Origin of the sequence: Pseudomonas sp. MYb541, from assembly GCF_037479595.1 — a bacterium.
Classification (GTDB): domain Bacteria; phylum Pseudomonadota; class Gammaproteobacteria; order Pseudomonadales; family Pseudomonadaceae; genus Aquipseudomonas; species Aquipseudomonas canadensis.
The window spans coordinates 1-56878 of sequence record NZ_JBBGYS010000042.1; the positions used below are offsets into that span (position 1 = coordinate 1).

The 56878-nt window shown below is 60.4% G+C and carries 55 protein-coding genes, 1 tRNA gene and 2 pseudogenes (1 of these 58 cut by a window edge); 15 read left to right on the forward strand and 43 right to left on the reverse strand.

Annotated elements, in window-relative coordinates; all coding sequences use genetic code 11:
* Positions 1 to 124: 124 nt before the first annotated feature.
* The 12 genes from gspD to WH299_RS23035 all read right to left on the reverse strand — a co-directional run bounded on the left by gspD (position 125) and on the right by WH299_RS23035 (position 10898).
* Entirely contained in the window at positions 125 to 2236 is a 2112-nt protein-coding gene (gene gspD / locus WH299_RS22980) for a type II secretion system secretin GspD (protein ID WP_323624274.1), read from the reverse strand.
* Positions 2237 to 2241: 5 nt separating this feature from the next.
* Positions 2242 to 2760, reverse strand: coding sequence for a general secretion pathway protein GspN (locus WH299_RS22985; protein WP_123474299.1), 519 nt, complete (start codon positions 2758 to 2760; stop codon positions 2242 to 2244).
* Positions 2757 to 3359, reverse strand: a complete 603-nt coding sequence (gene gspM / locus WH299_RS22990; RefSeq protein ID WP_122726077.1) for a type II secretion system protein GspM — start codon at positions 3357 to 3359, stop codon at positions 2757 to 2759. Before gspM ends, WH299_RS22985 begins: the two co-directional genes overlap by 4 nt.
* Positions 3334 to 4326, reverse strand: a complete 993-nt coding sequence (locus tag WH299_RS22995) for a PilN domain-containing protein (protein ID WP_126571683.1) — start codon at positions 4324 to 4326, stop codon at positions 3334 to 3336. Before WH299_RS22995 ends, gspM begins: the two co-directional genes overlap by 26 nt.
* Positions 4323 to 5024, reverse strand: a complete 702-nt coding sequence (locus WH299_RS23000) for a type II secretion system minor pseudopilin GspK (RefSeq protein ID WP_339551382.1) — start codon at positions 5022 to 5024, stop codon at positions 4323 to 4325. The genes WH299_RS22995 and WH299_RS23000 overlap by 4 nt, the downstream gene beginning before the upstream one ends.
* Positions 5021 to 5590 carry a prepilin-type N-terminal cleavage/methylation domain-containing protein gene (locus WH299_RS23005; RefSeq protein WP_339551384.1) on the reverse strand — a complete coding sequence of 190 codons (570 nt, stop codon included), beginning with the start codon at positions 5588 to 5590 and terminating at the stop codon, positions 5021 to 5023. The genes WH299_RS23000 and WH299_RS23005 overlap by 4 nt, the downstream gene beginning before the upstream one ends.
* Positions 5587 to 5919, reverse strand: a complete 333-nt coding sequence (locus WH299_RS23010; RefSeq protein WP_122726069.1) for a type II secretion system protein — start codon at positions 5917 to 5919, stop codon at positions 5587 to 5589. Before WH299_RS23010 ends, WH299_RS23005 begins: the two co-directional genes overlap by 4 nt.
* Positions 5916 to 6341: a GspH/FimT family pseudopilin gene (locus tag WH299_RS23015; RefSeq protein WP_122726067.1), complete on the reverse strand. Its 426-nt coding sequence runs from the start codon at positions 6339 to 6341 to the stop codon at positions 5916 to 5918. Before WH299_RS23015 ends, WH299_RS23010 begins: the two co-directional genes overlap by 4 nt.
* 7 nt (positions 6342 to 6348) lie before the next feature.
* Positions 6349 to 6738 carry a type II secretion system protein GspG gene (locus WH299_RS23020; protein ID WP_016978124.1) on the reverse strand — a complete coding sequence of 130 codons (390 nt, stop codon included), beginning with the start codon at positions 6736 to 6738 and terminating at the stop codon, positions 6349 to 6351.
* 13 nt (positions 6739 to 6751) lie between these two features.
* Entirely contained in the window at positions 6752 to 7948 is a 1197-nt protein-coding gene (gene gspF / locus WH299_RS23025; protein ID WP_122726065.1) for a type II secretion system inner membrane protein GspF, read from the reverse strand.
* On the reverse strand, positions 7945 to 9606 hold the full coding sequence (gene gspE, locus WH299_RS23030) for a type II secretion system ATPase GspE (RefSeq protein ID WP_445262719.1): 1662 nt from the start codon (positions 9604 to 9606) through the stop codon (positions 7945 to 7947). Before gspE ends, gspF begins: the two co-directional genes overlap by 4 nt.
* Before the next feature lie 251 nt (positions 9607 to 9857).
* A complete protein-coding gene (locus tag WH299_RS23035) occupies positions 9858 to 10898 on the reverse strand; it encodes a LacI family DNA-binding transcriptional regulator (RefSeq protein ID WP_339551389.1) in 1041 nt (346 codons plus the stop codon).
* Between the two features lie 208 nt (positions 10899 to 11106).
* Here WH299_RS23035 and WH299_RS23040 point away from each other — a divergent pair, with 208 nt between their 5' ends.
* Genes WH299_RS23040 through WH299_RS23050 form a run of 3 tightly spaced genes read left to right on the forward strand, consistent with a single transcriptional unit; the run spans position 11107 to position 15547 of the window.
* On the forward strand, positions 11107 to 13296 hold the full coding sequence (locus WH299_RS23040; protein WP_339551390.1) for a TonB-dependent receptor: 2190 nt from the start codon (positions 11107 to 11109) through the stop codon (positions 13294 to 13296).
* Positions 13297 to 13298: 2 nt separating this feature from the next.
* Entirely contained in the window at positions 13299 to 14630 is a 1332-nt protein-coding gene (locus WH299_RS23045; RefSeq protein WP_339551391.1) for an LLM class flavin-dependent oxidoreductase, read from the forward strand.
* Positions 14627 to 15547, forward strand: a complete 921-nt coding sequence (locus tag WH299_RS23050) for a sulfonate ABC transporter substrate-binding protein (RefSeq protein WP_028617079.1) — start codon at positions 14627 to 14629, stop codon at positions 15545 to 15547. The genes WH299_RS23045 and WH299_RS23050 overlap by 4 nt, the downstream gene beginning before the upstream one ends.
* Before the next feature lie 90 nt (positions 15548 to 15637).
* Here the strand turns inward: WH299_RS23050 and fecE are convergent, their stop codons facing one another.
* The 9 genes and pseudogenes from fecE to WH299_RS23095 all read right to left on the reverse strand — a co-directional run bounded on the left by fecE (position 15638) and on the right by WH299_RS23095 (position 25321).
* Positions 15638 to 16438, reverse strand: coding sequence for a Fe(3+) dicitrate ABC transporter ATP-binding protein FecE (gene fecE, locus WH299_RS23055; RefSeq protein ID WP_339551393.1), 801 nt, complete (start codon positions 16436 to 16438; stop codon positions 15638 to 15640).
* A gap of 4 nt (positions 16439 to 16442) precedes the next feature.
* Positions 16443 to 17411, reverse strand: a complete 969-nt coding sequence (locus WH299_RS23060; protein WP_123474311.1) for an iron chelate uptake ABC transporter family permease subunit — start codon at positions 17409 to 17411, stop codon at positions 16443 to 16445.
* Positions 17408 to 18397 carry an iron-dicitrate ABC transporter permease FecC gene (gene fecC, locus WH299_RS23065; protein ID WP_122726053.1) on the reverse strand — a complete coding sequence of 330 codons (990 nt, stop codon included), beginning with the start codon at positions 18395 to 18397 and terminating at the stop codon, positions 17408 to 17410. Before fecC ends, WH299_RS23060 begins: the two co-directional genes overlap by 4 nt.
* 2 nt (positions 18398 to 18399) lie before the next feature.
* Positions 18400 to 19314 carry a Fe(3+) dicitrate ABC transporter substrate-binding protein gene (locus WH299_RS23070; RefSeq protein WP_445262720.1) on the reverse strand — a complete coding sequence of 305 codons (915 nt, stop codon included), beginning with the start codon at positions 19312 to 19314 and terminating at the stop codon, positions 18400 to 18402.
* A 170-nt stretch (positions 19315 to 19484) separates the two neighbouring features.
* A complete protein-coding gene (locus WH299_RS23075; RefSeq protein WP_339498000.1) occupies positions 19485 to 21875 on the reverse strand; it encodes a TonB-dependent receptor in 2391 nt (796 codons plus the stop codon).
* Between the two features lie 84 nt (positions 21876 to 21959).
* On the reverse strand, positions 21960 to 23570 hold the full coding sequence (locus WH299_RS23080; protein ID WP_339551397.1) for a gamma-glutamyltransferase family protein: 1611 nt from the start codon (positions 23568 to 23570) through the stop codon (positions 21960 to 21962).
* A 21-nt stretch (positions 23571 to 23591) separates the two neighbouring features.
* Entirely contained in the window at positions 23592 to 24335 is a 744-nt protein-coding gene (locus WH299_RS23085; RefSeq protein WP_339551398.1) for an amino acid ABC transporter ATP-binding protein, read from the reverse strand.
* Positions 24336 to 24337: 2 nt separating this feature from the next.
* Positions 24338 to 24658 (reverse strand): annotated as a pseudogene (locus WH299_RS23090) (amino acid ABC transporter permease); the annotation flags it as partial.
* Positions 24659 to 24889: 231 nt separating this feature from the next.
* Complete coding sequence (locus WH299_RS23095) at positions 24890 to 25321, reverse strand: hypothetical protein (RefSeq protein WP_122726043.1); 432 nt, start codon at positions 25319 to 25321, stop codon at positions 24890 to 24892.
* A 535-nt stretch (positions 25322 to 25856) separates the two neighbouring features.
* On the opposite strand from WH299_RS23095, the pseudogene WH299_RS23100 reads away from it, so the two are divergent.
* A pseudogene (locus WH299_RS23100) lies at positions 25857 to 27311 on the forward strand (tyrosine-type recombinase/integrase).
* Between the two features lie 70 nt (positions 27312 to 27381).
* Here WH299_RS23100 and WH299_RS29740 read toward each other — a convergent pair.
* The 11 genes from WH299_RS29740 to thrS form a co-directional block, all read right to left on the reverse strand.
* The gene (locus WH299_RS29740) at positions 27382 to 27495 is read right to left on the reverse strand and encodes a hypothetical protein (protein ID WP_445262718.1); all 114 of its coding nucleotides are present in this window, start codon (positions 27493 to 27495) and stop codon (positions 27382 to 27384) included.
* Between the two features lie 100 nt (positions 27496 to 27595).
* Positions 27596 to 31354 (reverse strand): condensin complex protein MksE, encoded by a 3759-nt coding sequence (locus WH299_RS23110; protein WP_339551399.1) that lies wholly within the window; start codon positions 31352 to 31354, stop codon positions 27596 to 27598.
* Positions 31355 to 31936: 582 nt separating this feature from the next.
* Positions 31937 to 32013: transfer RNA gene (locus WH299_RS23115), tRNA-Pro, on the reverse strand.
* Positions 32014 to 32103: 90 nt separating this feature from the next.
* Positions 32104 to 32460, reverse strand: a complete 357-nt coding sequence (locus WH299_RS23120) for a MerR family transcriptional regulator (RefSeq protein WP_010209127.1) — start codon at positions 32458 to 32460, stop codon at positions 32104 to 32106.
* Positions 32441 to 32743, reverse strand: a complete 303-nt coding sequence (gene ihfA, locus WH299_RS23125; protein ID WP_002553164.1) for an integration host factor subunit alpha — start codon at positions 32741 to 32743, stop codon at positions 32441 to 32443. Before ihfA ends, WH299_RS23120 begins: the two co-directional genes overlap by 20 nt.
* A 3-nt stretch (positions 32744 to 32746) precedes the next feature.
* Positions 32747 to 35125, reverse strand: coding sequence for a phenylalanine--tRNA ligase subunit beta (pheT, locus tag WH299_RS23130; RefSeq protein ID WP_339551401.1), 2379 nt, complete (start codon positions 35123 to 35125; stop codon positions 32747 to 32749).
* 26 nt (positions 35126 to 35151) lie between these two features.
* Positions 35152 to 36168, reverse strand: coding sequence for a phenylalanine--tRNA ligase subunit alpha (gene pheS, locus WH299_RS23135; protein ID WP_010209123.1), 1017 nt, complete (start codon positions 36166 to 36168; stop codon positions 35152 to 35154).
* Between the two features lie 109 nt (positions 36169 to 36277).
* A complete protein-coding gene (rplT, locus tag WH299_RS23140; RefSeq protein ID WP_003174975.1) occupies positions 36278 to 36634 on the reverse strand; it encodes a 50S ribosomal protein L20 in 357 nt (118 codons plus the stop codon).
* A gap of 30 nt (positions 36635 to 36664) precedes the next feature.
* Positions 36665 to 36859 carry a 50S ribosomal protein L35 gene (gene rpmI / locus WH299_RS23145; protein WP_002553160.1) on the reverse strand — a complete coding sequence of 65 codons (195 nt, stop codon included), beginning with the start codon at positions 36857 to 36859 and terminating at the stop codon, positions 36665 to 36667.
* Between the two features lie 60 nt (positions 36860 to 36919).
* Positions 36920 to 37471, reverse strand: a complete 552-nt coding sequence (gene infC / locus WH299_RS23150) for a translation initiation factor IF-3 (RefSeq protein WP_169850653.1) — start codon at positions 37469 to 37471, stop codon at positions 36920 to 36922.
* Positions 37471 to 39393 (reverse strand): threonine--tRNA ligase, encoded by a 1923-nt coding sequence (gene thrS, locus WH299_RS23155; RefSeq protein WP_122726039.1) that lies wholly within the window; start codon positions 39391 to 39393, stop codon positions 37471 to 37473. The genes infC and thrS overlap by 1 nt, the downstream gene beginning before the upstream one ends.
* A 367-nt stretch (positions 39394 to 39760) precedes the next feature.
* Here thrS and WH299_RS23160 point away from each other — a divergent pair, with 367 nt between their 5' ends.
* Positions 39761 to 40075 carry a hypothetical protein gene (locus WH299_RS23160; RefSeq protein ID WP_016978147.1) on the forward strand — a complete coding sequence of 105 codons (315 nt, stop codon included), beginning with the start codon at positions 39761 to 39763 and terminating at the stop codon, positions 40073 to 40075.
* Positions 40076 to 40364: 289 nt separating this feature from the next.
* Complete coding sequence (locus WH299_RS23165; protein WP_003234260.1) at positions 40365 to 40577, forward strand: cold-shock protein; 213 nt, start codon at positions 40365 to 40367, stop codon at positions 40575 to 40577.
* Positions 40578 to 40650: 73 nt separating this feature from the next.
* On the opposite strand, the gene WH299_RS23170 is transcribed toward WH299_RS23165, so the two are convergent.
* Together WH299_RS23170 and WH299_RS23175 are read right to left on the reverse strand one after the other, a co-directional pair.
* Positions 40651 to 40971 carry an I78 family peptidase inhibitor gene (locus tag WH299_RS23170; RefSeq protein ID WP_025857833.1) on the reverse strand — a complete coding sequence of 107 codons (321 nt, stop codon included), beginning with the start codon at positions 40969 to 40971 and terminating at the stop codon, positions 40651 to 40653.
* 144 nt (positions 40972 to 41115) lie between these two features.
* On the reverse strand, positions 41116 to 41424 hold the full coding sequence (locus WH299_RS23175) for a hypothetical protein (protein ID WP_339551403.1): 309 nt from the start codon (positions 41422 to 41424) through the stop codon (positions 41116 to 41118).
* A gap of 170 nt (positions 41425 to 41594) precedes the next feature.
* Between WH299_RS23175 and WH299_RS23180 the strand changes: the two genes are divergently transcribed.
* Positions 41595 to 41807, forward strand: a complete 213-nt coding sequence (locus WH299_RS23180; protein ID WP_010209115.1) for a hypothetical protein — start codon at positions 41595 to 41597, stop codon at positions 41805 to 41807.
* A gap of 33 nt (positions 41808 to 41840) precedes the next feature.
* Here WH299_RS23180 and WH299_RS23185 read toward each other — a convergent pair whose 3' ends face one another.
* From WH299_RS23185 to WH299_RS23215, 7 genes are read right to left on the reverse strand one after another with little or no spacing between them, the layout of a single operon-like run.
* On the reverse strand, positions 41841 to 42869 hold the full coding sequence (locus WH299_RS23185; RefSeq protein WP_068934153.1) for a nucleoside hydrolase: 1029 nt from the start codon (positions 42867 to 42869) through the stop codon (positions 41841 to 41843).
* Between the two features lie 25 nt (positions 42870 to 42894).
* Positions 42895 to 43299, reverse strand: a complete 405-nt coding sequence (rbsD, locus tag WH299_RS23190; RefSeq protein WP_339551406.1) for a D-ribose pyranase — start codon at positions 43297 to 43299, stop codon at positions 42895 to 42897.
* Positions 43296 to 44213, reverse strand: coding sequence for a ribokinase (gene rbsK / locus WH299_RS23195; protein WP_122726035.1), 918 nt, complete (start codon positions 44211 to 44213; stop codon positions 43296 to 43298). Before rbsK ends, rbsD begins: the two co-directional genes overlap by 4 nt.
* A gap of 23 nt (positions 44214 to 44236) precedes the next feature.
* Positions 44237 to 45259, reverse strand: coding sequence for a LacI family DNA-binding transcriptional regulator (locus tag WH299_RS23200; protein ID WP_016978154.1), 1023 nt, complete (start codon positions 45257 to 45259; stop codon positions 44237 to 44239).
* 3 nt (positions 45260 to 45262) lie between these two features.
* Positions 45263 to 46240: an ABC transporter permease gene (locus WH299_RS23205; protein ID WP_010209107.1), complete on the reverse strand. Its 978-nt coding sequence runs from the start codon at positions 46238 to 46240 to the stop codon at positions 45263 to 45265.
* On the reverse strand, positions 46237 to 47790 hold the full coding sequence (locus WH299_RS23210) for a sugar ABC transporter ATP-binding protein (RefSeq protein ID WP_016978156.1): 1554 nt from the start codon (positions 47788 to 47790) through the stop codon (positions 46237 to 46239). Before WH299_RS23210 ends, WH299_RS23205 begins: the two co-directional genes overlap by 4 nt.
* Positions 47791 to 47847: 57 nt before the next feature.
* Positions 47848 to 48804 carry a sugar ABC transporter substrate-binding protein gene (locus WH299_RS23215; protein WP_126571667.1) on the reverse strand — a complete coding sequence of 319 codons (957 nt, stop codon included), beginning with the start codon at positions 48802 to 48804 and terminating at the stop codon, positions 47848 to 47850.
* Between the two features lie 554 nt (positions 48805 to 49358).
* Here WH299_RS23215 and WH299_RS23220 point away from each other — a divergent pair.
* The 3 genes from WH299_RS23220 to WH299_RS23230 all read left to right on the forward strand — a co-directional run bounded on the left by WH299_RS23220 (position 49359) and on the right by WH299_RS23230 (position 51635).
* Complete coding sequence (locus WH299_RS23220; RefSeq protein WP_010209102.1) at positions 49359 to 50447, forward strand: asparaginase; 1089 nt, start codon at positions 49359 to 49361, stop codon at positions 50445 to 50447.
* A gap of 242 nt (positions 50448 to 50689) precedes the next feature.
* On the forward strand, positions 50690 to 50941 hold the full coding sequence (locus WH299_RS23225) for a DUF1654 domain-containing protein (RefSeq protein ID WP_028617096.1): 252 nt from the start codon (positions 50690 to 50692) through the stop codon (positions 50939 to 50941).
* A gap of 4 nt (positions 50942 to 50945) precedes the next feature.
* Positions 50946 to 51635: an endonuclease gene (locus WH299_RS23230; protein WP_122726030.1), complete on the forward strand. Its 690-nt coding sequence runs from the start codon at positions 50946 to 50948 to the stop codon at positions 51633 to 51635.
* 31 nt (positions 51636 to 51666) lie between these two features.
* Here WH299_RS23230 and WH299_RS23235 read toward each other — a convergent pair whose 3' ends face one another.
* Positions 51667 to 52032, reverse strand: a complete 366-nt coding sequence (locus tag WH299_RS23235; protein ID WP_032864195.1) for an SPOR domain-containing protein — start codon at positions 52030 to 52032, stop codon at positions 51667 to 51669.
* Between the two features lie 262 nt (positions 52033 to 52294).
* Between WH299_RS23235 and csrA the strand changes: the two genes are divergently transcribed.
* Entirely contained in the window at positions 52295 to 52489 is a 195-nt protein-coding gene (gene csrA / locus WH299_RS23240) for a carbon storage regulator CsrA (protein WP_003192511.1), read from the forward strand.
* A 280-nt stretch (positions 52490 to 52769) separates the two neighbouring features.
* Here the strand turns inward: csrA and WH299_RS23245 are convergent, their stop codons facing one another.
* Positions 52770 to 53447, reverse strand: coding sequence for an HAD family hydrolase (locus WH299_RS23245; protein ID WP_123474319.1), 678 nt, complete (start codon positions 53445 to 53447; stop codon positions 52770 to 52772).
* A gap of 206 nt (positions 53448 to 53653) precedes the next feature.
* On the opposite strand from WH299_RS23245, the gene WH299_RS23250 reads away from it, so the two are divergent.
* From WH299_RS23250 to WH299_RS23265, 4 genes are all read left to right on the forward strand, one after another.
* Positions 53654 to 54424 carry an alpha/beta fold hydrolase gene (locus tag WH299_RS23250; protein WP_339551407.1) on the forward strand — a complete coding sequence of 257 codons (771 nt, stop codon included), beginning with the start codon at positions 53654 to 53656 and terminating at the stop codon, positions 54422 to 54424.
* Between the two features lie 111 nt (positions 54425 to 54535).
* A complete protein-coding gene (locus tag WH299_RS23255; RefSeq protein ID WP_028617101.1) occupies positions 54536 to 54781 on the forward strand; it encodes a DUF2790 domain-containing protein in 246 nt (81 codons plus the stop codon).
* A 42-nt stretch (positions 54782 to 54823) separates the two neighbouring features.
* The gene (locus WH299_RS23260; RefSeq protein WP_033901736.1) at positions 54824 to 55495 is read left to right on the forward strand and encodes a heavy metal response regulator transcription factor; all 672 of its coding nucleotides are present in this window, start codon (positions 54824 to 54826) and stop codon (positions 55493 to 55495) included.
* Positions 55492 to 56878, forward strand: the 5' portion of a protein-coding gene (locus WH299_RS23265; RefSeq protein WP_339551408.1) for a heavy metal sensor histidine kinase. 14 nt of this gene lie beyond the right edge of the window; 1387 of the gene's 1401 nt are visible here — the first part of the coding sequence; the start codon lies at positions 55492 to 55494; the stop codon falls past the right edge of the window. The genes WH299_RS23260 and WH299_RS23265 overlap by 4 nt, the downstream gene beginning before the upstream one ends.

Here is a 56878-nt window from a genome sequence, read left to right on the forward strand (position 1 = left end):
GAGCCTAGGCGAGGTGCCGAGTGTTGGGGCAAGAGCGCTTTGGTTACTTTCGCGCTTTTCGAAAGTGACCCGCTGTAAGAGCGGAACCATAAGCCGCCGTTACCGCAGCAACGGATATGTACACCTACTGACCAGGCCGCAACAACTGCATCTGCTGCCGATAATCATCCGTCACCTGCCGCGCCTGCCCACTACTGGTAATCACCTTAGGCGTAATCAACACAATCAACTCCGTCCGATCCTTCGACTTGCTAGTACTCCCAAACAACCACCGCAACCCCGGCACCCTACCCAGATAAGGCACAGCACTCACACTCTCCCCGTTGTCCTGCTTGATCAACCCCCCCAGCAACACCGTCTGCCCACTCTGCACCGCCACCTGCGTCGACACCGAACGCGTCGAAATACGCGGATTCACCGGCGTGTCGCTGTTCGCACTCTGACTCTCGGCATCACTGACCTGCTGCTGAATATCCATGTACACCAACCCACCCGGATTGATCCGCGGCACCACATCCAGAATCACCCCCGTCTGCACATACTCGACACTGCTCAACGTGGTATCGGCATCCCCCGTATTCACCGTCGTCTGGTTGATCGGAATGTTGTCCCCCACCTGAATCTGCGCCGGCTGGTTGTTCATCACCACCAGCGACGGCGCCGACAGCACCTGGGTGCGGCCATTGGTTTCCAGCGCATGCAACGCCACCTGCAGATTCGAACTGACAAACGAGTAGAACAACGAATCCGTCGCCCCCAACCCCGCCCCACCACCGCCGAGTGCGCCCTGGCTGCCGGAAGCATTGGCGACGGTGGTGCTGGAGGAATTGCCCGCCAGCCGCCCCAGGTACCACTGCACGCCCAAGTCCAGTTCACCGGTGAGCTTGACCTCTAGGATGCGCGTCTCGATCTGCACTTGCAGCGGCGGGTTATCGAGCCGCTTGATCGCCGCTTCGATCTCTTTCCACTGCGCGGGCCGGGTGCGCACCAGCAGTTGGTTGCTGCTCTTTTGCGCGGTAATGCGGGTGCCGGCTTCGAGCGCGCTGGTGGGCGCGACTTCCTTCTCGTCCGGCTCCGGCGCTTCGCCAGCAGGCGGATTGTTCTGCAAGCCGCCGGTATTGAGTGACGACAGGGTCGTGGTGCGCAGGCCAGGCGCGACCTTCGCCGGTGTGTCGTCCTTGATCGCGCCGGTGCCGTAGATCTGCCGAAGGTACTTGGCCAGGTCGGCGGCCTTCATGTTGCGCACGTCGTAGACGTACATCTGCGGCTCGTTGCCGCCGCCCTCGTCGATGGTGCGGATCCAGTCGCCCACTTCGCTGAGGTACTGCGGCTGGGAAGAAATCGCCACCACCGAGTTGGTCCGTTCAATCGGCAAAAAGCGCAGCATCCCGGCCAGGGGCATGCCGCTGTCAGGGCCGAACAGGCTTTGCAGTTGCGGCATCAATTCGGCCACGGAAGCCCGTTGCAGGCCGAACACACCCACCGACATGCCCTTGAGCCAGTCCACGTCAAACGTGTCGATGGTGTCCTGGTAATTGGCCAGCTCATCCGGGGTGCCGGCCAGGCTCAGCACGTTGCGGGCTGGATCGACCAGTAAAAATGCATTCTCACGCGCGAACGGCTTGAGCAATTTCTGCATCTCGGTGGCGGAGATATAGCGCAGTGGGAACAACCGCGCCGAGAGGCCGCTGGACGGTTGCGCCACGCTCATCTGCGGCACCAGCTTGCCCGCCACCGCCTGGCTGGCGGGCAGGATCACGTAGCGATCACCCTGTTTGATCATGGCGTTGTCGGTCCAGGACAGCAGGGTTTCGAGGATCGACAGCGCCTGTTGTTTGTCCACCGGCTTGGAAGTGGAAAAGCTCACATTGCCCTTCACGCCTTGGGCGATGCTGTAGTTTTCATGCAGCAGGTCGCCCATCACGCTGTTGATCACGGCTTCGATGGGCTGGTCAGCGAAGTTGAAGACGATATCGCCGCCCTCCTCTTTCGCCACCGGCTGTGCTGCCGGCCCGCGCACGAACTGCTGGTTGCCACGGATCAGTTGGCGCTGCGTTGGTGTTTTAACCGCAGGCGGTGGACTTTCCGGCGCGGCTTGTTCGGTCGGCAAGCGTTGCGAGCCGGTGCCTTGCATCGCTTCGTGCAGCAGATCGTCGTCCGCATCCAGGCGGTCGGGGAAGGTTCCACAGCCGCTCAGGACAAAAGCGGTCGCCAGGCAAAACGTTGAGGTGCGCATGTCGATCAAGGGAGGGGCTCGCGGGGCAAAGTGATGGGGGGCCGGTTGGACGGCGGCGGCAGGCGTTTGGCGTAGAGGCTCAAGGTTTGCGTGCGGCCATCCAGGCTGAATCGGGCGTATTGCGGGCTGAGGTGGTCCAGGCGCCAGCCGTTGGGCAGGGCCTGACCGAGGCGAACGGTCAGGGCGCGGCCGTCGCTTTGTTTAAGCATGGCCATTTGCAGGTTGCCGGTGATCATGATGCCGCTGAGGGTCAGGTTGGCCAGGCTGGTGACCTGGGCTTTGCCCACGACGCGATCCGGACTGCGGTCGGGGCTGAACAGCGGTGCTTGCCAAGTGGCGGCCAGGTTTTCCAGCGGGACACTCGGCGCGACCTGTACCTGGGCGGTGGGATGGGCGCGCGCGGGCGCTTCAGGCAGCCATTGCGGTTCATCACCGATGCTGCTGAGGATCACCGCCATCAACAGGCCCAGCAAACCCGACAAGCCGAGCAGGCCCCACTCCACGGGGCGTAATCTGCTGATCATGGCGTCACCCGCGCCGGTTGCAGGTAACCGCGCACCAGCAGGTGCACCACCAGCTTGCCCGCACCGCCACTGGCCGGCGCCTGTTGGCTGCGGCGGATGCGCAGTTCATCCACAAACAGGAACGGCGGCTGGTACTCCAGTTCATGCAGCAGCGCTTCCAGCGGTTCGATGGCGCAATCGAGGGTCAGGCTGACCTTGACCTGGCGATACGGCTCGCCGTCGTCCTGCTCCGGCGTGATGGGCTTGCGCTGGGTCAGGCTGCAACCGCCGCCGAGGTTGGTGTGGCTGTTGATCAGGTCGGCAAGGCGCTGCATCAGGTCGGCGGCCACCACGTCGGGGTCATCCCCCGGCAACAGGCTGGTGCTGCTGGCCGGGTCCTGGCGGGCTTGCTCAAGCTGTTGGCGCAGCGCATCACGTTGACGCAACACGCCGGCATAGCGCTGCTGTTGCTCGCGCAACTGTTCGGCCTGTTCGCCCATGTCGCGCAGGGGGCCGGCGAACCAGCTGTCGATCAGCAGCCAGTAGGCCGTGCCGAGGACCAACGCCAACACCAGCAAGGCAGCGCCACGGCGTTCACGGGGTGTGAGGGGTCGGCGCATCGGCGGCCTCCTGGCGTAGGTGGGCACGCAAGGCAAACTGGTCCTTGCCGGTACGGGCATCGGGTTGGATTACCCCTTCGAACTGGGCGTTTTCGAGGCTGCGGCAGCCTTTGATGCGGGTAATCAGTGCGCTGGCCTTGGCGCTTTGACCTGAGAGGGAAATCTCGCCGTCCTTCACGTCCAACTGATCCAGCCAGGTGTCGGCGGGCAGGCAAGTGGTCAGGTCGTTGAGTAGCGCGGCCAGGGGCGGTTGCGCCAGTTTGCGCCGGGTAAGGTACTGCGCCGCGCCCCGGGTATTGAGCAGTTGCTGGCGCAGGGCATGCACCTCGGCGACCTCGGCTTTCTGTTGCTGCACACTGGCGTGCATGGCGTCGATGACGCGTTGGCGGTCGTTGAGCCACAGCAGCATCGCTGCGATCAGCAAGGCCCCGCACAACCACGGCAGGCTGCGTTGCAAACCCATGCCCGGCGGGCGTTGGCGCGGGCGCAGCGGCGGGGGCAGCAGGTCGATGCCGAGGTTGGCCGCATCCACGCGATGGGGATGCAGGCCTAGGGCGGTGCAGTCGCTGAGAATCTGGTCCAAGCGTTCGCGCAGGATCGCCACCAGCGTGACCTCAAGGTGGGTGGACGTGCGCCGTTCCTGGCGCGCGACGAAGTAGAGTTGGTCGGCCTCGAACGGGGTGTAGCGGTCCAGTTCATAACCGACCACGGCGCTCAGATTGCGCCCGGCGGCCAAAGGCAGTTGCACGCGCTGCAGCAGCACGGCATCCGCGCCAAGCATCAGCACCTGGCGCGCACTGTCCGACGTGGCTGGCGCCGCTAACGGCCAGTGGTGGATCTGCTCCGGCGGTTCTGGCCGTGCCAACCAACTCGGCACACAGGCGCGCAGCTCCGCGAGCCACAAGCGCCAACCCTGTTGCAACAGGCTGCCGCGCCAATGTCGGGCGATGGGTTCCAGTCGATTCATTCTTGCCAACGCAGCACCCGGTAGGGTTGTGCGCTGTCCTCCGATGGGCTCAATAAAACGGTGACTTGCAGCCGCGCCTGATAACCGCCAGGGCGCTCGGCGCGGCTGTCGACGACCAGCACCTCGCCCGGATCGGCACCTTCGGCGTTCTGGCGCGGCAGGTTCAGCGCCTTGCGCATCAGCGGGCTGGCGAAGGCGGGATCGGGGCGATCCAGGTCGCTCCACAGGGTGATCTCGGGCAGCAATTGGCTGTAGAGGGGTTGGGTCATGCCGGGCAGTTGGCGCACTTCTTCCAGCACCCGGAACGGCGCCAGGCCCTTTTGGCGGCGCGCTTCAAGGGCCTTCGACAGTTGCGTCGCCTGGGCCGGGGTGGCGCCGCAGGCCAGGGCCAGGCGCGTGAAATCCTGTGCCTCGGCGTTGATCAGGTAAAGCTTGCCGCGCTCGCTGCGCAGGCTGACGTGCAACTGGGCGTCATCAAACACCAAAGGAATCTCGCGGCCATCGGCCACCCAGCGCCGGTCAGCCATGACCAGGGCGATACCGGCTTCGGCGGCCAGCACGGTTTGTGTGTGCTGGCGCAGCCACAGGGCCTGTCGGCTTTCCAACTGCACCCAGCCGGCCAGGCCGCCGAGCAACACGCTGAGCAAGGCAAGCACCCACAGCACCAACAGCAGGGCCGCACCGCGTTGGCGCCTCACTCTTCCACGCTCCCGCTGGACAGGTTCAAGCGCAAAGCAATCACCTGGGTGACCAAGGTCACCGGGCCGTCGACGCTGGCGGCGATGCGCACGGCCGCAGGCAGGCGTTTGGGCCATGGCCATTCACTGACCCAGCCGGTGGGTTGACCCAGCGGTGACACGCCGCGATAGCTGAACTGCAACCCTTCGATGTTTCTCAGCAGCACCTGCGGTTCACGCTGAGAAAAGCCGACCTGCAAATCCTGTTCGACCCGTTGCAGGCTGAACCGGTGGATCCCACCACCGAGCACACCGGGCAAGGTCGAGACAAACTCCAGCCGCTGCGCCGTGCCAACAAAAAAACCATCGCCCTCGCCCACCGCCAGCGGCAACGCCTCGCTGATCGCCGTGCGTAAAAACTGTTGAGCGGCGCGCACTTCATCCAGGCTCACGGTATACGCCTGGGCCTTGGACACGGCACGATTGGCACCCAGCAATGCGCCCCCAACCAGCACCAGCAAAACGCCCAACAAACTGAGCACTACGAGGATTTCCAGCAAGGTAAAGCCCTGCTCGCGGCGCTTCACAGGCGCGCCTTCAAGGTGCTGAAACGAGCCTGGTGCGGGCCTTCGCTGAGCGTCAGGTCGAGGCGAAACACATGCGTCTGTTGCCGGGTGCTGATCAGTTGCCAGTGAATACCGTCGAGCTCGCCTTGGCTGACGCCGTTACTCAATCGTCCCGCTGCCTCCTGATCGAAAATCGTCAGCGCCGCATGAGTAAGCCGATCACTGTGGGCCACCTGGGACAACGAGCGCGCGCTCTGGCCGAACGCAACCAGCAGCACCGTGCTGCACACAGCCATCAGCGTCAGCGCGGCGAGCATTTCCAGCAGCGTGAACCCGGCCTGGTGCTTCATGGCAGCGCCTTGGATTGCACGCTGCCGGTGAGCCAGCCGATATCGATGCGCCAACGCCGGGTGCCATTCGCCAATAGAAGATTGCCGCCCGTGGAGCTACCGTCGGGATAGAACTCGACGGCGGGGCCCACCTGCTCGGCGGTGTGCAGTGTCACTTGCAGCTCGGACGGCCACCGTTGCAGCGCACGTCCCGGCGCCTGGAACGTACGGTCTTGCATATCGAATGAAGTCCGTGCCGCCTGCCCGCTGACTATCGCCCCCGCCCGCGTGGTGCGCAGCGCTTCCACCACCTGCCCCACCGCGCGGCGCTCTTTTGCCGCCTGCAGGCCCTGGCGCACGCCCAGCCCCAGCAAGCTGGTGGCGAGGCTGATCAACAGGATCACCACCAGCATCTCCAGCAGGGTAAAGCCGCGCTGGACCATGGCCGCGTTACTCCCAATTGCCCAGGTCGGCGCTATAACCTTCGCCGCCCGGCTGGCCATCCTGACCGTAAAAGATCAGGTCGAAGGCGCCGTGCTCGCCGGGAAAACGATAGCCGAAGGCATGCCCGAACGGGTCCTTGAGGTCAGACGGTTTGGCATAACCGCCGGGCCTGTCCACCAACTGTTGCAGGCTGGTGGGCGGCGCGCCGACGTCGAGCGCGTAGCTGTCGATCTTCATGCTCAGGCTGGCCAGCTGCGCCTTGCCCGCACCGTACTTGCCCTTGTCCACATTGCCGCCGACCTGGCGCACGACAATGGTGGCAACAATACCCAGCAACACGATCACCGCGAGCATTTCCAACAGGGTGAAACCGCTTTGGCGGCGTGGTTTTCTCATGGGTCAAGCTCCTTCATATATTGCTGGTCAGGCTCATCAGCGGCAGCATGATCGCCAACATGATCACCGCCACCAGCACCGCCATGACCACAGTCAGGGACGGCACCAGTGCGGCAAGCAGGCGGTCGATGCCGCGCTTGGCTTCGACGTCGAAGATGTCAGCGACCTTGAGCAACATGCTGTCGAGTTCGCCGGCCTGTTCACCGACTTCAATCATTTGCAGCGCCAGCTCGGGCAACAGCGGCTGGCTGCCGAACGCGCTGGCGAGAGTACCGCCGCCTTTTACCGATTCCGTCGCATGGCCCACTTGAGCCTGCAACGCGCGGTTGGTGCAGACGTGCCGCGCAATCACCAAGGCTTGCAGCAACGCCACGCCATTGTTGAGCAGCGTGCCGAGGGTGCGCGTCAGGCGTGCCGCTTCGACCCGTTGCAACAACGGGCCGATCACGCGAATGCCGAGCAGGCGTCGATCGTATTGTTCTCGAAATGCCGGATTGCGCAGGCGTACGGCCCAGCAGCCACCGCTGACGATCAGCCCGGCCAACACCACCAGGCCATAGCTGCCCAGGAACTCACCCAAGGCCAGAATCACCTCGGTAATCAACGGAATCGGCACGCCCAGGTCCTGGAAGATCGGCACGAACTGCGGCACCACATACGCCAGCAACAACGCCAGGGAACCCAGCACGCCCACCACCAGAAAGGCCGGATAGATCAGCGCATTGATCACCTCGCCGCGCAGCCGCTCGCTGCGTTCCAGGTAATCGCTGAGCTGACGCAGGGTACTTTCCAGCGCGCCACCGGCCTCACCGGCACGCACCATGCTCAGGTACAACGGTGAGAAGCTGTCGCCCTCGTGTTCCAACGCGGCGGACAGTGGTTTGCCGGCCTTGACGTGATCGCGGATGCGCTCGATCAGCGCGCGCACCTGAGCGGGGCCGGGTTGCTTGAGCAACAGGGTCAACGAGCGTTCCAGAGGCTGGCCGGCCCCCAACAGCGTCGCCAACTGCTGGGTAAAACTCACCAACGCCGTGCCCTTCAACTGCCCACGTGGGTTGCGCAGCAGGGGTCTGCCGGCTGCTTCAATCTGCAACAGCAACAGGCCGCGCTTGTGCAAGGCGGCGACGGCGGCAACTTGATCCGTGGCTTCCAGCGTACCGTTCTGCGGCACGCCCTGGTTGTCCAAGGCGCGGAACTTGAACAGGCTCACGCGCTGTCCCCACGGGTGACGCGCAGCACTTCTTCCAACGAGGTAATACCGGCCAAGGCCTGGCGCAGCCCTTCTTCATACAGGGTGCGCAAACCGGCGCGGCGTGCGGCCTGTTCCAGCGTGGCGGCATCGGCGTGACGCATCAGCAGGCTGCGCAGCTCATCGTTCATCACCAGCAGCTCAGTGAGCGCACTGCGACCGTGATAGTCCCCGCGATAGAGCAGGATCGGACGCTGCTCGGTCAGGCGATTCAGGCCATGTTCTGCGATCAGTTCCGGCGGCGCTTCAAAGGCCGCGCGGCTGGCCGGGTCCAAGCGCCGCACCAGGCGCTGGGCGAGAATGCCGCTGACGGTCGAGGCGATCAGGTAGCTTTCCACGCCCATGTCCAGCAGCCGCGTGATACTTGCCGCGGCGCTGTTGGTGTGCAGGGTGGAAAGGACGAGGTGCCCGGTCAGCGACGATTGAATGGCGATGCGGCAGGTTTCCAGGTCGCGGATCTCGCCGATCATGATCACGTCCGGGTCCTGGCGCACGATGGAACGCAGTGCCCCGGCGAAGTCCAGGCCGATGGCGGGCTTGACCTGGATCTGGTTGATGCCTTCGAGCTGGTACTCCACCGGGTCTTCCACGGTGATGATCTTGCGCTCGGCGGTGTTGAGCCGCGACAGCGCCGTGTAGAGCGTGGTGGTCTTGCCGGAACCGGTGGGCCCGGTGACCAGCAGGATGCCGTGGGGCCGCTCCAACAGGTCGAGGAAGCTGGCCAGGCGCTGGCCGTCGAAGCCCAGGCTCGGGAAGTCGAACTGCACAGTTTGCCGGTCCAGCAGGCGCAGCACCACCGACTCGCCGAAACTGGTGGGCACCGTGGACACCCGCAGGTCGAGCTCCTTGCCCTGGATGCGCAGCATGATGCGCCCGTCCTGGGGTAGCCGACGTTCGGCGATGTCCAGCCGCGCCATGATCTTCACCCGCGAGATCACCGCCGCCGACGAACTGACCGGCGGCGCTTCAGCGTCGTGCAGTACGCCGTCGATGCGATAGCGCACCTTGAGGTGGTTTTCGAAGGGTTCGATATGGATATCCGAGGCGCGCTGCTCCACGGCGCGTTGCAGGATCAAGTTCACCAGCCGGATCACCGGCGCTTCGGAGGCCATGTCCTTGAGGTGTTCGATATCTTCCTGGGCGCCGCCCTGCTCATCAAGGTTCTCGATCAGGGTGCCCATGGCCGAGCGGCCCTGGCCGTAGTAGCGCTCGATCAACGTGTCGACTTCATTGCGCGGGCCGATGGCCAGCCACACCGGCACCTGGCACGCATAGGCCAGGGCCTCGAACGGATAACGTTGCGCAGGGTTGGCCGCCAGTACCCGCAGGCCGTTCTGGTGCCAGCCCATGGGCACCACTTGGTAGTGACGCATGAAGCGTTCGGTCAGCGCAGGCAAAGGATCGAGCAGCGGCGGCGCGGCGTCGGCCAGCAACAGCGGCGCGTCGAGCAACGCGGCCCAGGCACGGGCCAATTCAACTTCGGAGACCAGGCCCAGGCGTGTCAGCAGACTCAGCAGATCGTCTGTGGACAGGCGTCGGGCGCGCTCCAGGTCCACCGTTTTCAGCCCGGCATGCTGCATCAGCCACGCACACACCTGCTCGGTGTGCGGGATCTGCATCTGGCAGGCATCGATAGGCGCTGACGACATAATGTTCAGGTATCTAGTGTTGCGAGAAAGTATGGCTATTTGAAACTACGGAAACATGCCATTAGTTAGCCATAACCCAGGGAAAGTAAGCCGGGGTTATCGACTGGAAGTTATAGACCTAGTTCCTGAAACAGGGGAATAAAATAAACATAATTGCCAAGACCCTTGCGCCAGAGCCTTAGCAGCTAATAGCCATCATCCCACTAGTTGCAATTAGCCACTCAGGCGCTTTCACGCACAATCAAACGGCATTCCAATAAATTCAAACGCGTTACTTCATCTTCTACAGGCAGCACACCCAAACTTTCAAGGACGCGCGTAGCGGCCAACACACCTATTTCCAATGCGGGCGGTTTGATCGTACTCAGGCTCGGCAACAGCATTTCGGCGAACGGGTAATCGCCGAAACCGAGCACCGCGCACTTCTCGGGGATCTTCAGCCCGGCCCGCTGCCCAGCCAGCAGACCACCGGCCGCCAGGTTGTCATTGGCGAAAAATATAGCATCCGGCGGCGTTGCGTGACTCATCAGCGCTTCCATCGCCTGTTTGCCGGCGTCGAAAGGCGCGCGATCCGCGTCGGGAGCGAAGACCCAGGTCTGCACACCCAACGCGATCAAGGTCGCGGCGAAGCCCTCACCCCGCTCCATGGCGCTGAAGTCCCCGGCTGCGCTGTTCTGCACGAAAGCAATGCGCCGATAACCCTGCCCATGCAGATAGCGCGCAGCGGTGACGCCCACTTCGTAGTGGGAAAACCCGATCTGCAAGGGCGCGCGCTCGGGCACGTAGTCCCAGGTTTCTACCACCGGAATATCCGCGTCGGCGATCATCTTTTCAGTCGCCGCGCTGTGGAAGCGGCTGGTCAGTACCAGCGCCGCCGGCGACCAGCCAAGGAACGCACGCACCGCGCTCTCTTCCTGCTCGGCGCTGAAGTAACTCGACGCCAACAACAGTTGATAGCCATGCCGGCTGAGGGTGTCGCTGAAGCCCTGGATGGTATTGGCAAAGATCGGCCCCGAGATGTTCGGGATCACCATCGCCACGATGCGCCCACGCGCCGACGCCAGCCCGCCGGCCACCAGGTTGGGCACGTAACCCAACTCGGCCACCACCTCGGCGATGCGCTCGCGGCGTTCGGGTGACACCTGTTCCGGCTGGTTGAAGTAACGCGACACGGTAATCGCCGACACCCCGGCCTGGCGGGCCACGGTATTCAAGGTGACACGCCCGGCGCCACGGCGTTTGCGCGGTTTGTCTTCGCTCAAGGGATAATCCTGTTAAAAACCAAAAAGAATATAGGACTAATTTTTCAGTATTTGACGTTCTAAACATGACCTACCAATAATGCCGATGTTAGCGCTAACAAAGCGCGTTGTCTGCTACTCGCTCGAGCGAATGCCAAAGACATTTCACAGGCGCTGACGGTCGCAAGAACCGCAGCGGTTCAGAGCAATCTTTTCGAGCGGGCACAGCATGCAAACCTTCCAACGCAGCACTTTTCTGATACTGGCCGGGTTGACCGCCCTGCCCGCCCCCGGTGCCTTTGCGGCCGATGCGCAGGAGCCGACACTCAAATCCGTGACCGTCACCGCCACGCGCCGCGAAGAATCGCTGCAAAAAGTCCCGGTGGCCGTCTCGGTCCTCGATGGCGAACAGCTGGAGCGCGACAACCGCAACGGCGTGGCGAGCATCGCCCAGCAGGTGCCGTCGCTGAACTTCCGCACCGGCGCCTCCAACAAGGACACCTCGCTGTTCGTGCGCGGCGTGGGCACCATTTCCACCTCCCCCGGCGTCGAGCCGACGGTGGCCACGGTGATCGACGGCGTGGTCTACGCCCGCCCCGGCCAGGCCACCCTTGACCTGCTCGACCTGGAACGCATCGAGGTGCTGCGCGGCCCCCAAGGCACGCTGTTCGGCAAGAACGCCTCGGCCGGTGTGCTGAACATCACCAGCAAGGCGCCCACCGCCGAGACTCATGGCTATATCGACCAGTCGTACTACAGCGGCAACGAAAGCCGTACCCGGTTCGGCATCGGCGGCAGCCTGGTGCCGGATGTGCTCAAGGGTTCGATCAGTACGCTGTTCGGCAGCTACGACGGTAATGTCGACAACCAGCACAATGGCCAGGAGGTCAACGGCTACAACCACAAGGGCATTCGCGGCAAGTTGGAATTCACCCCCAACGACGACCTGACACTGACACTGATCGCCGACTACATGCAGTCCCACGACGACGCGCCGAACGGCGTGGTCAGCAAGTCCCTGTCCCCGGCGTTCGCCAACGCGCTGAGCCCGGTGCGGGCCTCCAGCGACAACCGCGACATCAACACCGATACCCGCAGCCATGTGGAAGACACCAACAAGGGCCTGTCCGCCCAGTTGGACTGGAACCTCGGCGACTACACCCTGACGTCGATCACCGCCTGGCGCGGTTGGGACAACACCCAATACCAGGACGGCGACCGCCTTGGCACGGTGACCGCCGCGTTTCCCGGTACCGCCGACAAAGGCCAGCTTGAGTTCAACCAATACTCCCAGGAACTGCGCCTGGCCTCACCTAAAGGTGAGTTCCTGGAATATGTCGGCGGCCTGTTCTACATGCACGGCAAGGATGAAGAAACCTATCAACGCACCCTCACCACCACCACGCGTACCGACCGCGGCATCGCCGACTACAGCACCACCAACGACAGCTACGCGGTGTTCGGCGAGACCACGCTGAACTTCACCTCGCGGTTTCGTGGCATCGCCGGCCTGCGCTACACCCACGATGACCTGAAATACGATCACCGCCGCGCCTCCACTTCGGCCACCACGGTCAGTGGGATTCAGCCGGCCACGTCCAGTTCCGGTTCCGTGGACGAAGACGGTTGGTCCGGTCGCCTGGGCGTGCAGTACGACATCAGCGACAGCGTCACCAGCTACCTGACCTATTCGCGCGGCTACAAAGGCCCGGCCTACAACGTCTTCTTCAATATGCAGCCGCGTGACACCGACGCGCTCAAGCCGGAAACCTCCAACACCTGGGAAGCCGGGATCAAGGCCACCGCCTGGAACAACCGCCTGACCACCAACCTGGCGGTGTTCCACAGCGATTACGACAACTACCAGGCCAACTTTTTCGACACCGTCGCCGGGCAAGTGGTGACGCGCCTGATCAACGCCGGCAGCGTCAGCACCGAAGGCGTCGAGCTGGATTACGCCTTGCAGGCCACCCAGCAACTCAAGCTGTCCGGGGCGCTGGCCTACACCCGCGCGCGCATCGACGAATTCGCCTGCCCGGCCGGTGCCGCCGCGACCTGCAACGTGAATGGCAAGCCGCTGCCTTTCAGCCCGGACTGGAAAAGCTACGTGCGCGCCGACTACACCATCCCGCTGGATAATGGCCTGGACATCGAACTGGGCACCGACTACAGCTGGCAGAGCGAAGTGCAGTACGACATCAGCCAGAACCTTGACACCAAACAAGGTGCCTACGGCATCTGGAACGCCAGCGTGGCCCTGGCCGACTACAGCAATGGCTGGCGCGTCGCATTCCTGGCGAAGAACCTCGCCGACAAATCCTACTCACCGCTGCTGGCCAGCGGCGGCAACTACATCTACCGCGCCGTGCCCCGTGACGACGAACGTTACTTCGGCGTGCAACTGCGCAAGGATTTCTAAGCATGAGCCGTCAACTGAAACTCGGCGCCTTCCTCATGGCCACCGGGCACCACGTCGCCGCCTGGCGCCACCCGGACGTGCCGGCAAATGCCGGGCTGGATTTTGCCCAGTACAAGCACCTGGCGCGGGTGGCTGAAGCGGCCAAGTTCGATGCGCTGTTCGTGGCCGATAGCATTGCGGCAGCCACGGGTGAAATCGCCAGCCATATGGCGCGTTCGGATCACTTCGAACCGCTGACTTTGCTTTCGGCGTTGAGTGCGGTGACGGACCACATCGGCCTGATCGCCACGGCGACCACCACCTATAACGAGCCCTACCACGTGGCGCGCAAATTCGCCTCGCTGGATCACCTGTCCGGAGGCCGTGCAGGCTGGAACCTGGTCACCTCGGACGCCGCTGCCGAAGCGCAGAATTTCGGCCGCGATGAACACCTCGGCCACGCCGAGCGCTACAGCCGCGCCAGGGAGTTTCATCACGTCGTGACCGGGTTGTGGGACAGCTGGGAGGACGATGCCTTCGTGCGGGACAAGGCCAGCGGCAACTACTACGACCCGGCGAAACGGCATGTGCTGGACCATGTCGGTGAACATTTCCGCGTCAAGGGCCCGCTGAACGTGGCGCGCTCGCCGCAGGGCCACCCGGTGATCGTGCAGGCGGGATCATCGGAAACCGGCCGTGAACTGGCGGCGCAAACGGCAGAAGTGGTGTTTACCGCGCAAACGTCGCTGGAAAATGCGCAGGCGTTTTATGCGGATCTCAAAGGGCGGCTTGAGCCATACGGGCGTGAGCCGGACTCGCTGAAAATCATGCCGGGCGTGTTTGTGGTGGTCGGGCAAACCGAGGCCGAAGCCCAGGCTAAGTTCGAAGCGTTCCAGGACCTGGTCGAGCCCGAAGTGGGCGTCGCCCTGTTGGGCCGCATGCTGGGTAATTTCGACTTGTCCGGCTATCCATTGGACGGGCCGTTGCCGCAATTGCCGTTGACCGACAGCGGGCAGCGCAGCCGTCAACAATTGCTGAGTGACCTGGCCCACCGCGAACAACTGACCCTCGGCCAGTTGGGCCGACGGATCGCGGGTGGTCGCGGGCATTACAGCCTGATCGGCACGCCCGCGCAGATCGCCGATGAGCTGCAACGCTGGTTCGAAAACGGCGCCGCCGATGGCTTCAACATCCTGGTGCCGCACCTGCCGGGCGGGCTGGAGGATTTCGCCCAAGGGGTCGTGCCGGAGCTGCAACGGCGCGGCCTGTTTCGCACTGAATACACTGGCACTACCTTGCGTGAAAACCTCGGGTTGGCGCGCCCCGAAAACCGCTTCAAAAAGGACGATGCATGAAGATTCCGGCGCTGTTACTGGCCCTGCTGGCCGTCACTCAAACCGCACTGGCGGCCGACCCCGCGACCCTGCGCATCGGCTACCAGAAAGGCTCCATCGCCCTGGTGCTCGCCAAGGAACATAGCCTGCTGGAAAAACGCTTCCCGCACACCGAAGTGAAGTGGATCGAATTCCCCGCCGGCCCGCAGATGCTTGAAGCACTGAACGTAGGCGCACTGGACGTGGGCTCGACCGGCGACATCCCGCCGCTGTTCGCCCAGGCGGCGGGCGCGGACCTGGTCTACATCGGCGCCGAACCGCCCAAGCCCAGCGCCGAAACCATCCTGGTGCGCAACGACAGCCCGCTGCATTCAGTGGCGGACCTGAAGGGCAAGAAAGTCGCCTTCCAGAAGGGTTCCAGTTCCCACAACCTGATCCTGCGCGCCCTGAACAAGGCCGGGCTGAGCTACAAGGATATCCAACCGGTGTACCTGCCACCTGCCGACGCGCGCGCGGCGTTCGAACAAGGCAGCGTGGATGCCTGGGCCATCTGGGAGCCCTATTCATCCTTGGCATTGAGCCAAAGCCCCAGCCATGTGCTGGCCAATGGCGAAGGCCTGGGTTTGTCGGGGCCGGTGTATACCGCGCGGCGCGACTATGCGAAGGCCAATGGCGTGTTTGTACATGACCTGCTAGATGAGCTCAGCGCTGCCGAAGCGCTCACCCGCAGCCAGCGTGAAGACAGTTTGAACGTGCTGACGAGGTTTATGGGACTGCCGGCTGAGGTGATCGCGCGGTACATGGATAACCGCCCGCCTTCGCCGATCCTGCCGATTGACGACACGATCATCGCAGCGCAGCAGGCGACAGCGGATCTGTTCTATCAGAACCACCTGTTGCCCAAGGCTATCGACGTGCGCGAAGCCGCTCCCCTGTAGGAGCCGGCTTGCCGGCGAAAAACCCACAGGCAGCGCGTCCATTCCTGTTTCCCGCGCTATCGTAGGCGACCTTCGCCGGCAGGCCGGCTCCTACAAGGGTTGATCTGTGCCTCGCGTGCTCTTTTCCACGAGGCACATGGGTGTACCGGCGACCGGCTCCTGCATCACTTGCACCTGCACATCGAACACCTGGCGCATCAACTCGGCACTGATCACCGCCCCCGGCGCACCATCAGCCACCAACTTGCCGCCGTGCATCACCACCAAATGGTCGGCGTAGCGGCAGGCCTGGTTGATGTCGTGCAACACCGTGATCACGGTCTTGCCTTCAGCGGCCAATTCGCCCATCAAGTCCATGAGTTCGACTTGATGGCTGATGTCGAGGTAGGTGGTGGGTTCATCCAGCAACACCACCGGCGCATTCTGCGCCAACACCATCGCCAGCCAAGCACGTTGGCGCTGGCCGCCGGACAGATCGGCCAATGCGCGGTCAGCCAACACGTCCAGTTCCAGGCGCTGCATGGCTTGGGTCACGTGGGATTGATCACTGCCGCTCAAGCGTCCCCACAGCGAGTTATGCGGGCTGCGGCCATAGGCGACCAACTGGCGCACGCTGACACCTTCCGGCACCGGCAGCACCTGCGGCAAGAACGCGATCTGCCGCGCCAACTCGCGGGCGGACAGGCTGGCGTAGGCCTGGCCATCCAGGGTCAACTGGCCCTGGGTTGGCTTGAGGATGCGCGCGAAGGCCTTGAGCAAGGTCGACTTGCCGCAGCCATTGGGACCGATCAAGGCGGTGACCTTCCCGGTCGGCGGAGCAAAGGACAGGCCTTGCACGATGCGCGTGGTGCCGTAGCCAATGTCGAGCTGCCGTGCGTGAAGAATACTCATGTGATCAGCCCTTGAACCGTGCCAGCAACCAAAGAAAATACGGCGCGCCAATCACCGCCGTGAGCACCCCGGCGGGGATTTCGCTGGGCGCGATCAACGTGCGCCCCAACGTGTCGGCCAGCACCAGCAGCAACGCACCGATCAGCATCGCCGCCGGCAGCAGGTACTGGTGATGCCCGCCCACCAACCGTCGCGCCATATGCGGCGCGACCAGGCCGATAAAACCGATCGGCCCGATCACCCCCACGCCCAGGCTGGTCAGCAGCACCGCGCAGGCCATCGCCAGCCAGCGTGTGCGACTGAGTGGCGTGCCAAGGCTATGGGCGGCTTCATCGCCGAGGGCGATCAGGTTCAGCGGCTTAGCCAGGCACAGCCCCACCGGGATCAACACCAGGAACGGCAACACCAGCGCCACATGGTGCCAATTGCGGCTCCATAGGCTGCCGGTAAGGGCGAGCAAGGCGGTGTTGATATCCAGCGGATGGGACAGGATCAGAAACTCGGTGACACTGGACAAAGTCACCGCAATCGCCACCCCGGAGAGGGCAAAACGCACCCCGGAAAAACTCACCCCGGTGTTGTACAGCGCCAGCAACAACGCGCCGCCGGCCCCGCCCAGACAAGCCACCAGCGGCAGCCACACAATCGGCAAATGCGGCCAACTGATGATCGCCACGGTCAGTGCCAGCCCGGCGCCTTGGGTCACGCCGAGGATTTCCGGTGAGGCCAGCGGGTTGCGGATCACGCCCTGCACAATCGCCCCGGCCAGGCCGAAGGCTGCACCTGCGAGAATCGCGATCAGGCTGCGGGGCAGGCGGTGGTTCCAGACTTCGAAGTCGAGGGCGTCGTGGGCCAGCAGGCGGTCCAGCACGGTGTCTGGGGTGAGCCACACAGTGCCGGCGCTGAGGCTGATCGACGTCGCCAGCAGCAACAGGCCGAGCAGCAGCCATAAGCGCAAGGGAGGCCGGGTCATAGGGCGCGCCTGGCAAGAAAAAGGAAGAACGGCGCGCCAATCAGCGCGGTGACCACACCCGCCGGGGTCTCCACCGGAAACGCCACAGCGCGGCTGAGCAAGTCGGCGCCCAGCACGATCACCGCACCCAACGCGGCGCTCAGCGGGATCAGCCAGCGGTAGTCATTACCGAGGAACTGGCGAAGGATATTCGGCGCGATCAACCCGACAAACCCGATCGGCCCCACCGCGCAGACGCTCGCCCCCACCAGCAACAGGCTGGCGATGAATACCTGCAAACGCAGGCTGGCAATGCCCACGCCCAGGGAGCGTGCGGCGTCTTCGCCGAGGTTGATCAGGTTCAAACGCGGCGCGCACCACAGCGCCCACAGGCCGCCGATCAAGGTGCACGGCCACAGCAGTTGCACCTGGGCAGCGCCGACATTGGCCAGGGAACCGGCCAACCAGTTGAGCACGCTTTGCGCCTGGGCCTCGACCAGGATCACGGTGAGCCGGGTCAATGCCGCGCACAACGCGGCCACGGCCACACCGGCCAATACCAGGCGTCCCTGGGCGGTGGTCGGCGACCAGGCGCCGCCGAGGCTGAACACCGTGATCCAGGCCAGCGCGCCACCCAGGCAGGTCATCAACAAGGCACCGCCGGCAAACGGCGGCGCGACCAATCCAGTGGAAAACAACGCCAGCCCCAACGCCGCACCCGCCGTCACACCAAACAAGGACGGCGAGGCCAGGCGGTTGCGGGTAATGCCCTGCATCAACGCACCGGCCAGGCCCAGGCAAGCGCCGACCAACGCGGCACACAGCGCCCGTGGCACGCGCAACTGGGCGACGATGTAGGCCATATTGCCGCCCACGCTGCCTTGGTGAACCAGGCCATTCCACGCATCAGCCGCCGTGATCGTGAAAGGTGACCAGCTGTACAGCGACAGCCAGAACAACCCGGCACCCAGCAGCACAATGCCGGCCGCCGCGAAACTTCGCCCCATGCTTATTGGCTCAGTACGGCTTTACCGCCCTTGAGAATCGCCAGCGCATCCTCGGCGATCTGCTCCGACGCCAGCACGCCGCGGTTGCGCGCCCAGCTGTCGCCGTCCACTTCCGCAACCTGTTTATTACGCACCGCGCCCAGCACTTGCCACAGCGGCTGCTTGCTCCAGTTGTCGACGATACTGGGGCGACGGTAATGGCCGACCAGCAACCAACCGGGGTCGAGGGCGAGCAGTTGCTCCAGGCTGACAAACTCGGTGGGCGCCGCATTGGCGCGTACCGAGGGGACTTTCAGGCCAATGGCTTCGAGCACGCTGCCGGCGTAGGAGTCCGGGCCGTGCACGGAGAAACTGTCTTCACGGGCGACGCCAAACAACACGCTGGCGCCTACCGGGATCTGTTGCGCGATGGCCTTGAGGTTCTCGCGGTTCTTCTGGATCCGCGCTTCCATCGGCGCGCTCTTGCCCAGCGCTTTGCCGATCAGCTCGGCGGATTTCAGGCTGCCCTGGTAATCCTCGCCGCGTGACGGCAGCAACAGGGTCGGCGCGATGCTCGCCAGGTCGCTGTACAAGGCCTGATGACGGTTGAGGTCGGCGACGATCAGGTCGGGCTTGAGCCGGGCGATTTCCTCGATGCTCGGCTGCGAGCGCAGGCCCACGGACGTCCACTGGCCGATGGCCTGGCGCACACGGGGCAACACGCGATTGGCGTCGCCATCATCGGCAGCGCCGACGGGCGTTACCTCGACGGCGGCCAGGCTGTCGAGAAAGGAGAATTCCAGCACCACCACACGCTTGGGCGCATCGGGCAGATGCACCGCGTGCTGGCCGTCGTTGAGGTCGATGGGGGCGGCGCTCAGCAGGCTTGAAGACAACGCCAGGACGCAGGCGGCAAGGGTGGGGATGGAGCGCAGCATTCGCATGACAAGGACCTCGGCGTTAAAACACCCCAGGTAGACAGGCCGGGGAAAACGGCGGGTACTATTCCATATCGGGGCGGCGTGATCAAAAAACATTCTCATTAACGCCGGAAATCCAGTGTGGAAGCTGGGTTGCCTGCTCCCACATTTTGATCGGCGTACAGCCGTTAGAAGTCGACGGTGGCCGACAGCAGGTAGGTACGCGGCGTCGACAAGGTCAGCCCCGGCTCGCTATCGTCCGACGCACCCGCCGAACTCCAGTAGCGCTTATCGGCGACGTTCTCCACATTCGCCCGCAAGGTGATGTGTTTATCGTCCACCTTGAACCCGTAGCGCGCTCCCACGTCGAGGCGGTTCCAGGCGTCGATTTCCTTAACGTTGGACTGGTCCAGGTACTGCGAGCTGGAATAGATGCCACGGCTGGTCAGGGTCAGGCCTTCGAGGCCCGGCACATCCCATTCAGCGCCCAGGTTGACGTTGTACTTGGGCGTGGCCGGGGCGCGGTTGCCGTCCCAGGTGCCGTTGGTGGTGTCTTTCAGCTCACTGTCGATGTACATCACCCCGCCAAGCAGGCGGAAGCCCTTGAGCGGTTCGCCGAACACGCTCAGTTCTACGCCTGAGTTCTCGCGCTTGCCGTTAGGCCCGAATACACGCGTGGTGGCGTTGGTTTCATAGGCTGGCTGCTTGATGCGGAACACCGCGGCGGTCACGGCGAACGCGCCAGCGTCGTATTTGGCGCCCACTTCCACCTGGCGACTGATGAACGGCGGGAAGATCTGGTCTTCGTTGATCGAGGTGGACGGCGCGATCTTGCCCTGGCTCAGGCCTTCCATGTAGTTGGCGTACAGCGACAGTTTGTCGGTGGCCTTGAACAGGATGCCGCCCGACGGCGAGACTTTTTCTTCGTCGTAGGCCGTGTCGCCTTTGACACCATCGCTCCAGTCATCGACCTTCACGCGCTGCCAGCGTGCACCGAGGGTGAGCAGCAGACGGTCGTCGAAAAAGCCCAAGGTGTCGGACAAGGCGACGCCGGTAAATTTGTTTTCGGTATAGACCTTGGGATCAAACCGCGTCGGCCGTGAAGGCGTCGGGGTTTGCACGGGATTGTAGAGGTTGCTCGAGGGTGACGTATAACGTGCGCCGCCGTTGGTGAAGTCCATGTCGAAGTAGCTGGCGGCCAGGTTGACCTCATGGCTTACCGGCCCGGTGTGGAACCAGTTGCGTACGCCAGCGGTGTAGGTGCGCACGTTTTCATCGCGTGTGAAGTCGCGAGGCGACACTGCGAAATCACCGGCCGCATTGCTGACGGATACCGCGTGACGCAGGAAATCGTGGTTGCTTTTACGCGCGCCCACGCCGCCGTAGAGCATCACGTTGTCGCTGAGGTCGTACTCGGCATTGACCGTGCCGAACGTGTCGTTGGTGCGGGCCTTGCTCCAGGATTGCGCATAGTTGCGGCGCACGTCATTGGCGCTGGGCACCGGCGCTGCGGCCGCCACCTGTACGCGCTCTTGCGGTGCATCGGTGTCGCGCTCGGTGTGGCCGATGTCGGTGGAAAGGCGCAGGCGTTCGCCACGGAAATCCAGACCCAGCACGGCCATTTCGCGGTCGACGCTCTGGTGATCCCACTCGGTGTCACCGGACTGCTTCACGCCGTTGAAGCGGATGCCGAACTGGTTGTCTTCGCCAAAGCGCCGGCCAATGTCCACCGCGCCGCCGGCCTGGCTGTCGGACGCCCAATTGCCGGTAAACGAGTTGATGTCCTTGTCAGTGGCGCGCTTGGGCACCACGTTGATCCCGCCGCCCACGCTGCCACGCGGCGAGATGCCATTGATCAACTGGCTCGGGCCCTTGAGGATGTCGACGCGGTCGGCCATTTCCATGTCGATGGTGTAGGTCGGCAGCACGCCATACAGGCCGTTGTAGGCCACGTCACTGTTGAACAGGCTGAAGCCGCGAATGGTGAATTGCTCGTAGCGCCCACCCGCCGGGTTGGTGGCGCGCACCGAGGGGTCGGCGGCGATCAGGTCGCCGAGGGTGCGGGCCTGTTGGTTCTTTACCGCGTCAGCGGTGTAGGTGGTGATGCTGAACGGGGTTTCCATGAAGTCCCGCGTGCCGAGCATGCCCTGGGCCGTGCGGCGCGCTACCTGGCCGCCGGCGTAGGTGTCGCCGTCATACAGGCCGGTGGTGCCGAGGATCGAAGTCGGGGCCAACTCAAGGCTGCTGCCGTCCGGCGCCGGTATCAACATGTAGGCCTGCGCGCCCATCGACTGCAGTTGCAAGCCAGAGCCTTGCAGCAAGCGCGCAAAGCCCTCCTCTACCCCATATTCGCCGGACAAACCGCTGCTACTGCGCCCGCTGACCAGCGCCGGGTCCACCGACAGGTTGACGCCCGCCAACCCGGCGAAGCGGGTGAGCGCCGCACTCAGGCTGCCGGCGGGCACTTGGTAGCTGCGGCGGGTGGCGGTGTCTTCGGCGTAGCTGACGGCGGCGAAGAACGGACTGGCGCTGAGGCTCAGCAGCAGGCTCAGTTTCAGCAAGGGGCGGACGACGGGCATTGGCGGAAGCTCTCAATAGTGTTCACTTGCCTGGAATGACAGGCGAGATGAAAAAAAGGGACAGGCTCCGCCAATTTTTTTTGCTTACCACACTGCGATCGTTGAATCCGCCCTCGGCTCGGTGCCGCCGCACAATACACCACTGACCGGGTCGCGCAGGATGATCTGCCCGCGCCCGTAGTCAGTGAGGTCGCTGGCGATCTGCACCTGATGTCCGCGCCGTGCCAAGGCGTTGGCCAAGTCGCGGGACGCGCCCTGTTCGATGCCGACCTTCATGTCACCCAGCCATTGCCAGCGTGGCGCATCCAGCGCCGCTTGCGGGTTGAGGCCGAAATCCACCAGATTCATCACCATCTGCACGTGACCCTGGGGCTGCATGTAGCCGCCCATCACGCCGAACGGGCCGAGGGCCTGGCCGCCCTTGGTGAGAAAGCCGGGGATGATGGTGTGGAAGGTTTTCTTGCCCGGTGCCAGGCAGTTGGCGTGCGTCGGGTCAAGGCTGAACTCCTGCCCACGGTTTTGCAGGGCGATGCCGCTGTCGGGCAGCACCACGCCGGAGCCGAAACCGTGGTAGTTGCTCTGGATAAACGAAACCATATTGCCTTCGGCGTCGGCCGTGGCCAGGTACACCGTGCCGCTGGCGTGAGGGTCGCCGGGTTTGGGCGCCTGGGCCTGCTCGCCGATTTGTCCACGGCGACGGCGGCTGTAGTCATCGCTGAGCAGGTCAGCGACGGCTACGCGCATGTGCAGCGGGTCGGTGATGTAGTGCAGGCCGTCGCTGTAGGCGAGTTTCATCGCCTCCAATTGGCGGTGCCAGGTCTGCTGGCTGTCGCGGTGATCGAAGCTGAAGCCTTCGAGGATTTTCAGCGCCATCAACGCCACCAAACCCTGGCCGCTGGGTGGGATTTCCCACACGTCCACGCCCCGGTAGCTGACGTGGATCGGCTCCACCCACTCGGCGCGGTAATCCTTGAGATCACTGGCGCGCAGATAGCCGCCGCTGGCCTTGGAATGCGCGTCCAAACGTTCGGCCAGGGCACCGCGATACAGGCTTTCGCAACGGGTGTTCGCCAGTTCTTCGAGGGTACGAGCCTGGGCCGGGTTGCGAAACATCTCCCCGGCCCGTGGCGCGCGGCCGTCTATCAGGAAGGTGTCGAACCAAGCATCCAGCGCAACGTCGCGATGGGGCGTGAACTCTTCCAGGGTGAGCTGCCATTGATGGGCAACCACTGGCGACAGCGGGAAACCGTCGCGCGCCAGGCGGATGGCCGGTTGCAGCAACTGGGCAAACGGCAATTTGCCGAAACGCTGGGACAGCTCGGCCCAAGCCGACGGGCAACCCGGCACCGTGACCGGCGTCCAGCCATACAGCGGCATTTGGTCATGCCCGGCGGCCTTGACCGCCTCGACACTCAAGGCAGCCGGCGCATGGCCGTTACCATTCAAACCGTGCAACTGGCCCTTGCACCAGACCAGGGCAAACGCATCGCCGCCGAGGCCGCAGCCGGTGGGTTCCACCACCGTCAAAGCGGCCGCTGTGGCAATGGCAGCGTCGATGGCGTTACCGCCCTTCTGCATGACCTCGATACCGGCCTGGGCGGCCAGGGGCTGTGACGCCGCGACCATGCCACGCTGGGCAAACACGCTCTGGCGCTGCGAGGGATAAGGGTACTCATGAGCAGAAAATTCAAACATGGCAGAGGCTCCTCCAAAAGGTCATAACACGCGGCTGAAAATCTGCTCCGGCGGCCCTTGTTCGATGAGTTCGCCCTGGTCGAGCACCACCACGCGGTCGGCCACTTCACGGGCGAAGCCCATTTCGTGGGTGACCACCACCATGGTCATGCCCTCCTCGGCCAGCGCCTTCATCACCTGCAGCACTTCGCCGACGGTTTCCGGGTCGAGGGCACTGGTGGGTTCGTCGAACAGCATGGCCTGGGGTTTCATCGCCAGGGCACGGGCGATGGCCTCCCGCTGCTGCTGGCCGCCAGAGAGCATCGATGGGTAGTGGTTGGCTTTGTCCGCCAGACCGACCCGCGCCAGTAATCCACGGGCCTGTTCCAAGGCTTCGGCGCGTGGCGTGCCGAGTACCTGGATCGGCGCTTCGATGATGTTTTCCAGCGCGGTCATATGCGGGAACAGGTTGAAGCGCTGGAACACCATGCCGATGTCGCGGTGCTGGCGGGCAATGTTGCGCTCCGAGTCGCGCACCAGGCTGCCGTCGCCGCGCTCGCGATAGCCCATGGCGCGGCCGTTGACGCGGATGCGCCCGCCCTGGATGTCTTCCAGCAGGTTGATGCAGCGGATAAAGGTGGTCTTGCCCGAACCCGAGGCGCCGATCAGCACCACCACTTCACCGCGCCGTACTTGCAGGGAAATCCCCTTGAGGATCTGCAGCGTACCGAACGACTTGTGGATATCCAGCGCTTCGATGATCAGTTCTTCACTGTGGTGCGCCATGGTTATCGTCCCCTCAGCAGTTTCAAGGTGCTACGCCCGAACATGCGGCTGGACGCCGGTGGCGGCGCGGAAGGCCGGTCGGACTGGCCGAAACGCGCCTCCAGCCAGCGCTGGAAGAAGCCCCAGAGCATGGTGAGCATCAGGAAGTAGATCGCCACCACCAGGTACAGCTCGAACACGCGGAACGTGGCCGAGGTGACCATCTGCGTGCTGAGCAGTAATTCCTGCAAGCCGATTCCGCTGACCAGGGTGGTGTTCTTGAGCATCACGTTGAACTCGTTGCCCAGCGGCGGCACGATCACGCGGAACGCCTGTCCGATAAGGTTATGGGTGATGACAACAGGGTTTACAACCTGTCTGACACCTCGAGAACTCTGGACAGTATTGTTCCTCATGCCACCCTGGCGATGTTGAGGGCATGCTCGCATAAGGCTGCGAAAGCCAGAAACGGCACCCACTATTGACGTAGTGGGGCCCCATGTTGATAGCTCTACAAATGGCAGATACAAAGAAGCCCGGCGCTGGGCCGGGCTTCAATGTAACAACGTCAGGGGCTAACGATGCTTGTTCTTGTGTTTATGCTTGTTGTTGCTTTTGTGCTTCTTACCATCTGATCGATGACTGCTCTCATCATCTGCCAGGTTATTCCCCAGCGCTCCGCCTGCTGCACCCCCTACACCGGCGCCGATAGTCGACCCAGTTGTGCCTCCGAGGCGATTACCAATGAGCGAGCCGCCGGCTGAGCCAATACCGCCACCTAGCGCAGCTTCAGCTCTGTTGCCTCGTTGAGCGCCGACAGCACTGCCGGCGGCACCACCAACGCCTGCGCCTACCGCTGCGCCCGTTGAGCCACCGAGCTGTTGCCCTACGATGTTGCCAAGTGCACCACCAACGCCGCCTCCAAGAGCGGCTGTGCCATCTCCGGCGGCCATCGCTCCTTGCGAAATGAAGGCGCCCAAAACCAGGGCGGGTAGTGTCATTTTCATTGTGTGAACCTCTGTGGGTTGTCAGGCGCTCACGGTTTAAAACACGCCTGGAATTTGGAGGAGAACAAAAGGCCGAAGTTCTATACCGACTATGCCCAGGGGCGAATGGTTGTAACAAGGTATTCCGTGATAGTGCGAGGGAGACGCTTAACACCAAAGGCCCTGCCAAACTCGCTATCAAGAAGCATTCTTGTCAGTGCTAAATATCCCGCGCGCTTACAACGAGGCGGCATCACGAAATGGTCGAAAACTCTGCAGGGGTAAATGTGGTTTTTTTTCGGGCATGAAAAAGCCCAACCTTTTCGGGTTGGGCTAAGTCATTGAAATATATGGTCGGGACGGAGTGATTCGAACACTCGACCCCTAGCACCCCATCTCCTTTTTCATACTTCTTGAAAGACTCCAAAATTTTACTTTGGATTTTTCTAAGCTAGTATTTACTTGAGCTTCAGCGGTGTTCTGCTCCACGAGAGTCCAGTCACGTCCATCAAGAGCCGACGGTTTTGTGGGGGTAAAAGTAGGGGGAGCCCATTTTATGGCCAAAATCACCATCAAAGAACTCGAGTCGCTGACCGCTGAAGATGCCGGCCGCATCCTCCGGGATGATGGCAATCTCGCCGGCCGAATCTCCCTGCGTAAGGACGGCGTGTCGGTCAGCTTTTTCTATCGCTATCGCTGGGGCGAGCAGAACAAAGAGTACGCCTGCGGCACCTGGCCGCGCAAATCCCTGACCGACATCCGCAAGGCCCGTAACTAGGCCCGTGCGCTCATTGATGAGCAGATCAATCCCAACGAGCACAAGAAAACCGCCAAGGCACAGGCCTATACCGCGGCTAACGTCGAGGCCGAACAAGTAAAAACGTCGAAGGTGCTAACGCTGACCGTCCAGGATCTGGCCAAGGCCTGGCTGTTGGATGGCGTCGCGCGTAAAGACGGCAATGCCGAGTTGCAACGACGCTTTAACAAGGACCTTTTGCCAGTACTCGGCAGGACAGCAGTGAACAATGTTTCCGAACACGATGTTCGGGCGCTGATCCGAGCAGTGGTCAACCGCGGCGCTCACCGGCAAGCCATCAGCTTCTTCGCCGACCTCACCCAGATGTTCAGCTAGGCGAGAAAGCGCCAACCTTGGCGGGCGTTGCTGGTTGAGGGGAATCCGACGGAACTGGTCGACATCTCCCCCTTGATCCCTGCCGACTACGAAGCGGAAAGAAGCCGCATCCTTTCCCCCGCTGAGCTGTTGGAACTGCACAACCGCTTCCAGCAAATGACTGCCGATTACAACGCCCTCCCCGCGGGCCAAAAATACGACGGCATTCGACCGCTAAAAAAGGAAACGCAGCTCGCGCTGTGGATCAGCCTGGGCACGCTGTGCCGGATTGGCGAGTTGCTACAGGCCGAATGGAAGAATGTCGATCTGGACCAGCAGACCTGGTTCCTCCCCAGCGAAAATGTCAAAGGCACCCGGGGCAAGAAACAGGACCACCATGTCTTCCTCTCGCCCTTCGCCCTGCATTTCTTTCAGGAGCTCAAGACCCTGACGGGGGACTCCCAGTGGTGCTTTCCGAACAAGCAGGATGATGGGCATGTGGACGTAAAGGTGGCGAGTAAACAGGTCGGCGATCGCCAGGCCCGGTTCAAAAACCGCAAGGCCCTCTCACGACGGCGTCACGACGATACCCTGGTCCTGGCCGACGGCCAAAACGGCGACTGGACGCCGCATGACCTGCGCCGCACGGGCGCGACCATGATGCAGGCCTTGGGGGTCAGCCTGGACGTCATCGACCGCTGCCAAAACCATGTACTGGCCGGTTCGCGGGTGAGACGACACTACCTGCATCACGACTATGCCGAAGAGAAGAAACGTGCCTGGAATCTGTTGGGCGATCGTCTCAGTGAAGTCTTGTCCGCAACCTACGAGCACACACCGACCGAGTCGGTGTTGTCGTTTCCTGCATATACCGCGAATAGTTATTTACCGCCGTCTTAAGTTGGCGTCTTTAGTGTTGCGTCGTCATCAGCGATTGACGACCCCGTGAGAAGTGGAACCGTTGTCCAACTCACTGTGCCAGTGTAGAGCGTGCCATCGGCAGCCCGGCTCCACCGAAAATATTCTCTAGCCGGTACAGCGCCAAAAGGTCGGCGAACTTCGCCGCCGTTACGTGAAGCAACAATCCTCCGGTCGGGCTGTTTTTGTCGATGTTCTGCGCAGGGAACTAGTGTTTGTATCAGTGTTTCGCGGCACGCCCAATCCCTCCTGCCACAGCCCAGGCATCAAGTACGTGACCGCTCCCTCCGGTACAGAACGGGCGCTAACCGGATCAACAACTGACTTTTTATGTGCTCAAGCGCTTCGTCATCCAGATTCAAGTTCTTCAAGTGCTCTAGCAGCTCGCTTTGCCCTGGTTGACCGAATGCTAGACGGTAAAGCGATAGGACTTTTTGCATGTTCGGATAGCGGCGTGCTTCTTCGCTGAAGGCAAGTCTCGGAATCAAGCGGCGGATCTTCGCGTCACCTTCGGGATAATGCCAATAGGGCACCAGATCAGTTCCCCAGGTGGGGCTTTCGACAGATGTAAACAACGCCTTCCAGTTTTCGGGCGCGCTGTCGTACTCCGCCACCGCTTGCACCACTCGACGCCGGACCACCAGCGACTGGTAGCGATTGACCCGCCCTTCCCGCTGTTCCAGATCTATCGGGTTATTCGGCAAATTCCAATGCACGACTTCGCTGCAGTACCAATGAAAATCCAGGCCTTCCTGACCAATGGAAGTTGATGCGAGAACGAACGGCCGAAACGGCGAATTGAAGCTTTCACGTATATTGATGATTCGTGTCTGGCCCGCTTCATCCGTGGTTTTCTGAGCGCCCAGTTGCACGGCATAATGACATCTCAGGTGAGTGTCGTCTTTTTCCCTGTCAACCTTCCAGACTTTCACATTCGACGGTGTCGTGCGAAGAACGCTTTCGAGCGTAGTCACCACATCATCCAGCAACTTGTCGGGTGCAAGTAGGTAACAGTACTCCTCAAGCATCGCCTGAATGCCGCCATCGGCGCAGTACCTCACGATGCCTCGCCAAGGATGCAGCGGGTCGAGCCGCCGGGCGATCGCACTGCCCGTGACGCTGTTGAATAGACTGACAAATCCCAGAGCGACCCGACTGGCGGCTCCTATCAGGCAAGGACCGGGATACAGCTGCCGCAGCACGCGGTAGGCGCTCACCGCCGGCGATCCCACAGCCAGCCTGGCAAGGTACTGAGGAAGGTCTTCAGGCATTGCGCCCAGTTCATCCAGTTGGTTGAAACGACGGGATATTTCGCGAACGCGCAACCGCGCTCCGTCGGAGAGATTGCCGACGTCCGACATGGCTTCGAACCATGTGGCGGTCCATCCCTCGTGCGCCTTATCCAGCAGCATCGGGGCAAACAGATACCAGTAGTGGCTGTTCTGAGCGCCCTGATTGCGGACGCGCAATGACGCTAGACTCCTTGTGAAGTGCCGGATGAGTTCGTCAAGGCGGCTCTCCAGTGGGACTGAAGTACGTGCTATCGGAATGTCAGTCAGGCAGCGGGCAGGATAAATCAGCGACCAGTTGGCAACGTCCCCGCTGTCGAGTTTGATCACCGCGCGACGTTGTTGCAGATGACGGTTCTGGTCGTCTTCGCTGACACCGGCACGGCGCTTGTTGAAGTACTCCGATTTGTCCGTGAGATGCTGCTGGACTCGCCGTTCCGCCTCGTAGCTCATCAGCCCGCCCACCATCCTCGGCACCATCGTCCAGGAGGAAAACAGTAACGTCTTGCTGAGTTGCTCGTGACCGGCAAAAAAGCCTCTGAGTCTATAGTGCGGCCAACTAGGCGGTAGCCAAAGCAGCATTTCCGGACCGGCTTTACGCCCGTCTCCAAACAAGTGACTGGCTAACCAGCGAACCTGCGGATTGGGTGCCTCGCGGGCGACATCCAGCGTGAACTTGCGGATCCGCTCGCGCGATAACCAGAGGTTTTTGTTGGCGGTCAACTGCTTGAACAGCGCCGGAGATCGCTCGAAGCGGCGTTGCAGCACTTCTTGCACTTTGTAACCGGTACTGAACGACAGCGGCCAGGCTGCCGACTTGAAAAAACTCATGATCTGACTGGAGACGCGCAGTGAGCTGTCAGCTTCCAGAACGAGCGCCAGCCGGTCCAGCTCGATATAAGTGCGGATATCATCGGCGCGCAATTGTGGCAAGTCTTGCGGGGGTATCCCGTCGACCAGGCTGTCCACATCCCGAGCGATCTGGCTTCGCTCCGTGCGGCAAATCAGTGGGCGAAGCAATCGCTCCACTTCTCGGCGAGGCGCATCGTCCAGCGCTTCGCCATCGATGCAGTCGCGTCGCAGACACAGCAGCGCAGCCTGCAGTTTCTTGCGTGCAGGTTCGTAAGCATCGAGTGGCGACAGATTCAAAAACGCGAGGATCTGCTTGAGTTTCTCCAGATGGCCGTCATCGTTCTCATCGTCATCCACGGTGCTCATGGCTTTGAACGGAGTGGCCGAGAGCATCAAGACATTGCTCTCGCGCTCGCGACTGAATATCTCCCGCGCGATCAGGGACTGTTCGTTTTCCTGCAGATCGAGCAGGCTTTCGAAGCGCTGAAACTCGTCGAGAATGAACAGATCCGCCCGGAGATGCGTAGCGCAGCATCGGGCGAACGTCACGCGCAAATCGCGCATCAGCTCGCGTTTGACGCCACGGTGACGTTCCGCACGCAGACAGGCAGTGCTGCGCAGTCGTTCCAGCAATGAGGGCGTCGCGTCGTTCGACACGAAAGTGATCGCTGCGTGAAAGCTGGCAACGATCTCCTTCACCAGTCCTTGCTGTTCTATCTGATCCCGCTCCGCCTGCCAGCTGTCAGCACATTGCACTCGGTCCTGGAACAGCGCCGTCAAACTGTGGCGAAAACCTCGAAGCTGCGGGTGCTGAAGCAACGCCGCAAGGATAATGCCCCTCTCCTGCCGGTTTCCTGTTCCCTGGGTCAGCGAAAACGATGTGGCTGGCGTCAGGGTGCAAATTTCCAGCAATGCACCGTGCTGCTCGGGCTGGCACACCGCGACTTGTGCGAGGCGTGCGTAAGACGGCTGTCGAATCCAGCCGCTGCCTGCTGGAAACACGGCAAGCTTGGCCAGGTTCTCAGCGGCCAGACTCAAGTTGGAACAGATATAGGTGACACGCAGCGGTTCGCGTCGATGCCAGTCGCGCAGCATCGACACGATCAGTCCTTTCGCTACGACGGTCTTTCCTAACCCGACTTCGTCGGCAACCAGCACCCGACGGCTGTGCTGCGGGTCTTTGAACTGTTCGGCAATACGCTCGACTGTCGCACGCTGGAAATCCTTGAGCCTGCTCCAAGTCATCTGCAGGGCTAGATCGACGTTGTCGCGATCCGATACAAATCGAGTCATGCTTTCTTCTTCCATGCAAGCTGCTGGTACTGCGCCCATAACTGCACCTGGTTCAGCATTACTGTACTTAAACACGTCGTCAAAGAACGCTAATCCAGCATGAGTCAGTACCAGATTGCCTTTTGCATTCCTGTAGGCGATCCCACGCTGCTCGAGATTTTTCCTAACTGCAGATGCAAGAGCCTCCCCTTTCATGTTGCTGGCAGACATGACATCTTGTTTGTCTTCTCCCTTCCCGATCTCCTCCATGATCCCATCAGACACACCAGCTTCCCCGTCGCGCAGAATATCAAGCTGGTACCCCTGTTCATGCAGTCCGCGAGCAAGGATCAGCAGCAGAACCTGTATTTTCCTGACCACCTCGCTGTACTCCTCATCGCGCTCGACTGAACGGATGTAGATAAAGCCATTCCGCATCACCAACTCAAACCCGATGTTCAAGTACAAGGGCTTGTAGCTCTGATCGTAGTTATTGAGCATCTCTTCGAAGAGCGGGTTGGGTTTTATTTCACCATTCTCGTAGGTGTCTTTGTTGATCACCTTCCCCGACATCAACTCTTTGTAGATGGCTTGGCTAAGCTGTTGTCTCACTGCCCTGCTCCTCGATCCTCAATTTGTAATAGGTCAACTTCTGCCTGTCGTCCTCAATCACCCCTAACTGGAATCGAGGGGTTAGCACAATGTCCTCTCGGTGCTTTAGCCAAGACACGCCTTCCACTAGGTCAGCAATTTCGTAGTCGCTGATCTGCTGGGCCAGATGTGCGTGAAGCGATGCATGGGCGTCAGGCCCGACCTGAACAGGCCACTCATCTATCAGCCTTCCAATTAGTTTTCGGCGCACGTCTGAAGCACGCCTGGCTTTGAGCACGTCCTCTCCAACCGGCTCAACAGACGTTGTTGTTACCCGGGTAGCCCTATCAGTCCAAGGAAGGGTCTTGTTGGCGATTTCAGAGCACCGATTAACTGATCAAGAACGGACAGCTCTGCGTAAACGTGCGTTCGGCCTGAAGGTCTGACTGGACGCATTGACGTGCTGCTTGTGCCTTCCGGGACAAACTCTGGCGTTTGTATCAGCTGAGGATTCCACCCAGAGCCAGTTGTTTTGTAGGGGTAAAAACGAAGAGAAATAAAAAAGGGCCGCGAGATAAAATCTCGCGACCCCTTTGAATTATATGGTCGGGACGGAGTGATTCGAACACTCGACCCCTAGCACCCCATGCTAGTGCGCTACCGGACTGCGCTACGCCCCGACTAGGCGTGTTACTGGGTTTGCTTCTTGACGAAGCGATCCGGAATATACCGCAAGCTTTTGAAATGTGGAAGTATTTTAAAAGCTTGAATCACTTCTTCAGCACCACCAGCACATCTTCAAGTTCTGCGATCATCTGGCGGATCATTTGTTTGTATTGGGTGGTGTCGTCTTTGGCTTCATCACCGGACATACGCTGGCGCGCGCCGCTGATGGTGAACCCCTGGTCGTACAGCAACGCGCGGATCTGTCGGATCATCAGCACATCCTGGCGCTGATAATACCGACGGTTCCCGGTGCGTTTGACGGGGTTGAGTTGAGGAAACTCCTGCTCCCAATAGCGCAGCACGTGCGGTTTTACCGCACAGAGCTCGCTGACTTCACCAATGGTGAAGTAGCGTTTGCCTGGGATGACGGGTAGCTCGTCGTTATGACTTGGTTCCAGCATAAGCCTCAACTCGGGCCTTCAACTTCTGCCCTGGACGAAAGGTGACCACACGGCGAGCCGTGATCGGGATTTCTTCTCCCGTTTTTGGATTGCGGCCAGGCCGTTGGCGTTTGTCCCGCAGGTCAAAATTGCCGAAACCGGACAATTTGACCTGTTCGTTGTCTTCCAGAGCGTGTCTGATCTCTTCAAAAAACAGCTCGACCAATTCCTTGGCCTCGCGCTTGTTCAGACCCAACTCTTCGTACAGACGTTCCGCCATCTCAGCTTTCGTCAAAGCCCCCATACGTCACTTCCTTAACGTGGCGTTCAACCTTTGTTCGAGCGAGGTGAGGATATTTTGTGTCGTGGTATTCACCTCATCGTCATTAAGAGTGCGCGATGGATGCTGCCAGGTCAAGCCAACTGCAAGGCTTTTTCTATGCGGATCAATACCTTTACCCTGATAGACGTCAAATAGCCTGAGGTCTGTCAGCCATTCCCCTGCATTTTCACGGATTACATCCAGAACGGCAGTGGCGGCCACTTCACGGTCGGCAATCAAGGCCAGGTCACGGCGCACTTCAGGGAAGCGCGACAGCTCGCTGAATTTAGGCATTTTGCCCGAAGCCACTTCAGCCAAAACCAGTTCAAATACGAAGACCGGACGGTCGAGACCGAGGGTTTTCGACAGTTCAGGGTGAATGGCGCCGACGAAGCCCACCAGGCGGCCTTCACGCTCGATGCGCGCAGTCTGGCCCGGGTGCAACGCTGGATGGCTGCCCGGCAGGAAGGTGAATGCATCCAGCGCACCGGCAAAACCCAGCACCGCTTCCACGTCAGCCTTGACGTCGAAGAAGTCCACGGCATCGCGGCCCTGCGCCCAGCCTTCCGGCAGACGGCTACCGCAGACCACGCCAGCCAACATCGGTTCTTGTTTCAGGCCGTCCAACTGTCCTACGAAACGCAGGCCACTTTCGAACATGCGCACCCGATCTTGCTGACGGTTCAGGTTATGGGAAAGGGCTTTCACCAAGCCTGGCCACAGCGACGAACGCATGGCTGCCATGTCGTTGGAGATCGGGTTGGCCAGCAACAGTGGCTCGACGCCTGGGTTGAACAGCTCGAACTGCTTAGGATCGATGAAGCTGTAGGTCACCGCTTCCTGATAACCACGGGCAACCAGCAGGCGACGCAGCTCAGGCAGGTGCGCACGCGCCTCGGCCTTTGGTTGTGGCGCCAGGCGCGCTTGCGGATAACGGACCGGCAGGCGGTTGTAGCCGTAGAGGCGGGCCAGCTCTTCGATGAGGTCGACCTCCAGGCTGATATCGAAGCGATGGCTTGGTACTTCAACGTGCCACTGCCCTTCCCCACTCGAGGAAATAGCCAGACCGAGGGCCGACAACAGTTGCTCGATTTCAGCGGGCTCGATGACTAGGCCAAGCATCTGCTCGACACTCTTGGCGCGCAGAGTGATCGGTGCAACGGACGGCAGGAACTGTTCGTTGACGGTTTCGGTGATCGGGCCGGCTTCGCCACCGGTGATTTCCAGCAGCAGGCCAGTGGCGCGCTCCATGGCTTCACGGGCGAGGTTCCAGTCCACGCCACGCTCGTAGCGGTGCGAAGCATCGGTGTGCAGGCCGTAGGAACGGGCCTTGCCGGCGATGGCGATCTGGTCGAAGAACGCACTCTCAAGGAACACGTCACGGGTAGTAGCGGACACACCGCTGTGCTCGCCACCCATCACGCCGGCAATCGCCAGGGCGCGGGAGTGGTCGGCGATGACCAGGGTGTCGTCACGCAGGCTGACTTCCTGACCGTCGAGCAGTACCAGCTTCTCGCCTTCTTCGGCCATACGTACACGAATGCCGCCGTTGATTTCGGCGAGGTCGAACGCGTGCAGCGGTTGACCCAGCTCCAGCATCACGTAGTTGGTGATGTCAACGGCAGCGTCGATGCTGCGCACGTCGGCGCGACGCAGACGCTCAACCATCCACAGCGGGGTTGGCTTGGACAGGTCGACGTTGCGGATCACACGACCCAGATAACGCGGGCAGGCGTTTGGCGCCAACACGTCGATCGGGCGCACTTCGTCGTGTACCGCAGGCACGGCAGCAACCACAGGACGGGTGACCGGAGCGTTGTACAACGCGCCGACTTCACGAGCCAAACCAGCCAACGACAGGCAGTCGCCACGGTTCGGGGTGAGATCGACCTCGATGCTGGCATCTTCCAGTTCCAGGTAAACGCGGATGTCCTGGCCCACAGGCGCGTCGGCCGGCAGCTCCATCAAGCCATCGTTGCCCTCACCGACTTGCAGCTCGGCCTGGGAGCACAGCATGCCGTTGGACTCAACGCCACGCAGCTTGGCCTTCTTGATCTTGAAGTCGCCCGGCAACTCGGCACCGATCATGGCAAACGGGATCTTCAGGCCCGGGCGCACGTTTGGCGCTCCGCACACGACCTGGAAGGTTTCCGCGCCATTGCTGACCTGGCACACACGCAATTTGTCGGCATCGGGGTGTTGTTCGGTGCTTAGCACCTCGCCCACGACCACACCGCTGAAAACACCGGCGGCCGGCGTAACGCTATCGACCTCAAGACCGGCCATCGACAGACGCGCAACCAACGCGTCGCGATCTACCTGCGGGCTTACCCAGCCACGCAGCCATTGTTCACTGAATTTCATCCTGCTCTCCTAAAGATTCGTTACGACTAGCGAAATTGCGCGAGGAACCGCAAGTCGTTGTCGAAGAACAGACGCAAGTCGTTCACGCCGTAACGCAGCATGGCCAGACGTTCAACGCCCATGCCGAAGGCAAAGCCCGAGAACTCTTCCGGATCGATGCCGGACATACGCAGCACGTTAGGGTGAACCATGCCGCAGCCCATCACTTCCAGCCAGCCGGTCTGCTTGCAGACGCGACAGCCTTTGCCGCTGCACATCACGCATTCCATGTCGACTTCAGCGGATGGCTCGGTGAACGGGAAGAACGATGGGCGGAACCGCACCGCCAACTCCTTCTCGAAGAATACCCGCAGGAATTCTTCGATGGTGCCTTTGAGGTCGGCGAAGTTGATGTCGCGATCAACCAGCAGGCCTTCGACCTGGTGGAACATCGGCGAGTGGGTGATATCGGAGTCGCTACGGTACACACGGCCTGGGCAGACAATGCGGATCGGCGGCTTGTTCGCTTCCATGGTGCGGACCTGTACCGGAGAGGTATGGGTGCGCAACAGCATGTTCGCGTTGAAATAGAAGGTGTCGTGCATCGACCGGGCCGGGTGATGGCCTGGGATGTTGAGCGCCTCGAAGTTGTGATAATCGTCTTCGACCTCGGGGCCTTCGGCAATGCCGTAGCCAATGTGGGTGAAGAACTGCTCGATACGTTCCAGAGTCCGGGTGATCGGGTGCAGACCGCCCGAGGCCTGGCCGCGACCAGGCAAGGTTACATCAATGGACTCGGCGGCGAGTTTGGCCGCGAGATCGGCCTCCTCCATGGTCGCCTTGCGCGCATTGAGTACCTCTGTGACACGCTCCTTGGCGACGTTGATCAGCGCACCGACTTGCGGACGCTCTTCAGCCGGCAAATTCCCCAGGGTCTTCATCACCTGAGTCAATTCACCTTTCTTGCCAAGGTAGTGAACCCGGATTTGCTCCAGGGCATTTACATCTTCAGCGCTTTGCACAGCCTCAAGGGCTTGGGCGACGAGCGCGTCCAGGTTTTCCATGTACAGACTCCAGATACAAAATAGGGGAAGAGCTTGAAGGCTCTTCCCCTATTTAAGACGTTTACCACCTTGGGCTACAGACGTAACCCAGGGTGATTGTCGGGGGTACTTAAGCCAGAGTGGCTTTAGCTTTCTCGACAATCGCAGCAAACACCGCTTTTTCGTTCACTGCCAGTTCGGCCAGAACCTTACGGTCGATCTCGATGGAAGCTTTTTTCAGGCCAGCGATGAAACGGCTGTAGGACAGACCGTTAACACGTGCACCAGCGTTGATACGAGCGATCCACAGAGCGCGGAACTGACGTTTTTTCTGACGACGGTCGCGGTAGGCGTATTGGCCTGCCTTGATTACCGCTTGCTTGGCAACACGGAATACGCGTGAACGCGCGCCGTAGTAGCCTTTAGCAAGTTTCAGAATTTTTTTGTGACGTTTACGGGCAATGACGCCACGCTTTACACGAGCCATGAGTTACTTCCTCTATTCTTGATCCAAAAATTAACGAAGGCGCAGCATGCGCTCGACTTTTGCCACGTCAGACGGATGCAGCAAGCTGCTACCGCGCAGTTGACGCTTACGCTTGGTCGACATTTTGGTCAGGATGTGGCTCTTGAAAGCGTGCTTGTGCTTGATACCGTTAGCAGTTTTCAGAAACCGCTTAGCAGCACCACTTTTAGTCTTCATCTTTGGCATGTTCGGATACTCCGCATTCAGTTGATAAACATAATCAGAAGGCCTGCCGTGCCCTGTTGATTACTTCTTCTTTTTCGGGGCGATGACCATGATCAGCTGGCGTCCTTCCATCTTAGGATGCTGTTCAACGGAACCGTACTCCAACAGGTCAGCTTCAACCCGCTTGAGGAGTTCCATGCCCAGCTCCTGGTGGGCCATCTCACGGCCGCGGAATCGCAAGGATACCTTGGCCCTGTCCCCATCACTCAGGAAACGTACCAGGTTGCGCAGTTTTACCTGGTAATCCCCTTCCTCCGTCCCTGGACGAAACTTGATTTCTTTTACTTGAATCTGCTTCTGGTTCTTCTTCGCCGCAGCAATCTGCTTCTTCTTTTCGAAGATCGACTTGCCGTAGTCCATCACCCGGCAAACAGGCGGGACTGCGTCGGCGGAGATTTCCACCAGGTCCAATTTGGACTCTTCAGCGATACGAAGCGCTTCATCAATCGAGACGATGCCAATCTGCTCGCCGTCAGCGCCAATTAACCGAACCTCGCGTGCCGAGATATTCTCGTTGATCGGGGCTTTCGGTGCAGCTCGTTTATCTTGTCTCATTTCACGCTTAATAATAATTACTCCGAATCTGGGCGACCACGCCGGGAAACCGCTTGCGCGAGGAACTCAGCGAACTGGGCGACGGGCATCGAGCCCAGGTCAGCACCTTCACGAGTACGCACAGCGACAGTCTGCATCTCGACTTCCCGATCTCCGATAACCAAAAGATAGGGAACCTTGAGCAAAGTATGCTCGCGGATTTTAAAGCCGATCTTTTCATTTCTCAAGTCGGACTTGGCACGAAACCCGCTTTCGTTGAGAGTTTTTTCAACTTCGGCGGCAAAATCTGCCTGTTTGTCAGTGATATTCATGATCACTGCCTGGGTCGGAGCCAGCCACGCAGGGAATGCACCCTCGTAGTGCTCGATCAGGATCCCGACGAACCGTTCGAACGAACCGAGGATCGCCCGGTGCAGCATAACCGGGTGTTTACGGCTGTTGTCTTCGGACACGTATTCGGCGCCCAGACGGATCGGCAGGTTAAAATCGAGCTGCAGGGTACCACACTGCCAGACGCGGCCAAGGCAATCTTTCAGCGAGAACTCGATCTTCGGACCGTAGAACGCGCCTTCGCCCGGCTGCAGATCATACGCAAGGCCCGCGCTGTCGAGCGCAGCGGCCAGTGCAGCTTCGGCGCGATCCCACAGTTCATCGGAACCAACGCGTTTTTCCGGACGAGTGGACAGCTTCATCTCGACTTCGGTAAAGCCGAAATCGCGATAAACGTCCATGGTCAGCTTGATAAACGCGGCAGATTCGGCCTGCATCTGCTCTTCGGTGCAGAAGATGTGGGCGTCGTCCTGGGTGAAACCACGCACGCGCATGATGCCGTGCAGTGCACCCGATGGCTCGTTACGGTGGCAGGCACCGAACTCGGCCAGGCGCATCGGCAACTCGCGGTAGCTTTTCAGGCCTTGGTTGAACACCTGCACGTGGCACGGGCAGTTCATTGGCTTGATAGCGTAGTCGCGGTTTTCCGACTGAGTCGTGAACATGTTGTCGGCGTAGTTGGCCCAGTGCCCGGATTTTTCCCAGAGGCTACGGTCAACAACCTGGGGCGTCTTGATCTCCAGATAGCCGTTGTCGCGCTGTACTTTGCGCATGTACTGCTCAAGCACCTGGTACAGGGTCCAGCCGTTCGGGTGCCAGAACACCATGCCCGGCGCTTCTTCCTGGAGGTGGAACAGGTTCAGGCGCTTGCCGATCTTGCGGTGGTCGCGTTTCTCGGCTTCTTCGATGCGCTGGATGTAGGCCGCCAGCTGCTTCTTGTCAGCCCAGGCGGTGCCGTAGATCCGCTGCAGTTGCTCGTTCTTCGCGTCGCCACGCCAGTAGGCGCCGGACAGCTTGGTCAGCTTGAACGACTTGAGGAAACGTGTGTTCGGCACGTGTGGGCCACGGCACATGTCGACGTATTCTTCGTGGTAGTACAGGCCCATGGCCTGCTCTTCCGGCATGTCTTCCACCAGGCGCAGCTTGTAGTCCTCGCCACGGGCGGTGAACACGTCGATCACTTCGGCGCGCGGCGTGACCTTCTTGATCACGTCGTAATCTTTTTCGATCAGCTGGTGCATGCGCTGTTCGATCGCAGCCAGGTCGTCCGGAGTAAAAGGACGCTCATAGGCGATGTCGTAATAGAAGCCTTCGTCGATGACCGGGCCGATCACCATTTTCGCGGTTGGATACAGTTGCTTGACCGCGTGGCCAATCAAGTGCGCGCAAGAGTGGCGAATGATCTCCAGCCCCTCTTGATCCTTGGGCGTGATGATTTGCAGGCTGGCATCGCCGGTGATCAAGTCGCTGGCATCGACGAGCTTGCCGTCGACCTTGCCGGCCACGGTGGCCTTGGCCAGGCCAGCACCAATGGATGCGGCGACCTCGGCTACGGAAACCGAATGATCGAATGAACGTTGACTGCCGTCGGGAAGAGTAATAGTTGGCATGGCGCCTCCTCTCCTAGTGGTGACCCCTACCAAAGGTCACGTGGGTTGGGATGAGCCAGTACAAGATCCAACACCAGGCCGTTCAATGATGAACGCCTGCCTTACAGCGGCAGGAGCCTTTCGGCCAACCGATAATCGAACCAGAGTGACTGGAGTGAGCTAAAAAGAACCTGGCAAGGCGGCAATTGGCACGCCTGGAAATAGCCAAGCGCAAGATGCTAGCACAGATGAACGGTCATCGCGGCGCTGCTATCTTGCGTAAATACAAATTCCACCCTTTATAGCTGCAAAAGTGAACTTGGGCTGTACGCGAGCCCTCAAACCCTCCGAGAATCGCCGTTCGTCCTCGACCCAAAGGAGCATCCTCATCATGCGTTTTACCTCTACCCTCGCTCTCGCCGCTTCCCTGACCCTCCTTTCCCTCGGCGCACAGGCGGCAGCCCCGTCGAACTGGCCAGCCGGTGCCCGCGACAGCTTCGTCAGCGACTGCAGCGCCGCCGCCAGCCAGAACGTAGACGTCAAAACCGCCAAAGCCCATTGCGAATGTGGCGCTGACAAGATCAACGCCGAACTGAGCACTGCCGAAATCAAAGAACTGATGACCAATCAGAACGCTAGCCCGGAGCTTAAAAACAAAGCTGTCGCGGCTATCTCGTCCTGCAAAGTCGTGAAGAAAAAGTAAGATTTGCGACTGATCACACAGCTGTTTTGCCGGAAAAATGGCCCGAAAACTGCCATTTCTCACAAATTACACAGGTTTTACGGCTTTTTTTACCAGCTGATATTTCGAGCTTAAGCCCCGTAAATCGCGGCTTTCAGCCGATCAGGGCACTAAACGCAACGCTATTGATTAGCAAACAATGCCTTGGGGGGGCTCCCAAGCCGAACATTTCGACTATGATAGCCCGGTGTGCCCAGTTGGCCTGAGCAGCACAGCACTACTGAAAATATATGTTTCTTGGAGATACACCATGTCTAATCGCCAAACCGGCACCGTTAAATGGTTCAACGATGAAAAAGGCTTCGGCTTCATCACTCCTCAAGGTGGCGGTGACGACCTGTTCGTACACTTCAAAGCTATCGAAAGCGACGGTTTCAAAAGCCTGAAAGAAGGCCAAACCGTTTCCTTCGTGGCTGAGAAAGGCCAAAAGGGTATGCAAGCTGCACAGGTTCGCGGCGAGTAATTCTCCGCTGAGCTAAAAAAACCCCGTCCATGTGACGGGGTTTTTTATGGGCGCTGCAAAAGCCTGGAGCGACTTATCCGCAATTGACCCGTGTGATCACCAGATTGTCGTCGGTGTTCAGGTTCAAGCGATCGGAGCGGTACTCCAGGGTGATCATGTCGTTCGGCTTGAGGATGCGCGCATTCTGCGCACCGGCACGGGTACGCGCCTGCTCCAGCAACTGGGGCGAAGCTTTCTGGCCGATGGTGAATTCGGCGGCCTTCGACTCACAGCGGCTATGACCGGCATCGGCCACGGCGGCGTCTTTGGCTGGCTCAGAGGCACCCGGGGTGCTGCAACCCGCCAACGCGAGTGCTGCCAACAAAGTACCGAATGATGCGAGCTTCCAAGGCATGAAGCCTCCTATGATAAAAAATGGACAGAGATCGTGCGACAGCGATTGTGCGGATTGGTTTCAAGACGTAAACCGCCGCTGGGCAAGTCTGCCTGACTCTCGACAGGCATTCGCCCGGTCAATCGTGACCAGATATGAACGAAATCAGTAGATATCGATGTAATCAAATTCCGGCGTCGGCCAATTCTGCTTCAACGCATTGAGAATCTGGGTCACCCAGACTTCATCACTGGCAGCCACATTGCCGACGTATCCTGAGCCTTTTGCCCAGGTCTCCAGGCGAAACAGCAGCCCGTCGATGTCTACACCGCCTACAACCTTCCCGGAGGAGATGTAGGCGATTCCGGCTTTGGTCACCCGTAACTGGGTATGTACGTCGTCGTTGGCACTGGCGAGCAGTTGGCGCACATTCGCCGATGTCAGGTTCTCGGGGTTGTTCAAATCGATCTGCACGTGGTGTCCCCGGCAATTAAACAGGCAGACAGTGTCGCACAGCGCTGCCGTCATTCCGAATCGCCTCATGCCTAAGTATCAGTGCCAAACGCGATACAAAATGGTTAACTGGCCCGGTAAGCACCGCGTTCCAGCGCACTACCCAGTACTTTCAGCCCCGCGAGACAGTCATGACCACCGTAACGCTCCAAGCCGACATCAAAGCCAAGTGGCCCCAAGGGCAAAGCTCATACAGCCCCGGCAGCCCAGAGGAATTGGCAATCATCGGTATCGACCTGCTGGTCAAGGAACTGGGCACGCAGGCGGCGCAAGCGTTCATCGGCCAGATATTCGAGAAATACCCGGCCGATCACATGGGGGCACACGACCCCGAGCGCGAATAAGAACCGGCCGGCGAGCGCCGACCGGTAGAACCATTACTTCAGACGCGCCAGGCGCTCGGTCAGCAGATCGAAAAAGCCCTGGGCGTCGCCGTTCTCAACCCAGAACACATTCTTTTCCTGCTTCAGGCCGTCGTACCAATCGACGATGGTCTGGCCAAAGGTCGGCCCCTCACGGCTATCCACCACCATATTGGCCTGACGACCACTGAACAGCGAAGGCTTGAGCAGGTAAGCAATGACGGTAGCGTCATGCACCGGGCCACCTGGAATACCGTAGTGCTCCATGTCGCCCTTGACGTATTCGTTAAGAATATCGCCCACCACCTTGCTCGCGTTGTTCTTGATGTCGGCGATCTTTTTCAGGCGTGCTTCGCTGGTCAGCACCTTGTGGGTCACGTCCAACGGCAGGTAGGTCAGCTTGACGCCGCTCTTGAGCACAATCTCGGCCGCCACCGGGTCGGCGAACAGGTTGAATTCCGCCACCGGAGTGATATTGCCGCCATTGAAGTGCGCGCCACCCATCACCACCACTTCCTTGATGCCTTGGGTGATTTCCGGCGCCTGGGTCAGTGCCAGCGCCAGGTTGGTCTGCGGGCCGAGCATGGCGATGGTGATGCTGTGCGGCTTGGCGGTGCTCAGGGTCTTGATCAGGTAGTCAACGGCATTGCCGTCCGCCAGGCCCTTCTTGGGTTCATGCACGGTGACACCGGAAATACCCTCCTTGCCATGGATGTTCTCGGCGTAGATCGGCTTGCGCAGCAGCGGCGCTGGCGCACCGGCGTACACCGGGATTTCCTCGCGCCCTGCCCACTCGCGGGCCAGGCGCGCGTTGCGAGAGGTCTTGTCCAGGCGCACGTTGCCGGCGACGGTGGTCAGCGCACGGATATTCAGCTCATCCGGGGAGGCCATGGCGAACAGCAAGGCCACTACATCATCAGCACCGGGGTCGGTATCGATGATCAGATCGATCTTTTCCGCCGCCTGGGCGCTTGCAGCAGTGAGTGCGGACAAAAGCAAAACACTCCGGAACAGGTTTTTCAGGGTTGGGAGACCACGTTGCATAAAACACTCCTTGTCGTTGGGAACGCTAGAACGTTACGCCGGATACCAGCGCGATATTGCAGTAAGGCTGACATTCGCCAGTGCGCACCACGGCGCGCGCCTTGCGGCTGAGCTGCTTGAATTCTTCATGGCTGACCAGGCGTCGTTCACCGAGGGCAGCCTGTTCTGTGAGCGTGTTGAGTTCAGCCAGCGCCAGCGGTTGTTTGAGCAGGATTTCTTCGGCCAACACATGGCACTCCACCTGCATTTCACTGAGCACGATACGCAAGGTGCTGATGAAATCCGGAATGCCCTGGGTCAACGCCAGGTCAATCAGCTCGACGCCAGGTGGCACCGGCAGGCCGGCATCACCGATCACCAGGATGTCGCCGTGCCCAAGTGAGGCGATCACACGCGACAGGGCAATATTGAGCAGAGGTGTCTTTTTCATGAGGGCACAAAACCTTGTACGTCGTGCAGCGTTGGAATAGAGGGTTGTGCGCCGGCACGGGTGACCGACAACGCCGCCGCGACCTGGCCAAAACGGATGGCCTCTGCCTCGCTCTTGCCGTTGGCCAGTGCCGCCGCAAAGCCGCCGACGAAGGTGTCGCCCGCGGCCGTGGTGTCGACCGCCTTGACCTTTGGCGCTTGCAGATGCTCAAAGCGCTGGCCGTCGGTAAACAGCGCGCCCTGAGACCCCAGGGTGATGATCACTTTACCGGCTCCGGCCTGGATCAGTTGGGTCGCCGCCACCTTGGCGCTGTCAATCGAGTCGACCGTCACGCCGCTCAATGCGGCGGCTTCGCTTTCATTGGGAATGAGGTAGTCGATCGACGCGTACCACTCAGCCGGCAATGGGCCGCTGGCCGGGGCTGGGTTGAGGATCACCGTCTTGCCCAGCTCACGGCCGCGCTTGAGGGTGTAGCCCACCGTATTCATCGGCACTTCCAGCTGGCAGACGATCACGTCAGCCGCCTGCAGTACCGCGTCGAACGCCTGCAACGAGGCCGGCGTCAGTTCGCCGTTGCTGCCCGCCACGATCACAATCGCGTTCTGGCTGCTGTCATCCACCACGATCAAGGCCACGCCACTGGAGCCATCCACGGTACTGACGGCCTGGCAATCAATCCCCTCAACCAGCAATGCGTCACGCAATTGAGTGCCGTAGGCATCGGTGCCGACGCAGCCGATCATCGACACATCGGCGCCCAGTCGCGCCGAAGCGACGGCCTGGTTCGCGCCCTTTCCGCCAGGCACGGTGGAAAATGTCTGCCCGATGAGTGTTTCACCGGCACGCGGCAGCCGGCTGGCGCGGGTCACCAGGTCCATGTTCAAGCTGCCTACTACCACTACTTTTGCTGGCATACATCAGTACTCATCAATTCGGTTCAGCGGTATTGAGCGAATGTTCCGGCGACGGGCGCCGTCGACTCACGCAATACGATGCTCGGCGTCACGATGCGTTGATCGATCGGCATGTGGGGTGTCGCAATTCTTCGCAGTAACAACTCGGCCGCCGTCTCGCCCAGTTGCACGATCGACTGCCCGACCGTCGTCAACGCCGGGTAGACGTAACGGCCCATTTGAATATCATCAAAACCGATCACTGACAGCTCGCCCGGCACGCGGATATTGCGCTCGGCTGCTGCGCGCAACACGCCGAAACCGATCATGTCGTTACTGGCAAAAATCGCGCTGGGCGGATTGTGCGCCAACAACTGCACGGCGGCGGCATAACCGCCCGTGCTGGTGAAGTCGCTCTCCTGGGTGCGATTGGCTGCCACGTCGACTCCCGCCTCTCGCAGCGCGCGGTGATACCCCGCCAGACGCATCTGCGCGACACGGGTATGGGCCGGACCGCCGATGCAGGCGATATCTCGGTGGCCCAGTTCGAGCAAGTGTCGGGTCGCCAGGTAGGCGCCCTCCTCGTGGTCGATACGCACCAGGTCCACGTCAATGCCATCCAGCGCCCGGTCGACGATCACCATGGGCGTACGCACCGCGCTCAAGCCGGCGGCAAGACCGCTGTCGTCGCCGCCCACCGAGGTCACGATCAAGCCGTCGATGCGTTTTTCCAGTAACACGCGCAAATAGTTGCGCTGCTTTTCAGCGTTGTCGTCGGAGTTGCACAGGATCACGCAGTAGCCGTTACGCTCGCAGTAATCCTCAATGCCCCGGGCCAACTCCGCGAAATACGGGTTGAGGCTGTTGGGCACCAGCAAACCGATGGTGGCCGTGGTCTTGGCCTTGAGTGAACGCGCTACGGCACTGGGCACGTAGTCGAGCTGCTTGATCGCCGCTTCGACCTTGATACGTACCGGCTCGCTGACCGGGCGCGTCTTGTTCACCACATGGGACACCGTGGTGTAGGAGATACCCGCAAGCGCTGCCACATCCTTGATCGTTGCCATGGTTCAGCCCCGCCGACTGGCGCGCTGGCTGCGGTAGGTATCGAGGACCACGGCAATCACGATCACGGCGCCGGTAATGATGCGCTTCGTGGGCTCCGTGGCACCGATCTGCGCCAGGCCGGCGGCCAATACCGAAATAATCAACACACCAAAAAAGGTACTGATCACTGAGCCGCGCCCGCCCATCAGGCTGGTACCGCCGATCACCACCGCCGCAATCACTTGCAGCTCAAGGCCGGAGCCGGCATTCGGGTCCGCCGCTTCCAGGCGCGAGATCTGGAACAGCGCGGCCACACCGGCCAGCAGGCCCATGAGGCTGAACACCAGGATCTTGTAGGGCTTGGGATTGATCCCCGCCAGACGCACGGCCTCTTCGTTGGTGCCGATACCGATCAGGTAACGACCAAACACGGTACGCGTCAGTACAAGCTGCGCAGCGATGATCACCAGCAAGGCGATGATGAATGACGGCGAGATACCAAAGGCAATCGGGTTGGACAGCCAGGCAAACGAATCACCGATGTAAGCGGTACGCGAGCCGGTCATTTGGTACGCCACGCCACGGGCCATTTCCAGCACACCGAGGGACACGATGAACGACGGAATGCGCCAGGCCACGGTGATCGAGCCGGTAATGGTGCCCGCCAATGCCGCACAGCCCATGCCCAGCACGGCAGCCGGCAACACGCTCCAACCCCAGCCGAGAATCGCCACGCTGACGGCCGACGCCGCCAGGGCCAGTACAGAACCTACCGACAGGTCGATGCCGCCGATGATCAGGATGAAGGTCATGCCCACCGCCAGCACCATCAGGTCTGGAATCTGGTTGGCCAGGGTGCTGAAGGTGTCATAGGACAGGAAGTGGTCGCTCAGTACCGAGAACAGCGCAATCATCGCCAGCAAGGCGCCCGCCAGGCCCAGGTAAGTACCCAGGCCATAGAAATTGCCGCCAGTCTTGCCGGGGGAAGTTGTGGTTTTCATGGGGTATCCCTAAGCACTGCGTCATTGAGCAGCGCATCACGTTTCTGATAGCCGGCGAAAGCGGCGGCGAGCAATTCGTCCTGGGTCCAGCTGTCGCGCTCGAAGGTCTCGATCAAGCGCCCGGCGGACAACACACCGATGCGGTCGCAGATCAGCATGAGTTCGCGCAGGTCACTGGACACCACCACCAGCGCTTTGCCCTGGCGGGTCAACTCGCCCAGCAAGGCATAAATATCGAACTTGGCACCGACGTCGATACCACGGGTCGGCTCATCGAACAGCATTACCGAGCAATCACGCTCCAGCCAGCGGCCAATCACCACTTTCTGCTGGTTACCACCGGACAGCTCGGAGACCAACTGCGCCGGACTGGAACTGCGGATGCGCATGGCATCGATCTGACGCTTGGCCAGCGCGGTTTCATTGCGACTGTTGACGACGCCACCGCCGGAAATTTCCGGCATGTTGCCCAGGGCAATGTTGGCGCTGATGGATTGAGTCAGCAGCAGGCCTTCGCCTTTGCGGTCCTCGGTGATCAGGGCAATGCCATGACCCACCGCGTCCACTGGCGAGCGGATGCTCACCACTTGGGCCGGCGAGCCGAGCGCCACGGTGCCGCTGTCGGCCAGGTCGGCGCCGAAGATCAGGCGCAACAGTTCAGTACGACCGGCACCGATCAGGCCGGAGATGCCGTAAATCTCGCCCGCACGCACTTCGAAGGACACGTCGCGGACTTTGTCCGAGCGGGTCAGGCCTTTCACCGTCAGGGCCGGGCCACCAATGGTGCGCGGGCCCAGGTCGATGTGCTCGCCCAGCTCGCGACCGACCATCAAAGTGACCAGCTGTTCGCTGTTGTAGTTGGCCATCGGCTCGACACAGACCAGCTTGCCGTCGCGCAATACCGCAATGCGTTGGGCCACACGGGCCAGCTCTTCCAGCCGGTGTGAAATGTAGATGATCGCCACGCCCCGGGCCTGCAGGCGGGTGATTTGTTCAAACAGCATCTCGACTTCACGGGCAGTGAGCATCGCCGTGGGTTCGTCGAGGATCAGTACGTGGCAGTCGCCAATCAGGTTACGGGCGATCTCGACCATCTGCTGATGGCCAATACCCAGGCTGCCGACCAGTGTGTCCGGGTCGATAGCATCCAGGCCGACTTGGGCCATGGCCTCGATCGCAGCCTTGCGCAGTTGTTTGCGGCTGATCCAACCACAGTGGCTGGGCAGGTTATCCAGGAACAGGTTTTCGGCGACGGTCAGTGTCGGCAGCAGGTTGAGTTCCTGCATGACCATGCGCACGCCCAGTTCTTCGGCCTGGGTGCGACTGCCGGGGCGATAGTCCTGTCCATTGAACTGCATGTGCCCGGTGGTCGGCGTGACCAGCCCGCCGATGATCTTCGACAAGGTGCTTTTGCCTGCGCCGTTCTCACCGGTCAACGCCAGCACTTCCCCGCGATTGAGCGTCAGGGTGATGTCGGACAGAACCGGCTGGGCATAGGTCTTGCCGATACCGCTGACCGAGAGGACAGCGTTCGGGGCGGAAGATGACATAGGAAAATCTCCAGGCGCCCGCTCAGGGCGAGCGGGCGCTGTTGGGTACTGCCAGGATTACTTCTTGAGGACGAGCTCGACCGGGGTTTCGATCACGCCATCTTTGGAATCGACTTTCTCACCCTTGACCAGCTTGAGCGCGTTCTGGATACCGAACACGGCTTGCTGGGCAGCGGCCTGGTCAGCGGTGGCGAGTACGCGACCGTCTTGCAACATCGGCTTGATGGCTTCGATGTTGTCGTAGCCCACGACCAGCACTTTGCCGGCCTTGCCTGCCGCACGTACGGCGGAGACAGCGCCCAACGCCATGTTGTCGTTACCGGCCAGCAGGGCCTTGAGGTCCGGGTACTCACTCAGCATGGCGGACGCGACTTTCTGGCCCTGGTCGATTTCCCAGTTGCCGGATTGGGTGGAGACGATCTTCATGCCGGCAGCGTCCATCGCATCCTTGTAGCCTGCAGTACGCTGCTGGGCGTTGGTGGTCGTCGGCACGCCTTCGATGATGCCGACCTTGTCACCCGAGGCCAGTTGCTTGGCCAGGTAGTCGCCCACCAGCTTGGAGCCTTTGCGGTTGTCCGGGCCTACGAACGGAATATCGAGTTTTTTGCTTTTGAGCACATCCGGGTCCAGGCGGTTGTCGATGTTGACGACCTTGATACCGGCATCCGAAGCCTTCTTCAGCACGGTGACCAGCGCCTTGGAGTCAGCCGGCGCGATGACGATGGCATTGACCTTGGCGAGGATCATCTGGTTGACGATATCGATCTGCGCACTGGTGTCGGTTTCGTTCTTGATCCCGTTGGTGATCATGTCGAAATCGGCGGCGTGTTCTTTCTGATACGTCTTGGCACCGTCTTGCATGGTGACAAAGAATTCATTGGCGAGGGATTTCATGACCAGGCCGACCTTGGGTTTGGCGGCGTCACCGGCAAATGCAGAGGAGAGAGGCAAGGCAGCGGATGCGGCAGCAAGCACAGCGACAGCAAGAAGACGTCCAGCGAATGGCAGCTTCATGGGTTCACTCCGATCTTATGATTATTGTGAGCAACGCTTGCACCGAAGATCGCTTCGGCAGCCTTCCCACCCGGGTGGCTGATACGAGCTGTCACGATACTCCAGGAGTAATCCGTGAAACATCCCGCAAACGTTTGCGTTGTTCAAACTATGAGAACCTTGTCGAGATTTGTCAACGGTTGAAAACTGCCTTTCATCCACGCCCTCCCTTACGCCTGACCCTTGGGTGCAGTTAAACATTGCACGCTTCCGGTCGTTCTCTAAAACGACAGGCTACGCGACATCATTCATGCAAACTCAAAAGCCAAGCGGTCAACATTTTCGGACAACCGAACGCAATACAGTCCGATGTTCGGAAAGCCGGACACCTACTTCATCCCAGCCACCAGAAAAATAGTAAAAACCGTTATAGATCAAATACTTATTTTATAACCACAAACACAATCAGCCTGGTACAGATCCTGCTCTACTCCATCGCCTCGTGGCATTCAGAACCGCCCGGGTGTTCTAGATGAACCTGCTACAGCACTCATCAAAAACCAGAGAGAAAAATAATGAAATCTGCACTGAAAAACTTTGTTCCGGGCGCTTTAGCCCTCCTGCTGCTGTTCCCCGTTGCCGCCCAGGCAAAGGAAGTTGAATCCAAGACCAAACTGTCCAATGTGGTGATCCTTGCCACCGGCGGCACCATTGCCGGCGCCGGCGCCAGCGCGGCCAACAGTGCCACCTACCAGGCGGCCAAGGTCGGCATCGAGCAATTGATCGCCGGTGTTCCTGAGCTTAGCCAGATCGCCAATGTACGCGGCGAACAAGTTATGCAAATTGCGTCCGAAAGCATCAACAATGAAAACCTGCTGCAACTGGGGCGTCGCGTCGCCGAACTGGCTGACAGCAAGGACGTGGACGGCATCGTGATCACCCACGGTACCGACACCCTGGAAGAAACCGCCTACTTCCTGAACCTGGTGGAAAAAACCGACAAGCCAATCGTGGTGGTCGGTTCCATGCGCCCAGGCACCGCCATGTCGGCAGACGGCATGCTCAACCTGTACAACGCCGTGGCCGTGGCCGGTAGCAAAGATGCACGCGGCAAGGGCGTGCTGGTCACCATGAACGACGAGATCCAGTCGGGTCGCGACGTCAGCAAGATGATCAATATCAAGACCGAAGCATTCAAGAGCCCATGGGGCCCGCTGGGCATGGTGGTTGAAGGCAAATCCTACTGGTTCCGCTTGCCAGCCAAGCGCCACACCATGGACTCTGAATTCGATATCAAAAACATCAAGAGCCTGCCCGATGTCGAGATTGCCTATGGCTATGGCAACGTGAGCGATACCGCTTACAAGGCTCTGGCTCAAGCTGGCGCCAAAGCGATCATCCACGCTGGCACCGGCAATGGCTCAGTGTCCTCCAAGGTCGTGCCTGCTCTGGTAGAACTGCGCAAGCAAGGTGTGCAGATCATTCGTTCTTCCCATGTGAATGCCGGCGGCATGGTGCTGCGTAACGCCGAACAGCCTGACGACAAATACGATTGGGTCGCGGCCCTCGACCTCAACCCACAGAAAGCCCGCATCCTGGCGATGGTCGCCCTGACCAAGACCCAGGACAGCAAAGAGTTGCAACGGATGTTCTGGGAATACTGATTCCTGCCGTCCTCTGTAGGAGCGAGCTTGCTCGCGAAGGTCGTTAACACTGACGCTGTCTGTCTGGATTAACCCATCGCCCTCAAGCTTCTCGCAAGCAAGCTTGCTCCTACAAACCCCTTCTACCGCCCTACACGAAATTGCCTGAATTGCTGTCAGACGGACTTCTTGAAGTTTAAGTAGTTGCGAAATCACCTACAGTTAAATACTGTATGTGCGTACAGCTTATTAAGGAATACTCCGTGGCAAAGTCCTCTCCCGCAGTGCCAACCCCACCCGGTGCCTACGAACGCCTGGCCATTCGTGTGCAAAAGATCATCAATTCGACCAACGCGCAGAAAGCCAAGGCGGCCTTGATCTTCCGTTTGCCGGACGAACCTGAAGATGAGTGGGCGCGTTTGCTGGAGGAAATCGCGGAAAACGACAACGTCACCCTCGCTTATCGCGACGACGGCGGTGTGCAGATTTTCTGGGTTGTGCCGAAGGAAGATTGATTCAATGAGTGTCCGTTTTATCGCTGTGTGCTGCCTTTTTTTTGCCATCACCGCCCACGCCCAGGCGCCCCGTACCTTCAGCGAAGCCAAGAAGGTCGCCTGGAAACTCTACGCCCCCCAATCCACCGAGTTCTATTGCGGCTGCAAGTACACTGGCAACCGGGTGGATTTGAAAGCCTGCGGCTACATCCCACGCAAAAACGCCAACCGCGCCGCACGCATTGAGTGGGAGCATATCGTTCCGGCTTGGCAAATCGGGCATCAGCGCCAGTGCTGGCAGGACGGCGGGCGCAAAAACTGCACGCGACACGACGACGTGTTCAAGCGCGCCGAGGCCGACCTGCACAACCTGGTACCGAGCATCGGCGAGGTCAATGGAGACCGTAACAACTTCAGTTTTGGTTGGCTGCCAGTGCAAAGCGGGCAGTACGGCTCATGCCTGACCCAGGTGGACTTCAAAGCCAAGAAGGTGATGCCACGCCCATCCATCCGGGGAATGATCGCCCGCACGTATTTCTACATGAGCAAGCAGTACGGCTTGCGCCTGTCAAAACAGGATCGCCAGTTGTACGAAGCCTGGAACAAGACCTACCCAGTGCAAGCCTGGGAACGCCAGCGCAACCAGACCGTGGCGTGTGTGATGGGGCGCGGCAATGAGTTTGTCGGCCCGGTGAACCTTAAAGCTTGCGGTTGAATGTGTGCGGGGCTTGCGCCCCGCCAGGCTATTACTGGGCGGCCTTGTGCTCAATGATCTCTGACACCGTGTCAGTTTTCTTGGCGCGGGCCATCTTCTCGTTAAGCAGCGTCTGCTTGGCCTCAGCCTCCGCCTTGGATGCGAACGGCCCCAGCAGGACTTCATCCTTGCCGTCCATCTTCACGATATAAAAATTGAAACCATGTTCCAGCAACCAGGCCGTGAGGTCGGTGATTGCCTGCAGCTTGTGGTCGGGCGGGCCTACCCGAATATCCCATTCCTGAGCGGCAATTGCGCCGGTTTGAGGCTGGCTTTCAGTCACGGCAGGCTTGGCCTTGGGCGCATCGACGCTTTTGCCTTCACCGCAACCGGCCAATGCCAACACCGCAATTGCCATCGCTACTTTACGCACTGCCCTGCTCCTTCAAAGATAAAGAGGCGACTTTATCATTCACTGTCTATTCTGGCCGTCATAAACGTTGGCTTAAACAATGCGAATCATGTACCGCAGACCTGTATGATGCCGCCATGGGAATTAATGTCGCCTCTATGCGTCCTAAAAGAGGCAGTCACAGGGAAGCGCTTAGCAGTAAGCTACACACATCCGACACCTGCCCTGTCTGAAACATGTGTCCTTAAAAGTAATCAAGGAGAAGTCCATGCTTATACTCACCCGCAAAGTTGGTGAAAGCATAAACATCGGTGATGACATCACGATCACCATCCTGGGCGTAAGCGGCCAGCAAGTACGAATCGGCATTAACGCACCCAAGGATGTTGCCGTACATCGCGAGGAAATCTACCAGCGCATTCAGGCTGGCCTGACTGCTCCGGACAAAAACCAGACGCCTTGAAGCCCTCCCAGTAGCCAGCCCTTTCGTTCACTGTAACGGCTGGCGAAAACTTCTTTGAACGGCTCTGTCTTTGTTGCGTGAATCACGTCCCCCCTGCGTTCATCTTCATGGAAAGATGAAGCTGTGTTCACGCCTGGAACTGGTCGTTTCACTCACTGCCGAATCGCTTGCCTGCCCTCCTGCCATCCGTGTGTATTCAGGAACACATCCACGAGGATGTGAACGGATCCAGCCAACGCCCAACGAAAGCCAAGCCCCATTAGGACTCGACCTTTTCATGTCAGGCGGCCCCGTCCTGCAAGTACAGCAAACCGTCCGCGTCACGCAGCACGCTTAGCTGTTCGTACCCGTCTATCGAAGAATGCTCGGTGAGCATGGGCGCATGATGCGTCGACGTCACAACCATCACGTCCGCCCCCGCAGCCTCTCCCGCCCGGATGCCTACTGTCGCATCTTCAAACACCAGGCAATCCTGCACCGGTACGCCCAATCGTTGCGCCCCCAGCACGTAACAGTCGGGGTTCGGTTTGCCGATCGCGACATCTTCGGCGGTGACCATTATTGCCGGCGGCGCAATGCCCGCCGCTTGCAGTCGACGTAGCGCCAGCTCCCTGGGCGCCGAGGTAACCAGCGCCCATTGATCATCCGGCAGACTGTTTAAAAACGTGACGGCGCCGGGAATCGCCACGACACCTTCGACATCATTGATTTCAGCCTGGGTAATCCACTGTGCCTCCACCTCGGGATCGACGCCCGGCAATGCCTGACGGGTGATGGTATCGATCGCACGGGCACCGTGAATGGTGGCCAGAAACGCCGCCACTTCCAGACCATGGTTCTTGGCCCAGATGCTCCACACCCGCTCGGCGGCGGCAATGGAGTTGAGCAACGTCCCGTCCATATCGAACAGAAAGGCACGGTAACGGCGGTTGTATACAGCTGAACCTCGGATGGACACTGCGCAGTTTCCTCATGGGCGGAGACAAATAATGGGCCCACTGCAATCTACGGATCACCTGGGCGGTTGTAAACGCCACCGACGCGCTTGCATTACAGCTTTGTAATCAAGCGGTAAGTCTTGCCACCACCCTCACTTCATACAGTTAAGTCGTCAGTCACCCACATCGGATGACGCCACTTCCTACTGATGAAAAGGGTCCACCTATGAAACCTGCAAGCAAACTCTGCCTGATCGCCGCCAGCCTGCTGATGCTGGGCACTGGCAGCGCCATGGCGGGCGCCGTCGCACCGGTCAAAGCCAATAATGTGGTGCTGGTGCACGGCTCCTGGGCTGACGGTTCGAGTTGGTCCGAGGTGATTACCCGCCTCCAGGCCGCGGGGCTGCACGTCACTGCCGTGCAAAACCCGCTGACCTCGGTGGCCGACGATGTTGCCGCCACCCACCGTGTGCTGGATCAACAAGACGGCCCGACCGTGCTGGTCGGCCATTCCTATGCAGGCACCGTGGTCAGCGACGCCGGGGTCAACCCGAAAGTCAGCGCCCTGGTCTACGTGGCCGCCCGGGCTCCAGACGCCAACGAAGACTTCGTCGCGCTCTCAGCCAAGTACCCGACCATGCCTGTTCGCGCTGGCGTCGAAGACCACGACGGCTACCTCACCCTGAGCCAGGACGCCTTCCTCAAGTACTTCGCCGCCGATGTGCCACACGCCAAGGCCATGGAGCTGTATGCCGTGCAGCAACCCATTACCAAGACCCTGTTCAGCGGCCGCACTGTCAATGCGGCCTGGCACACCAAGCCGTCGTGGTACGCGGTGTCGGCGAATGACCAGACCATCAACCCTGACCTTGAGCGCTTCCTCGCCAAGCGTATGAACGCCACCACCATCGAGCTGCCATCGAGCCATTTGTCACTGGTGTCCCACCCGAAGGAAATCACCGACCTGATCCTCGAAGCCTCGGGCCGCCAGCCTTAAGCCTTGCATTACAAACTTGTCATCATCCTGTTGGTTGGCTGTTCGGGGCGCCTGGTTACTGTGAAGTCACTGCCATGACCTGGCAGCCAACCCTTTAAGAGAAATACCACCATGAAACTGTTTATCCTCGGCTTTACCGCTTTGCTCGCTACCGGTTCCGTGCTTGCCGCCGAACCTGTCATCCACGACAAAACCGGCTTCTTCGTCCACCTGGACGTGGCCAAAGTGCTGTCGAGCACCGACACTTATGGCCAATGCGGCATCGTCCCCGCCCGCCTCAACTACCTCGACAGCCAAGGCCGCGAACACGTGTTGGACTACCAGGTGCAGGGCATCGGTTGCGCCAGTGACAATTGATCGGGCTACACTTGCGCCACGCATTGAAACAGGGCATTACCCATGAACATCCTCGTAGTCGAAGACGAACCCAAGGCCGGCAACTACTTGCTCAATGGCCTGCAGGAGCTGGGCTATTCCGTCAGTCTCGCCCGCGACGGCGTGGACGGTTTGCACCAGGCCCTGGAAACCCCGTTCGACGTGATCGTACTGGATGTGATGATGCCGAAAATGGACGGCTGGGAAGTGCTGCGCCGCCTGCGCAAGGAAGCCGACACACCGGTACTTTTTCTGACGGCCCGCGATGACATTGCCGACCGCATCAAGGGCCTGGAACTGGGCGCCGACGATTACCTGATCAAACCGTTTTCCTTCGCCGAACTGGTAGCACGCTTGCGTACACTGACCCGCCGTGGCCCGAGCCGGGACGAGGAACAGCTGCAGATCGCTGACCTGCAGATCGACGTACTGAAGCGCCGCGTTACCCGCGCCGGCACGCGCATTACCCTAACCAATAAAGAGTTCGCCCTGCTGCACCTGTTCGCAACTCACCAGGACCAGGTGCTGTCCCGTTCGATGATCGCATCGCGGGTGTGGGACATGAACTTCGACAGCGACACCAACGTGGTAGACGTCGCCGTGCGGCGCCTGCGCTTGAAAATCGACGACCCGTTCCAGCTCAAGCTGATCCACAGCGTGCGCGGCATCGGCTACCGCTTCGATACCCAGCCATGAACAAACGTCGCCATTACTCCTTGACGCTGCGTCTGGCACTTATCTTCGCCCTGCTCGCCTTCGTCTTGCTGGCAACCCTGGGTGTGGCGCTGTACCGCGAGCTGGAGCGAGAGTTGATCAAGCGGGACGATGCCGCATTGATTTCCCGCGTCGACCAACTGCGCAACCTGCTCAACGACAACAATACCCTGGACCTGATCAAGACCAAGCCGGAGCTGTTCCAGAACATGCTGGGCAACCGTGAATCGATACTGAGCATCGCCGCGCCTGGGCAAAAACCCTTGCTGACGGTCAATCCCGGTAATATCGACCTGCCTTCCGTTCCCCCGGTGCCCAAGAACCACGAGCTGACGTTTGCTGACGTGCACCACTTCCCCAGCATTAACGGTGTGCCGTTCGCGACCGTGGCCGCGTCCATCGACTCCGGCGACCTGGGCAGCCTGCAAGTCACCACGGGGCGCCTGATGACAGAGCGCACCGCCATGCTCGCCAGCTATCGCTTGAGCGTTTATATCCTGGCGAGCATCGCCGCAATCATTTTGGCGGTGGCCGGTTATCTACTGGTGCATCGTGGACTTGTACCGTTGCGCCGCCTGGCCCGGCACGCCCAAGGCATCGGCGTCGGCAATCTCGCCGAACGCCTCGACAGCCACGGCGCACCAAAAGAATTGTTGCCGATGATTGATTCGTTTAACACCATGCTGGAGCGGCTAGCCAAGGGTTTTGTCCAACTGGGCCAGGTATCCACCGACATGGCCCACGAACTGCGCACGCCCATCAACAACCTGTTGGGCGAAACCCAGGTTGCCCTGCAACAAAACCGCAGCATCGAGAGCTATCAGCAACTGCTGGCGTCCAATGTCGAAGAGCTTGAACGCCTGGCGCGGATGCTCGACAACATGCTGTTCCTGGCGCGCACCGACCCGGCCAGCGCCCTGCGCCAGCGTCAGGAACTCAATGCCGCAGATGAAGTGGAACGCATCGCCGAGTACTTCGAAGGCTTGGCGGCGGATAGGGATATCAGCATTCGCGCTGAAGGTAACGGGGTGATCTGGGCGGAGCCGATGCTACTGCGCAGGGCCCTGGCGAACCTGTGTGCCAACGCCATTAAATATGGTGCGCCGAGCACCGAGTTGGTAATACGGGCGATTCCCGATGCCGAGGGCATTCACCTGAAGGTCAGCAACCGCGGTGAGACCATCGCTGCCGAGCATCTGCCGCGACTGTTCGAACGTTTTTACCGTGTGGATGAATCACGGGAACGGTCAGCGCAATCCAACGGATTGGGCTTGTCGATTGTGGCGACCATCATGCAGTTGCATAACGGGCAATACAGCGTGAGCAGTGAGGCCGGGGTGACGTGTTTTGATTTGTTCTTTCCGA

Coding starts and splice junctions, on each gene's coding strand:
- fecC (WP_122726053.1), bottom strand. CDS start 18,397: ATGGGGCGAAGTTTCGCGGCGGCCGGCATTGTGCTGCTGGGTGCCGGG.
- gspM (WP_122726077.1), bottom strand. CDS start 3,359: ATGCGCCGACCCCTCACACCCCGTGAACGCCGTGGCGCTGCCTTGCTG.
- WH299_RS23045 (WP_339551391.1), top strand. CDS start 13,299: ATGAGCCGTCAACTGAAACTCGGCGCCTTCCTCATGGCCACCGGGCAC.
- csrA (WP_003192511.1), top strand. CDS start 52,295: ATGCTTATACTCACCCGCAAAGTTGGTGAAAGCATAAACATCGGTGAT.
- WH299_RS23170 (WP_025857833.1), bottom strand. CDS start 40,971: ATGCCTTGGAAGCTCGCATCATTCGGTACTTTGTTGGCAGCACTCGCG.
- WH299_RS23010 (WP_122726069.1), bottom strand. CDS start 5,919: ATGAAGCACCAGGCCGGGTTCACGCTGCTGGAAATGCTCGCCGCGCTG.
- WH299_RS23220 (WP_010209102.1), top strand. CDS start 49,359: ATGAAATCTGCACTGAAAAACTTTGTTCCGGGCGCTTTAGCCCTCCTG.
- ihfA (WP_002553164.1), bottom strand. CDS start 32,743: ATGGGGGCTTTGACGAAAGCTGAGATGGCGGAACGTCTGTACGAAGAG.
- gspD (WP_323624274.1), bottom strand. CDS start 2,236: ATGCGCACCTCAACGTTTTGCCTGGCGACCGCTTTTGTCCTGAGCGGC.
- WH299_RS23070 (WP_445262720.1), bottom strand. CDS start 19,314: ATGCTGCGCTCCATCCCCACCCTTGCCGCCTGCGTCCTGGCGTTGTCT.
- WH299_RS23260 (WP_033901736.1), top strand. CDS start 54,824: ATGAACATCCTCGTAGTCGAAGACGAACCCAAGGCCGGCAACTACTTG.
- gspE (WP_445262719.1), bottom strand. CDS start 9,606: ATGCAGATCCCGCACACCGAGCAGGTGTGTGCGTGGCTGATGCAGCAT.
- WH299_RS23215 (WP_126571667.1), bottom strand. CDS start 48,804: ATGAAGCTGCCATTCGCTGGACGTCTTCTTGCTGTCGCTGTGCTTGCT.
- rplT (WP_003174975.1), bottom strand. CDS start 36,634: ATGGCTCGTGTAAAGCGTGGCGTCATTGCCCGTAAACGTCACAAAAAA.
- WH299_RS23085 (WP_339551398.1), bottom strand. CDS start 24,335: ATGGCGCACCACAGTGAAGAACTGATCATCGAAGCGCTGGATATCCAC.
- thrS (WP_122726039.1), bottom strand. CDS start 39,393: ATGCCAACTATTACTCTTCCCGACGGCAGTCAACGTTCATTCGATCAT.
- WH299_RS23255 (WP_028617101.1), top strand. CDS start 54,536: ATGAAACTGTTTATCCTCGGCTTTACCGCTTTGCTCGCTACCGGTTCC.
- WH299_RS23040 (WP_339551390.1), top strand. CDS start 11,107: ATGCAAACCTTCCAACGCAGCACTTTTCTGATACTGGCCGGGTTGACC.
- WH299_RS23205 (WP_010209107.1), bottom strand. CDS start 46,240: ATGAAAACCACAACTTCCCCCGGCAAGACTGGCGGCAATTTCTATGGC.
- WH299_RS23200 (WP_016978154.1), bottom strand. CDS start 45,259: ATGGCAACGATCAAGGATGTGGCAGCGCTTGCGGGTATCTCCTACACC.
- pheT (WP_339551401.1), bottom strand. CDS start 35,125: ATGAAATTCAGTGAACAATGGCTGCGTGGCTGGGTAAGCCCGCAGGTA.
- rbsD (WP_339551406.1), bottom strand. CDS start 43,299: ATGAAAAAGACACCTCTGCTCAATATTGCCCTGTCGCGTGTGATCGCC.
- WH299_RS22995 (WP_126571683.1), bottom strand. CDS start 4,326: ATGAATCGACTGGAACCCATCGCCCGACATTGGCGCGGCAGCCTGTTG.
- WH299_RS23165 (WP_003234260.1), top strand. CDS start 40,365: ATGTCTAATCGCCAAACCGGCACCGTTAAATGGTTCAACGATGAAAAA.
- WH299_RS23180 (WP_010209115.1), top strand. CDS start 41,595: ATGACCACCGTAACGCTCCAAGCCGACATCAAAGCCAAGTGGCCCCAA.
- WH299_RS23015 (WP_122726067.1), bottom strand. CDS start 6,341: ATGGTCCAGCGCGGCTTTACCCTGCTGGAGATGCTGGTGGTGATCCTG.
- WH299_RS23250 (WP_339551407.1), top strand. CDS start 53,654: ATGAAACCTGCAAGCAAACTCTGCCTGATCGCCGCCAGCCTGCTGATG.
- WH299_RS23080 (WP_339551397.1), bottom strand. CDS start 23,570: ATGTTTGAATTTTCTGCTCATGAGTACCCTTATCCCTCGCAGCGCCAG.
- WH299_RS23095 (WP_122726043.1), bottom strand. CDS start 25,321: ATGAAAATGACACTACCCGCCCTGGTTTTGGGCGCCTTCATTTCGCAA.
- WH299_RS23020 (WP_016978124.1), bottom strand. CDS start 6,738: ATGAGAAAACCACGCCGCCAAAGCGGTTTCACCCTGTTGGAAATGCTC.
- WH299_RS23060 (WP_123474311.1), bottom strand. CDS start 17,411: ATGACCCGGCCTCCCTTGCGCTTATGGCTGCTGCTCGGCCTGTTGCTG.
- rpmI (WP_002553160.1), bottom strand. CDS start 36,859: ATGCCAAAGATGAAGACTAAAAGTGGTGCTGCTAAGCGGTTTCTGAAA.
- fecE (WP_339551393.1), bottom strand. CDS start 16,438: ATGAGTATTCTTCACGCACGGCAGCTCGACATTGGCTACGGCACCACG.
- WH299_RS23050 (WP_028617079.1), top strand. CDS start 14,627: ATGAAGATTCCGGCGCTGTTACTGGCCCTGCTGGCCGTCACTCAAACC.
- WH299_RS23185 (WP_068934153.1), bottom strand. CDS start 42,869: ATGCAACGTGGTCTCCCAACCCTGAAAAACCTGTTCCGGAGTGTTTTG.
- WH299_RS23075 (WP_339498000.1), bottom strand. CDS start 21,875: ATGCCCGTCGTCCGCCCCTTGCTGAAACTGAGCCTGCTGCTGAGCCTC.
- WH299_RS23120 (WP_010209127.1), bottom strand. CDS start 32,460: ATGCTGGAACCAAGTCATAACGACGAGCTACCCGTCATCCCAGGCAAA.
- rbsK (WP_122726035.1), bottom strand. CDS start 44,213: ATGCCAGCAAAAGTAGTGGTAGTAGGCAGCTTGAACATGGACCTGGTG.
- WH299_RS23235 (WP_032864195.1), bottom strand. CDS start 52,032: ATGGCAATTGCGGTGTTGGCATTGGCCGGTTGCGGTGAAGGCAAAAGC.
- pheS (WP_010209123.1), bottom strand. CDS start 36,168: ATGGAAAACCTGGACGCGCTCGTCGCCCAAGCCCTTGAGGCTGTGCAA.
- WH299_RS22985 (WP_123474299.1), bottom strand. CDS start 2,760: ATGATCAGCAGATTACGCCCCGTGGAGTGGGGCCTGCTCGGCTTGTCG.
- WH299_RS23230 (WP_122726030.1), top strand. CDS start 50,946: ATGAGTGTCCGTTTTATCGCTGTGTGCTGCCTTTTTTTTGCCATCACC.
- WH299_RS23210 (WP_016978156.1), bottom strand. CDS start 47,790: ATGTCATCTTCCGCCCCGAACGCTGTCCTCTCGGTCAGCGGTATCGGC.